This window comes from Trinickia sp., assembly GCF_057351765.1.
Map to the genome: position 1 here is coordinate 1 of NZ_JBMRBK010000092.1, position 57,003 is coordinate 57,003.

Here is a 57,003-nt window from a genome sequence, read left to right on the forward strand (position 1 = left end):
CCGGCACGACACCGAGATTGGCGAGGGTGACAACGCGAAGATCACCTTCTTTTCGGTGTACATGCATCTGCAAAACGTCATGCCAACGCTGGCGGTGGGCAAGAAGATCTATCGGAAGGACATCTTGGGCACTCCCGGCCAGATCTACGGACAGTTTCCGCAGATTCACTTCGAGATCGTGTGCGACGAAGCGAATCTTAAGAAGATCATCGGACGAGAGCCCGGTCCGGCTGGGCAAACAGGGCGGACCGATGCGGTCTATGGGGACATCTGGTTCTTTGTGCCGCAAGGCGCCAAGATTTTCGCCAAGGAGCCTCACCCTTACCGTGACGACGACAGTGCCGCCGCTGTTGGGAGTCTCCACGAACAGTCTTCCATTGTAGGGGCCGGAACCAGTTGCGATCTGGTGGTTCGCATGCGTTACGATAAAGACTGCATGCTGACGACCTATGTTCAGGATGCAGGCGGAAACTGGTCCGCTTCTGGAGCAATGGCAACCGAAAGCGACGCGGAATACAACCTATACAAACGGGCTACCGGTCTGCAAAGCCGTTATAACGACGGCAGCCTCGCAGGCGTTACCGGGCTAATCGCACCATCGCCAAGCGCCATCTTCGAAATGATCCGGTTCGGACGCTGCATTGGTGACCAGATTCCGAATGGCGCACGCTTCAACCACTGGAGAAAGGTCAACACGCCAGATGCCGAGGGGTGGGTCAACCTGTCTATGGTCGGTGTGAGGGTTTATAGCGATGCCGATTTTCCTGAGTGGGCCGGATGGAGCTTCATCAAGGATGATCCGACGCCCGACAGTCTGTGCGACTCGCCGACAGTAAAACAGTGGCTAGATGTGAACAATTCTGGACGTGTCACCCATGCCGACGCGGTAGGGGCATTGAGCGTGGATAAGGTCAAACAGCGTCTTTCTCACGCTGTTTGCAAGTTTCCCTCCGAATGGAGTAGGGAGGGGCTATCGGATCGGTACCTGTGGTTGAAGAGCGCACACGAAGCGTTGAGCAATCCGTTGTCGGACTCGGACTTCTCCACACTGATGGAGCATGCGCGCGCTCTAGGCTTTTGGGAGGATATTATCGATGTCGACTTGCCACCAGCTGACCAGTGCTGGCATCTTCCGGTCACTGGATTCATAAAGCAAATGAGGAATTGTCGTTGGCTCTCTTCCGATGAACTAGAACGAGTTTATCCGAATACTTATGTCGAAAAATCCAATGGGCAATTGCACCAGGCCGCCAATGCTCTGTCGGATGATGTGCGCAATCGATATAAGGTGATCCTGAATCGGCTTATGGAAAAGCATTCGATTACTAGAAATTCAATGCGAATGTCTCATTTCTTAGGGCAAGGAGCCGAAGAGTCAAGAACGCTCGCGTGGATGGATGAGCATAGAAGCGAAGCTTCCTGTAATTCTCTTTATGCACATTCAAATGGAAATGATCTTCCTGGAGATGGATACAAATTTCGGGGAAGAGGCATGAAGCAGTTAACGGGAAAATATAACTACGCCGAATATTGGGTCTATAGGGGATGGCTGGCGAGGAGCTCTTTCACTCCGTCTTGGTGGAACCACCCGCATCCGATCAGGCCAGATATTGCGACGCCGGATATCCTCTTGACGGTTCCTTACAACACGATAGATGCTGGAGCGTGGTACTGGGAAGCCACTCCGAATCGAGGCTTGCCGCATCTCAAGAGCACAATAAATCTTCACGCAGACGCCGGCGTGAATGAGCAAATTATTGAAAGAGTTACCAGGGCAATCAATGGCGGACTTCATGGTGAAGAAAATCGAGTCCACCATACCTTGCGACTTTATAAGTTCTTCGGAGATGATTGATGTATAAAATTCGTCGAGTCGTTTGGGGTTTGACGTGCATCGCCATCTGTGTGAGCTGCGCAGAGAGCAGTGCTCAGGAGGCTCGTAAAGTGTTCTCCGATGAGTATGTGATATTTTCTTATCCTGAAAATCGCTATTCGAATGTGCGATTCGGAGAGGTAACGGAGGATGGGTTCTATACCTACTATCTGAAAGTGAAGGGTTCGGACGCAGAGGATATCCTGACCGTTTGTAAGGCAAACCTTCGCCATTGTGGCTTGGATACTGGCGCGGTCAAACCTTATTGGTACAGCAGCGATGGGTCGCTAATGCTGTTTAGCGCGACAACGACTGTCAAGAAAAAAGCGGTGGATTCTGGTGAAGCTGCATACGAGGCTTTTCCTGCATGTCCTGCAACCGACAGTGAGGGGCCGTCAGCCTATGGTGGTGATTGCTATGAATTGGTTGAGGAGAGTCGTGATAAGACGTTATCTATAACTTACTGGATCGGATCAAAATCACTTCATCGATCGAAATCGAATGCCGCCAAACAAGCGAGGGTCATTTTAAAATCGATTGTGGTGAAGTAAATTAAGTGTATTGATCGGCATTTTTAATGTCATCAATAATTTGAAAAACGATCTTCGGATTTTCATCGATGAGTAAAGCACCTGTCTGCCACGGTGATCCGACCACCACGGGTGGCAAGGTCATCGCAACTGCATCGACTATGTTCGATGGTGATCGGCGTATTGCGCTCGATCAGGAGATGGCCACGTGTGGTAATTGTCCGGGGGAGCACCCGATCCAGGGGACCGGTACGGACATGGACGAAGACGGGCGAGCCAGTGTGCTTGATAACGATCCCGTACAGTGCCCATGCGGTAAAAACCACGTCAAGGCGGGATCGGACGCTGGATGCTCGACTGGCTGAGATCGAACTGCTGTGCGGACGCTATATTAGGACCGCCAGTGCTCGATGCCGAGGCGGCACGTTCGAGGCCCGCCGATGGGGATGTTCGGCGACCCGTATTATCCGCTTTGGACGCTTCACAATGGGGTGAGCAAGCTGGCTGGCGAGGTATAGCGTTTCGCCGAGGCTCAACAAGGCTACTCTGAGGCCCAGCCTTTATGATGAGATCTAGGCGATGAGTGCGATGCGCGGAATGGATGAGATGCAAGAACCGCTGTTCGCGACGGTAAAGCTGGAAGACTTCGTGCCAGCCGATCATCCGCTGCGGCCGAGATGGCCTGCGCCCGCCTGTCATCAACTCGAACAAGTCCTTTGCGTACCAAGTGGCTAATACGATGTCGATCTCTACGGATTCGGTCTATGCGCGCCTGTCGAGCGCCGAGGACGAGCTCAAGCGCCTGCGTCTGAGGCAGATGCGTTGGCTTGCCACGGGACTGCTGATAGGCGTCACGGTGCTCTATGGCGTTTCGGTCGTCTTTGCTCGATCGAGCCCGGCATGGCCCTTCATCGGCGCATTCGCCGAGGCAGCGATGGTCGGCGCCTTGGCCGACTGGTTTGCCGTGACGGCGCTTTTTCGTCATCCGCTCGGCCTGTCGTTCATCCCCCATACGGCAATCATTCCGAAGAACAAGAATCGCATCGCCGATAACCTCGGCGATTTCGTTCAGGGCGAGTTCTTTTCGACGGAGCGTGTGACGAACGTGATCCGGGCCGTCGATCCGGCGGCGAGAGCGGCACAATGGCTGGCCGACGAAAAGAACGCGGATCTCATCGGTTCGGGTGCCGTCAAACTGTTGAGCTACGGCTTGACGCTGCTCGACAACGCCAAGGTGCGCGCGTTCCTGAGAAAGACGGTGGCGGACAAGTTCGCGGATATCGATTTATCGACATTGGCGGGGCAAATCCTTCAAGCGCTCACGCACGACGGCCGGCACCAGGCCGTGCTCGATCAGATGCTCACGGCAACGAGCAAGTATCTGAACGACGAAAGCATCAAGCATCGGGTGGCCGAATTCCTGGCGGACAAAATTCCGCTCTATTTCAAGTCATGGAAGGATTCGACAGCGAACTATGCGATCGAGAAGCTGCTCGATTTTCTCGGCAAACTGCTGGACGAAGTCGATCGGAATGCGGATCATCCGCTGCGCGCCGAATTCGACCGGGCGGTATGGCGATTGATCGCGAGACTGAAAGACGATCCCGCGTTTCGCGATCAAATTCGCGCCTATCAGCGTCAACTGGCCGCTAATGAAGTGCTGACCGACTATATCGATGGGCTATGGCGAGATTTCAACGCCTGGCTGCGCGCGGATATTGCGAGCGGTCAGTCGGCCATTCGGGCAAGGCTGTCGGGTGCCGTGAGCGCGTTCGGTGCCGCGTTCGCGGACGATGCGGGAATGCAGCAGGTCGTCAACGAGCAGATTCTGCTGCAGGTGCCGCGTCTGCTCGATCGTTTCCGGCCGAAGCTGGGCGTGTTCATCGCGAGCAAGATGAAGGAATGGAAAGAACATGAGGTCGTCGAGAAGCTCGAGCTCAACATCGGCCGCGACCTGCAGTTCATTCGCCTGAATGGAACGCTCGTCGGAGGCTGCGTTGGGCTCGCGATTCATCTGCTGACCGTATGGCTGCAGTGAGTTCGGTGGGCGGGCAAGACCTTACGCCGCGGCCGGCTCCTGAGCGAGATGCATGCTGGGGCTCGAGGCCGCGGCATGCTCGCGAATCAGTTGTTCGACCGTGTCGCCCGATACCGTTTCGGATTCGAGCAGGCGCTCGGCGATGGCCCGCAATACCGGTTCGTTGGCGCGCAACAACGCCTGGCATGCATCGTCGAGCTCCCGCAGCAGAACGTTCGCGTGTTCGATCGCATTCTTGAGCTGCAAGCCCGCGTATTGAGCCGGCAGCGCCGCGAGGCTGAACAGGTTTCCGTCGGCGTTGAAGCCGAACTTCGACACCATGTCGAGCCCGATCCGCGAAGCTTCCTGCAAATCCTGCGCGGCGCCGCTCGACGCTTCGGAGAACACCAGCAACTCCGCGTTACGTCCGCCGAGCAGCACCTGGATTTCGTTGCGCATCTCCGTCTCGCGATAGAGGTGCTTGTCTTGCGCTTTCGTGACCAGTGCCACGCCGAGTGCGCCGCCCCGCGGCAAAATCGTGATTTCCTCGAGCACGCCGGTATGGAGCAGAGCCGCCACCAGACCGTGCCCCGCTTCGTGAACGGCAATACGCGTACGTTCTTCTTCCGACAGTGCGCGTTCCGCGCCGCTGACGTCGCCGATGCGCGCGATCTTGATGGCTTCGATGAAATGCGCGGCCGTAATGGTGCTCGCGCCAGCTTTGCGAGCGACCAGGCCCGCTTGGTTGACGATCATCGCCAGCGTGGCGGGCGAAAGCCCCGTCGTCAGCCGGGCCAATTGCCCGAAGTCGATATCGTTCGCCTTGGACGTCAGCTTCGCCGCATAAAAGCGGAGAATCTCCGCGCGGTCTTCGAGATCCGGCAGGCGCACTTGTACTGTGCGATCGAACCGGCCGGGCCGGCGCAACGCTTCGTCGAGGTTCTCGGGATGATTGCTCGCGGCGACGACGATCACCCCCTGGTTGGATGCGAAGCCATCCATTTCCGCCAGCAACTGATTGACGATGCGGTTGCTTTCCGCTTCGGCCGGCCCGCCGCCGGTATCGGTGCGCTTGCCTAGGCCGTCGGCTTCGTCGATGAAGATGACGGTGGGCGCGTTTTTACGCGCCAGCTCGAACAGATGCTTGACCTTCTGAATACCGACACCGTAATACTTCGCGCTGAAATAGCTGCCGGTGATCGAGATGAAGCTTGCGCCGCATTCGCCCGCGAGCGCTTGCGCCAAGCGTGTTTTGCCGACGCCAGGGCCGCCCGTCATCAGAATGCCGCAGGGGGCGCGCACGCCCATATCGGTGAATCGCGCCGGGTCGGTCAGATACGACTGAACGTCCGCCAGTGCGGCTTTTGCTTCGCCGGCGCCGATGACGTCCTCGAAGCGCAATGTCGGCGACTCTTCGAGCAATTGTGCGCCGCCCGTCATTTCTCGGCGCATGAACCAGAAGAGGCCGCCGATCAACATCAGGGGCATCAAAAGGGTAATGAGGTCGCGAATCTTGTCGAATACGGCAGCCCAGCGAGCCATTCCGGTTTGGACGTTCGCGTCGGGCAGCCAGACCAGTTGATAAGGCGCATCGGCGCCCGCTTTCATTTCGCCGAGCAACAGCGCATTTGAAAACGCGCCATTGTGATCGGTCACGAAGTATTTAGCCCCCGTTTGCGTCGACACCAGAATCGCGTCACGGCTCACACCTATTGCGGCAACCTTCTCCTCGCGAATGTCGCGCAGCATTTCCGATGCGTCCCGCTCTTGCCGCGTCCAGGCTGCGGGATCGTGTCGCATCTGGAGGGCGATGCCGGTCAGCGCCGGATGCGTCGCGCCGCCGCGCTGCTCATAGCGCAGATAGCCGAATGCTGTGATTACCGCGATAGCTATGGAGATTGCGCCAAAGACCATATATCGGACGATTCGGGCGCGCGGCGAATTCTTTGCCGGTTTCATGCAAGTTTCCTAAAACGGGGTCGTGGTCTATAAGGCGGCGCAATTAAGTAGGAGGAAAAACGTAACTATTATGCGACCCCTATTCAGTGCAGTGCACCAGTCGCATTATGCCTGTGGTTTGCATATAACCAAAAGGCAAGGAAAGGCCAAATTTGCCGTTATTCCCGGGATTCGAGCAATGAGCGGGGGCCGGAGCGACCTTGGACTGTCCTGTATCAGCCGGGGCGGAGCGGGGGCGGAGCATATGCGGTACGTCGCTTGCTTGAGGAAAAGCGATGCGTGCAGCTTGGGCGCACGACCCGCAACAGCCAACGGAGGTCAGATCATGCTGTATTACGCTCTCGTATTCTTCATCATCGCGGTCATTGCCGCTGCATTCGGCTTCGGCGGCATCGCGGCAGGCGCGGCGAGTATCGCCAAGATCCTGTTCTTCGTCTTCGTCGTCATCTTCCTCGTGACGCTGATCATGGGACTCGTGCGACGGTGACGGGAGCAAGCTGAGCCAGGCAGTTTTTGCGCTGCTGCGAGCTGACTCCGGCGGTTACCCAGCCGCCGGAGTCAGCGCCGCAGCGCCAAGCGCACGCGGCGGCCGCCACCCCTCATGACTCCACGCGGGAGTGCATCGCCTCGCTGGAGTCGGTCGTCGTCTGAGAGCCGGATGGCATGGGCAATCGCGCGCCGTTTTGGTCTTCCACCCGGTTCCGTCCGCCGGCCTTCGCTCGATAGAGCGCGGCGTCGGCATGGGCGAGCAACGCTTGCGGTCTGGCACCGCATAGAAACTGACTCGACGCATGCCCGATCGACACCGTGACATACGGCGAGTTTTTGGAAGGCGCGGGCAACTGCAGATCCGCGATCGCGCGGCGCAAGCGCTCCGCGATGGCCAGGCCGGTTTGCCGATCGCAGTCCGGCAGCACGGCCATGAATTCCTCTCCGCCGTATCGCGCGATGAAACCGGCGGGATACCGCAATTGCGCGTCAAGCGCCTGCGCGACTCGCCGCAGGCATTCGTCGCCGGCCAGATGTCCGAACGCGTCGTTATACGCCTTGAAATGATCGACATCGACGAGCAGGACGCCGAGCGGACGATCAGACTCGGCCGCAAGCGCGAATTCACGGCGATAGCGCTCGTCGAAATACGCCCGGTTGAGCAAGCCTGTGAGCCCGTCACGCACCGACGATTCTTTGAGTGCACGATGTGCCTCGGCCAATTTTCTATACAGTCCGCTGGTCTCGTACATCAGCATGCCCAGGAGCGCGCTGGCCGATGCCATCGATGCGAGGCGCGCCGCATACCAGCCGACGCTGTACCGCGCTCCCGCCGCGAGCGTCAACGTTACGTCGATGAGCTCCGCAAGCAGTGCGATGGCAAGCCACAAATCCATCGACGTTTTTAGCCGCGTGACCATGGCGTGCGTGACGAGTGCGCCCGCGCAGACCGCTTCGACGATGAGCAGCGCGGGGCCGGGCGTCAGATGCCGGTAGTACTGCGTGCTTGAAACCAGATCCGGCAGCCGGCCATGCTCCACGATGGCTAGCGCCGACAATGCGATCGATAGCGAGACCGATGCGACGAGTGCGAGGGCGCCACGCCGGTGTTCCGAGCGAGCGTCGATCGGCGGCCGCCATCGCGCCGCCAGCGCGAGTGTGACCAACAGTGGAAATCCTCCATGCCAGAGCAGCCAGATCCAGATGGAGGTTTGTCGTCCGGCGCCAAGCAGGCCCGTGCCCGAAAACACCCCCGGGAAGACGATCAAATGAATGGCCGCGCTGATGCTCGCGAATGCGTAGGCGCTCGCGAGCACTGCGAATACGAACCGTCGCGATGCTCGGTATTGCGTCCAGAGTAAAAAAGCGGTCAGCGCTGCCGTGAGCGTCACCGACGTCGCGAAGATGGGCATGAACGGCTGCACGACGATGGCTTGAGCCTTCGCGTGCGGCCAGACGAACAGCGCGGCGCAAATCAGGACGGTCGCCGCGATGGCGGCCGCAAAACGGTGCCGCTTCGCAGCGGTCAAATGAATGAGCGTGACTTCCATAGTCCGGTCCGGGCTAGCACGGAGCAGTGAAACGCAGGCTGTCGGGAACCGAACCGTGGCGTGCGAGCTGCGATGAAAATTTGGATGTCATATTATGCCGGACTGGGTTCGTCGCATCGGCAAGCACCCATAACGCCGATAACGGCCGATATGCGGGAAACTTGATGCCTGAAACCTTTCCCCGCACATCAACTGCCGAGTAGATAATTCAGCGTTATCGGCAATAACAGCAACCGCCAAGGAGAACTGACTTGATTCGCTCGGCAACACCGGAAGATGCGGCGTCGATCGCCAGTCTCTACAACCATTACGTGGAGAACACGATCATCTCGTTCGAGACTGAGTTCGTTTCCGCGGAGGCGATGCGTTCCCGCATCCTCGAAGTGACCGAGGCCGGTCTGCCCTGGGTGATCGCCGAGCGAGCCGGTCAGGTTGTCGGTTACGCCTACGCAAGCAAGTGGAAGGGCCGCTGCGCGTACCGGTTTTCCGTCGAAAGTTCCGTCTACGTCGCCGCGGGGCATACGGGGCAGGGCATCGGTGTCGAACTCTACGAGGCGCTGATCGCTCGATTGCGCGAGGGCACCACGCATGTCGTCATCGGTGGCATAGCGTTGCCGAACGAGGGAAGTCAAGCGCTCCACGAACGCTTCGGCTTCCGGAAAGTCGCGCACTTCGAGCAGGTAGGGTTCAAGTTCGGGCGCTGGGTCGACGTGGGGTACTGGCAACTCGTTCTGTGAGGCCGGGCCTGCCGATCAAAGCGGCTCGATCAGATCCTTCGCAAACGATCGGCAATAGGTGGAGCACGCATCCTGGGCAGCGTTGACAGCGGCGTTGACTGTCACGCTGGCATCCACCGGCCGGCACAGCGAGACGACGATCGGTGGGGGCATCGGCGTCAGCGGCAATTCGACGAATTCGCCGCTGCGCAGCGCGTCGGCAACGAAAAGTCGTGGGATGGCGGCCACCCCATAGCCGTCGCGAATCAGCTGGACGATCGCGGCAACCGATGGCGAGCACGTGATGCGCGTCGTTTCCTGAGCTATCCCGTGTTCCCGCGCGAGCGCATGAACGATGCTTTCGAGTGCGACCTGCGGGGCCGTGCCGCGACCGAACGTCAGCAACGGACGTTTGAGCACACGCAGCGCAAGCCCCGATTTGCGCGGTGAAAGCAGCCCGCGGCGTGCGATCCAACGAACCGGATAGCTTGCAACGGCGCTCGACACGACCTTCGTGCTATCGATACCCTCCACGCGAATCGCAAGATCCAGCTCGCCGCTGAGCAGGCGCCGTTGCAACACGGCACTCGTATCGACGGTCAGGTCGATTTCCAGCTTCGGGAAATGGGCGTTCAAATGCGCGATGTAGTGCGCGAGCCAGCTATGCACGACCGTTTCGATCACGCCAAGCCGCAACTTGCCGCCCACCACCACTTTCTGTCCCGCCGCCTCCCGCAACGCGCGCACCGCGTCGACCACATTCGCTGCCAAGCCGAGCAGGCCGACCCCGGCTGGCGTCAGGCGGAACTTCGGCGTGCTGCGATCGACGAGTTCGCATTTGAGTTCGTCTTCCAGCGAGCGAATCCGTAGCGAAATCGCGGCGGGCGTGGCGTGCAACGCCCGCGCGGTCGCTCTGAAGCTCTCGAGCTGAGCGAGCGTAACGAAGGTTTCAAGAAAGCGGGTGTTCATTGTTGCATTATGAATGCGCCAAAAATCGACAAAGACCGTGCATCGAAGGCGGGCTGGTCTGAAGCCGATATTCCCGCCGACCGCATGCGTCGAACGTTGCAAAGAAGGGTGCCTTGCCTTGTCAGCATTGGAGACCAGAGCAGGATCAACGCTGCGACTGGGTTTGACTCATCGGCAATCCATCCGGGAAGACCCTGATACTTCCGTTAAGTTTTCCTAAACGGAAACGATCACAAATATTCGCTGGCGCGTCGATTTTGACGCGCATACGCTGCGTTTCATGCTTCGCGACCACGAGATCTCCATGCCATACGAATTCCGCCAGCAGGTCCGCACCCGGCGGTTCCACGGACCGACGGCAGGCCATTGCGGCGAGTACGCCCAGGCGAACCTCGCTATCCTGCCGAAAGCCTATGCCGAAGACTTTCTGCGTTTTTGTCAGCGCAATCCCAAGGCTTGTCCGCTGCTCGCAGTCGGCGAGCCCGGACAAGGGCATCTGCCGGCCCTCGGGCGCGACGTCGATGTCCGTACCGACGTACCGGGTTACAACGTCTATCGCGATGGCGTCCTGACCGAGCAGCCGCGCGACATCGTCGAGCATTGGCGCAGCGATCTCGTCGTCTTCGCCATCGGCTGTTCGTTTTCATTCGAGCAGATACTGGCGTCGGACCGGATTCCCTTGCGGCATATCGAGGAAAACGTCAACGTGCCGATGTATCGCACGTCGATTGCCAACCAGCCCGCGGGCCCGTTCGGCGGGCAGTTGGTCGTTTCGATGCGGCCGATGAGCGGAGCGCATGCGGTGAGGGCGGTGCAGATCACGAGCCGTTTTCCGGGCGTGCACGGCGCGCCCGTGCATATCGGCAGCCCGGCGGCCATCGGCATCGACGACTTGAGCCGTCCGGACTTCGGCGATGCCGTCACCGTTCGCGAACACGAATTGCCGCTCTTCTGGGCATGCGGCGTCACCCCGCAAAGCGCGATCGAAAGCGCACGGCTGCCGTTCGCGATCGCACACAGGCCCGGGCACATGCTCGTGACCGATATCCCCAATGCATCGCTCGCGATCCTGTGAGCCGATACGCCACCATCAAGCTGATTGTTCGGAGAAGCTGTCATGACTACGGAAGCCCACTACGCCGGTAGCGCACCGGTCCCGGAGCCCGAGGCGCCTTTGCCCGCCTCACCAGGCCTCTTCGGCTGGTATGCACACACGAGCCGAGGCGAACGTCGCGCCTTTTGGAGCTGCAAGATCGGTTACGCGCTCGACGCGATGGACACGCAGTTTCTCAGCTTCGTGATCCCGGCGCTGATCGCAAGCTGGGGGCTGACCAAAGGCGAAGCAGGGCTCATCGGCACCGTGACGTTGCTCACGTCGGCCCTCGGCGGATGGATCGCGGGCATTCTGTCGGATCGCATCGGCCGCGTGAGGACGTTGCAGATCACGATCGTGTGGTTCGCCTTTTTCACGCTGATGTGTTCGTTGACGCAAAACTACACGCAATTGCTCGTTGCGCGCGGCTTGATGGGTTTCGGTTTCGGCGGTGAATGGACGGCGGGCGCGGTGCTCATCGGCGAAATCATTCGCCCGCGCGATCGCGGCAAGGCGGTCGGCATGGTGCAGGCGGGATGGGCCATCGGCTGGGCGGTGTCGGCCGGGCTTTATACGCTGGTTTTTTCGCTGATGCCGGCCGATACGGCGTGGCGCGTGCTGTTCGCCCTCGGCGTGCTGCCGGCGCCATTCGTCATCCTGATCCGCCGGCTCGTCGACGAACCGGAAATTCACCGCCAGCAACAGCAACGTGAAGCGGCCGAAGGCCAGCGCACCTCGTTCCTCGAAATCTTCGGCGGCGGAGTCTGGTTCACGACGCTGCGCGTGGCGGTACTGGCAACGGGCGCGCAAGGCGGCTACTACGCCATCACGACGTGGCTGCCCACCTGGCTCAAAACCGAGCAGCATCTGAGCGTGGTCGGCACCGGCGGATATCTCGCCGTCGTCATTGCCGGGTCCTACGCTGGCTATCTGTGCGGTGCGCTTTCGAGCGACCGCTTCGGCCGGCGCCTGACGTTCATTCTGTTCTCGGTGGCGTCGATGCTGATCGCGCTCGTCTATACGCGCGTTCCGATGAACAACGAAGTGCTGCTGGTGCTAGGGTTCCCGCTCGGCTTTTTCGCGTCGGGGTTGTTCGCCGGCATGGGCGCATTCATGACCGAGCTCTTTCCAACGCGTATTCGCGGCTCCGGCCAGGGGTTTTGCTACAACTTCGGCCGCGCCGTCGGCGCGACGTTCCCGTTCCTGATCGGGCTCGTCGCGCAGACGATGTCGCTTGGCTCGGCCATCGGCGTATTCGCGGCGATCGCCTACGGCGTCGTCGTACTCGCTGCGATCACGTTGCCGGAAACACGCGGGGCGGCGCTCGAGACCTGAGCGTGTTCGGGCAGGCTCGACGCCTGCTCCAAGTGCGGCGCGTCAAGCGCAGTAACTGCATCAACTGCATCCGGAATCGTCCAAGGCTCGCTCAACTGAACCTCTTCGCAATTGGCACCTGCCCCGCCGCGATCGATGACGATGAAGTCGCTGCGGTCCCCGAGCGCGAGCAACGGGTGGTGCCAGACTCCCTTGGCATAGTTGACGCCTTGCCAGCCGCGCGTCACGAAGGCGCGCAGCTGTCCCGCGTCGAGCGTGCCGCACGGGGCGACCACGACGAGGTAAGGCGCATCGCCAATCGGGATGAATGCCTGCGAGCCGAGCGGATGGCGCTCCATCATCCGAATCTCGATCGGAAAGCGAAACGGCTGAGCGCGGAAGACGTTGACGAGCACGCGCCCACCCGAATCGCCGACATCGATGTTGGCGAGATCGTGATAACGCTCGGTCGTGCCCGCGTTGATCGGAAAGCGACGCGCGCCGTCGAGCTCGATGACGTCGCCGAACGGCGCGAATGCTTCACGCGTGAGCGGCTCGATTTCGAGGACTTTCATCGTTTCGGACTCCCGAACAGTCTGAGACGCGAGACACCGCCGTCGGGCACGATATTGAATCGCACATGGGTCACGGGCCCGTTGTTGACGATCTCACCGGCAAACGTATGGTTCGCGTCCATTTGCAGCCGTTGCTCCGGCAGCAGGACGGGCCAGAACATCGATTGCGTCACGAGCGACTCGTCGGTCCCGCCGGTGACGAACGCAGCCTGAATCGAGCAGCGGTCCGGGTAGTTGCCCTTGAAGTGTGCCGTATCGACTTCGATGCGGTGAATCTCGCCCGGATGCGCGAGCGCGACGATGCACCAGTCGTTGCCGGGTTCGCGACGGCGGCGCGTTTCCCATCCATCGCCCATATTGACGCCGCGTCCCGGCATCAGCATGTTCGAGGCGAACCCGAAGTGCTGGTTGTTCGCCGTCACGACATGGGCGCCGTTCTCCATCGCCGCGAGGTTGACGGTATCGGTGTTCGCAAGCCGGCTCCAGTCCACCTGCGGCTGACCGTAGACGCGCAGGCGTGCGAGGCCGCCATCGGGATAGAGATTGATGCGCAGGTGCGTGAACGGGCGGTTCGCCTCGATCGCATGATAGTGATGCGCATTGCCCGAGAGCGCGACCGACGGCAGAATCTCGACCCACTCGCTCGACGATCCCGGTTCGCCTTCGGTGCAGGTCGCCTCGATCGAAGCCGCGGGCGGGAAATTGCCGGTGAAATGGCTCGTATCGAGATCGACGCCTTTCACGATGCCCGGCCGCGCCAGTTTGACGATGCACCAGTCATGTCCGGTCGTACGTTTGCGGCGCGTCTCCCAGCCGTCCATCCATTTGCCGTGGTCGTCGTATTTGCCTGGAATGAATACGGCGGCCTCGGGGTTGAGCATGCGGTCCTTGGGCGCAAAGAACTCGTCGCTTGCTTCGAGCGCTTGCGCGCCGAGCCGGGGGTCGGCCAGATTGACATAGCGCCGGGTGAACGCCGGAGCGTTCGGGTCTAACGAAACGATAGCCATGATGGGATGTCGATGTCCTGAGAGTTGAGCGGTCCCGAGCGGCGGGGGTGATCGCTGCGATCAGCCAGCGCGCGCTGCTGCGGGGGCGTGGGGCACGGCACCGGCAGACGGCGCTTGCGGTATGAATTCGAGGCCGGACTCGCCATCCAGCACGCGCTTGGCGCGTGCGCGGTCGATGTCGTTTTCCCAGGCCGCCACCACGATTGCGGCAACGCAATTGCCGATCAGATTCGTGACCGCACGCGCAATGCCGACGAACCAGTCGACGGGCAGGATCAATACGAGCCCGAGCACGGGTATGGCGGGAATCGCGGAGAGCGTCGCGGCGAGGATAACGATGGCCGAGCCGGGGATGCCGTGTGCGCCTTTCGACGTCACCAGCGACACGAGCACGATGACGATCAGGTCGTGCATCGAGAGCGGGGTGTTGGTGGCCTGCGCGATGAAGAGAACGGCCAGCGTGAGGTAGATCGAAAACCCGTCGAGGTTGAACGAATAGCCCGTGGGGATCACGAGACCGACGGTCGAATCCTTGATGCCGAGCCATTCGAGCTTACGCATGACTTGCGGCAGCACGGCGTCGGACGATGCGGTGCCGAACACGATCGACAGCTCGTCTTTGAGGTAGCGTATCAGCTTGAAGATGTTGAAACCCGCGATACGCATTGCAACGCCGAGCACGACGCAGACGAACACGATGCAGCTCAGATAGAAGACGGCGACGAGCAAACCCAGTTGCTTGAGCGACGTGATGCCGTATTTGCCGGTCGTGAACGCGATGGCGCCGAGCACGCCAAGCGGTGCGAGCTTGATGACGAAACCCATCACGCAAAAGAGCGCCTTGGCGAGATCGTCGATGAAGCCCGACACGCGTGCCGCCTTGTCTCCAAGCAGCGAAAGGGCAGAGCCGAACAGTACCGAGAACACTAGAACCTGAAGAATGTCGCCCTTGGCGAACGAATCGGCGATCGTGTCGGGGATGATCTTCAGCAGAAAGCCGCCGACGTCCTTCAGGCTTTTAGCATGCTCCGTGTAAGTGTTGAGTGCGCTCGCGTCGACCGTACGCAGATCGATATTCATTCCCGCACCGGGATGGATGAACCATGCCAGCAATGCGCCGATCACGAGCGCGATCGTCGTCATCGCCTCGAAGTAGAGGATGGCCTTGCCGCCTACGCGCCCGACCTTGCGCAGGTCACCCGCGCTGGCCATGCCGCTCACCACCACGCAAAAGACGATGGGTCCGACCACCATCTTGATGAGCTTGAGAAAGCCGTCGCCGAGCGGACGCAGCGCTTCGCCGGCATGCGGGAACAGCGCACCGATGGCCACGCCGGCGATGAGCGCTATGACCACGCGCCCGAAAAGGGAATTCAGAAATCGCGACACAGTCTGCCTCCATTCGATAATGAGTCGGTAACGGCGCGGTGGCCAGACTGGTCGAACTGGTCAGACCGGACTCGTTATTGCGGATATTAGAAACCCAATATGCGAGCGTCAAGGTCCGATCGAAGGGGGTTAACCCGCGCCTCGAATCGGTCCCGTCGGCGGAACGTTGCTCCGCGCGGTTGCGGCGGCGATTGCCCGCTCGTAATACACTACCGGTCTGACCGCCTGAAATCCGACCCGCCGCGCATGAACAGCATTCCGCAAACCGTCACCGAGGCCGCGATCTCCACGATTCGCGAGCGCATTCAGCAAGGGATTTATCCCGTCGGCAGTCTGCTGCCTGCCCAGCGACAGCTCTCGGAGGAACTCGAAATCAGCCGCGCTTCGTTGCGCGAAGCGCTTTCGACGCTGGAGGCGCTCGGGCTCGTGACGATCCGCGCGGGCAAAGGCGTTTATGTCAGCCGCGCTCGGGCCGCCCGGACTCAGCGTTGGCGGTTCGCCGATCAGGTCTCGCTGCCGGACACCTATCAGATGCGCTATGCGCTCGAAGGCTTCGTTGCGCGGCTGGCGGCTCTCGCCGTCGGCGACGAGGATCTGGCCGTGCTGGATCAGAACGTGGAGGCGTTGCGCGTCGCGCTCGTCGAGGGCGATTTCGAGGCGGCGGCCGCGCTCGATTTCGAATTCCACATGCGGATCGTTGCGCTGGCCGGCAATTCGGCCATCGAATCGATATTGCGCAACAGTGCGGAGATCATGCAGGAAAGCCAGCGGCTGCCGTTCTATCAACGGGAGCTCGCGCTCTCGACGCATCGCGAACACACCGCGATCGTCGAGGCGCTGAGGCGGCGCGACGCCAGCCGCACGGGGCGTGCGATCGAGGCGCATATCGTGGCCGCGGCACAGCGCGCCGGCGTCCATTTTCCGGTGCCGACGGGAGCGGGCGCCGCGCCGGTCCTCGAGACCCCCGGCGGTGCGGCGGCGAAGGAGCCGCGCCGAAACGGCAAGGTTGCGTCGTCGCGATAGTCGGCGCTGCACGCGCCGATTCAGCGCGGAGCGCTTTTCAACCCGGGCTCGGCTGCTTCGCGGCGGACGGCCGTGAGCGCAACTGTTCGTGAACGTCGTGCGACAAGGCGAGCAATGCCGGCCGATCGATCCCGCTCGAGATCGCATAACCGAAATCGCCGTCCACCCAGTAAAAGACATTGACGGGACCGTCGCGGTACAGCGCGAAAGCCGTCGTATCGGCGCTCGCCTTTCGGTGCGAGATCGATAGCGTCACCCGCCGGCCCTGTGCGTCTCGATACATGAACATTGCCATCTCGCCGTCGGCATCATGCAGCAGACGGCCGCCTATCAGCTCATATCCGCTGCGTAACAATATCGGCGGATGAATGTCGGTGCCGAGCTTGGCAGAGAGCCATCGTACGAAGTCCTGCTCGTGGCTCGCACCGAGTTGCGAGGGCCGCTCCACGGTCGGCATGTATACGACGTGCGCGATGGCAGCGCGGCGCGCGAACGTCTGGCTTGCATCGGCTCGAACGGCGCCTGTCTCGTTCGAACCTGCAACCGATGGGGTGCGCTCGTAGCCCAACCGCATGCCGCCTTCCGCCCCGATGCCGATGCCGATCAGCAGTGCGGCGGCAAGACCCGCAAACCAGGGCCAATTGGCGGTTGTACGCCTGCGCTGCAGCGCGGCCGGCCGTAGGCGCTTCGGTACCGGTTCGCCGAGGACGCGGTCGTAGCGCTCGCGAAGCAGCGCATTGAGCGCGAAATAGTCGTTCACGCGAGCGGCGAGCGCCGGGTCGCGCGCAATCGCCTGGTCGACGTGCGCACGCTCCTCGTCCGACAGCATGCCGTCGACATACGCGTGAAGTACTTCGTCACCGATAGGGTTCGTTTTACCGGTCATCGCACCACCTTCAGCTTTTCGACGGGCTGAGCGCCTGCCATGAGGTTTCGCAACCGCTCACGGCCGCGCGACAGTCGGGACATGACCGTACCGATCGGCACGCCGAGCGTCAGCGCGACGTCCGCGTAGCTCATCTCTTCCAGGCCGACCAGCAATACCACTTCGCGTTGCTCTGCCGGCAGCCGCTGAAGCGCATAGTCGAGATCGCGCATCTCGAGCGATCGCAACTGGCCGCCCGGCACCGCGAATTCGGCTTGTCCCAGTTGCTGCTCGTCGGCCTCGACGTAATGCGCGCGCGATGCGGCCCGCCGGGTTTGACTGGCGAAAACGTTATGCATGACCGTGAAGAGCCACGCGCGCAAATCGGTGCCCGCCTCGAACTGATGAAGGCGGCCGAGCGCGCGCTCGAGCGTGTCTTGTACGAGGTCGTCGGCGAGTTCCCGGTTGTGAATGAGCGCGCGCGCATACCGCCGCAGTCGGGGAATGTGCTCCATCAACTCGTCACGTTGGTTCATGGGACTTGCCGGTCAGCGGCTTCAGGCATGTTGGCTCGGATTCCTGTTCTGTTCGAGGCAAACGCCGCCGGCGGCCCAATTATTCCGCCCGATTCAAATTCGATTCAGGGCCGCGGCGCGCGGCGTGTGGCACTCCACGCGGATGAAGCCGGGACGTGTGAGGGTACGCCCTCGAGGAAATTCGCCCGGACGATGGAATATCCCCGCGTCTCGTGCAGTTCGCCCAGTGATGGTTCGCTTTGTTTTTGCTTTGCATTCATCGGGACTTTCATGAAAAAAACTGCACTTCTCGCAGCGGCGCTGGCGCTCGGCAGTGCCGCGTTCGCTGCCGGCAAATTTACCGCCAGCTCAGAGGAATCCGCTTTCCTCGCGGAAAACGATCGGGCGATGACCCGAATGATGGAGGGCATGTCCGTCAAGCCGGCCGGCGACGTCGATCGCGACTTCGTGCAGACGATGATTCCTCACCATCAAGGCGCGATCGACATGGCACAGGCGGAGTTGCGCCACGGGCGCAACGAGCAATTGAGGCGGATCGCGCAAGAGATCGTCGTCGAGCAGCAGCAGGAAATCGTCGCCATGCGGCTCGCGCTCGGCGAGGCGCTGCCCGCGCCTGCACCGGCACCCGACCAGGGCGGGTTCGCATCTGAGCCGGCTCGATCGGCGGCGCCTGGCCCCCACGAACATTCCCAGCCCACGGGCACAGCCATTGAGGAGTCCAAATGAACGGTCTTTGTTTTCGCGCGCTCGCTTGCGCCATGTCTGCTGTTGCCGCACAACTCGCGTGGGCGGGCCAGGTGCCGGGCTCCGCGTCGAGCCCCGATGTGCCGATCACGCATCGCGACCGGGTGTATGCCGCCGAGCAGTTCTCCAATACCGTGTCGATCGTGGATCCGGTCACCAATCGTTTCGTCGGGGCGATTCGGCTCGGGGATCCGGCGCCGAAGAACTTGTCCCCGCTTTACCGGGGCCAGGTACTGGTACACGGCCTGGGATTTTCGCCCGATCATCGCACGCTCGCGGTCGTCTCGATCGGTTCGAATTCGGTCGCGTTCATCGATACGCAGACGAATGCCGTCAAGCACATCACTTATGTCGGCCGTTCGCCGCATGAGGCTTTTTTCACGCCCGACGGCAGCGAGGTGTGGGTGACGGTCCGGGGCGAAAACTATATCGCCGTGCTCGATGGAAAGACCTTCGAGGAGAAGACGAGAATCAGGGTGCCGGCCGGCCCCGGCATGCAGATCTTTTCGCCCGACGGAAAGTACGGATACGTCTGCTCGTCGTTCAATCCGGAGACCGACGTGATCTCCGTCGCCGATCACGAGATCGTCGGCAAGGTGCGCCAGGCAAGCCCGTTTTGCCCGAACATCGCGGCGACGCCGGATGGCACGCAAGTGTGGTTCACACTGAAAGATATCGGCAAGACCCAGGTATTCGACGCGCGGCCGCCGTTCAAGGTCCTTGCCACGCTCGACACGGGACCGATCACCAACCATGTCAACATCGTTCGTCGCGGCGGCGAAATGTTCGCCTATGTCACGGTCGGGGGCTTGAATCAGGTGAAGGTATTCCGCACCGACGATTTTTCGCAGGTGGCGACGATTCCCGTCGGTAATCTGCCGCATGGCCTCTGGCCGTCGGGCGACGGTAGCCGTCTTTATGTCGGCCTCGAAAATGCGGATGCACTGGCTGTCATCGATACGGCGACCAACAAGGTCGTGGCGACGGTCCCGGTCGGCCAGGCGCCCCAAGCGGTGGCCTACGTGCCTGAAGCGGTGCCGCGCGGCGACGGCACGCAAAACACCGAGCCGCTCGGCCTTGCCGCGAGCGCGGCGCATCTCGAACTCGTACCGGTGCAAGGCGGCCCGGCGCGAACGACGGTCGCGCTCTTCGATCAAGGCCTGTTGCAGGTGCTCCAGGCTGCCGTGACAGGACTCGAGCCCAAGCAGGCCTATGTGCTCGGGCTGACGGAGCATGCCGACGGTACCGGTCGCATCGAGCCGCTCGCGGCATTCATGACGAACCCGGCGGGCTCCGCGGTCGTCAACGCTGTCGGCCAGATTCGCGAGATCGTTGCCCCCGGTGCAAGCGCGCCCGGCGATGTGCGCCGCTACCTCGTCATCGCGCCGAGCGTGTCCGGCAAGCCCGGCGCGCCCGTTCAGCGCCAGTCGCTTTGATGGCCGCACGGCAGCGCTGCTTTCGCGCACCGCATCGAGAGAATCAGGCAAGAATCCGAGACGATCGGGTATCGAGGCCGTGCGGCATCGGGATCATACTTTGCGCGCCGCGGCTCGTGCGTACGCGTCCCGCCTCCGGCCAGGCGGGCCAGCCGTGCGGCGCGGCGATGTCATGAACGAAGCGTGTATGGAGGGAATCGGGTCATGCGTTACGTAAAGTTTGGCTCCACAGGTCTATTCGTATCCGAGCTGTGCCTGGGCACGATGACGTTCGGCGGTACGAGCGGCATCTGGGGGCAGATCGGGCAGTTGCAGCAAGCCGACGCGGAGAAGCTGATCGGCCGCGCGATCGATGCGGGCATCAATTTCATCGACACCGCCAATGTCTATTCGGATGGCGTATCGGAGTCGATGACGGGCACGGCGCTGAAGAATCTCGATACGCCGCGCGAGAATGTCATCGTCGCAACGAAGGTGTTCGGCGAGACCGGCACGAAAAGCATCAATTCGCGCGGATTATCACGCCATCACATCATGGATGGCGTCAAAGCAAGCCTGCGCCGCTTGCAGACCGATTACATCGATCTTTACCAGGTGCACGGGTTCGATCCCGCGACCCCGATCGAGGAAACGGTGCGCGCGCTCGATAACCTCGTGCAGCAGGGGCACGTGCGCTACGTCGGCGTTTCGAATTGGGCGGCCTGGCAGATCGTCAAAGCATTAGGGGTAGCGGAGCGCCTCGGTCTTGCCCGTTTCGAATCGCTGCAGGCGTACTACACGATCGCGGGGCGAGATCTGGAGCGCGAGATCGTGCCGATGCTGGCGAGCGAAGGCCTCGGCCTCATGGTATGGAGCCCGCTCGCGGGCGGGTTCCTCAGCGGCAAATACGGTCGTCACGAGAAGGCCGAGGAAGGCAGCCGACGCACGACCTTCGACTTCCCCCCGGTGCAACTCGAGCGCGGCTATGACTGCATCGAGGCAATGCGCGGCATCGCCGAAACAAAGGGCGTATCCGTCGCGCAGATCGCGCTCGCGTGGCTGCTCCATCAAAAAGTGGTGACCAGCGTCATCGTCGGCGCGAAGCGTGTCGATCAGCTCGATGACAATATCGCCGCCACCTCGGTCGAACTCAGTGCCGAAGAGCTGGCCGTCCTCGACAGGGTCAGCGCGATGCCCGCCGAGTATCCGGGCTGGATGCTGGCGCGTCAGGGCGAGGTGCGACGCAAGCAATTGAGCGAGTCGCGCTGAGCCAAGCGTCTGCCATCGCATCGTCTGTGCCGCGCGCCGCGCAACGTTCGTGAGCGGGCGGCATCAGACGATCTTCGGGTCGCCCCCGCCGAGCGGCGCATCGTTGAACGGCGAGGCGGCCGCCTCGAGCGGCAGCGGCGACACGGCAAGCCCCGCATTGCGCCACGCATCGAGACCGCCCTTCAGCGGCAATACGTCGACGAAGCCCGCATCGACCAACCGTTTCGCCATCCATGCCGCTGTCACCTCGTTCGGACATGAGCAATAGATCACGAGCTTTTGACTGGGGCGGTACCCGGCAATGATGGCATCGAGCTCGCGTTCGTCGGCAAAGCGGGCACCCGGAATGACGAATGGATCGAGCCTGCGCGTCTCATCCGAACGGACATCGAAGATCGTCGGCGCCGCGCCGGACTCCATCAGGGCATGCAGCGTATCGACATCGATGCGCGCCGATTCGAGCGCCCGAAGCAATGCCCGGCGGCGTGCCCATCGCCACAGCGCGTAGAGCGAAAGGAAAGCGACGGCGAAGAGCGCACTGGCACGCCCGAACCGGCCCGCTGCCACGAGCAGATAGTCGATCTGCGGCGAGAGCGCCACACCGAGTGCGAGCCCTATGCCGGCCCAAAGCGCGGCACCGACGCCATCGTGCGCGACGAACGTCCGATACGACGTGCCCATCGCGCCTGCCATCGGCACGGACACGAGCGAGAGGCCCGGTATCAGTTTCGCAACGGTCAGCACACGTACGCCCCATCGCCCGAAGAAGCGTTCCGTTTTGCGTACGCAGGTGTCACGCGAAAGCGACAGCCTGCATATCGTCTTCAGCGTCGTGCCGCCGTAGATGCGGCCGGCATAGAACCACAGACTGTCGCCGATCAGCGTCGCGCACACGGCGAGCACGAGCACGGGGCCGAGTGCGATGCCGAGCGAGCCGGGATGCATGGCGGCCAATGCGCCGAACAGGACGAGCGTCGGCATGGCCGGCACCGGCAGTCCGAGTGCCGCGGCCAGCGCGTTGATGAATACGAGCATGGGACCGTAGCGCGCGACGAGATCGTGGAGCATCGGGAGTTGTCCGGAGCGAGGGCGTCGGCCGGCGGCCGCACCCGCGAATTATGCCGCGAGTGCCGCATCCTCGCTTTCAAAACACTATTGCGCGTATGCAACGAAAAAGCGCCCGGCCAAAGGGGGCCAGGCGAAACCGCCGGATGTCCGGCGGCGGAGGTACCGATGGCAAACACCGGCCCGATCGCCGTTTCATCGACGATCGGGCCGGCGCGGATCAGCAGGGCCGAACGATTTCAGGGCGCTGCCTTTGCCGTTGCGGCCGGGCGCCCGATCGATGGTATTAGCGACCGAAATAGACAGCGTTGAATGCCGGGCCGACTGCGCGGCTGCCCGATGCCGACGAACCGGCTACGGTGCCGCCATACGAAGTCGCAACGTTGCCGTCTTGTTGGGCAATGCGGGCTTGGGTGGCTTGCACGTTATCGGGGTAGTACGGATCCTTGCCGAATGCCGTGTGCGGGTTGGCCTGCACGAACTGCGCGAGTTCCGCCTTTACTTGAGCGCGGGACACCGGAGCGTCCGATTGAGCGAAAGAAAGAGCCGGCGCGGCGATGAGCGTGGCGATGACTGCGGCTTGAATGAGCGATTTCATGATAACTAACCTCCGATTTGATTGTCCTATCGGTTATTGCCGATGCAACTGCTTGAACCGATGACTGCAGTCTAGCGAGCCAAACGCTAAGGGTTAACTCCTATTTGGAGAAATCACCGTTACGTATTTGGCGATAATCGCCGCTACGTTTGCCGATGGCTCTTTAATGCGGACTTTCACTCGAGGCTTGCGTCATGCATCGTTTTTTACAAAACGCTTTCGTTTTCGCCGCAATCCTCCTTGCAATGCATGCGGTACACGCGCAAACGCCGGATACCGTGCAGATGGAAGATCTCACCTGGACAGAGTTGCGCGACGCTGTGAAAGCCGGCAAGACGACCGCGATCATTCCGATCGGCGGCACGGAGCAAAGCGGGCCGTACGTCGCGCTCGGCAAGCACAATGCGCGCGTGAAGGTGCTCGCCGCGCGAATCGCGCAGGCGCTTGGCAACGCGCTCGTGGCGCCGGTCATTGCCTATGTGCCCGAGGGAAGCTACGCACCCCCCACCTCCCATATGCGCTTCGCGGGCACGATCACGGTGCCGGACGAGGTGTTCGAGAAGACACTCGAATCCGCGGCGAACAGCTTACGGATTCATGGCTTCAAGAACGTCGTATTCCTCGGCGATCATGGCGGATATCAGAACGACATCAAACAGGCGGTGGTGAGCCTCAACCGCCGTTGGGGCGGCAGCGCGCACGCGTTGGTGCCACCGGAGTACTACGGCACGAGTTCGGAGGGCTACGCGCAGATTCTTCGTCAACATGGCTATCGCGACGATGAGATCGGCACGCATGCCGGGCTTGCCGACACGGCGCTGCTGCTGGCCGTCGCACCGCAGATGGTCCGCACCGACGAATTGCGCCGTGCGGCCAAACCGGGACCGGCGGACGGCGTCTATGGCGGCGACCCGCGACGCGCGAGCGCAGAGCTCGGGCGGCTCGGCACCGATGCAATCGTGGCACGCACCGTCGAAGCCATCAAAAAAGCGACGGGCAAGCAGTAGCGACATTACGCCGGCTTGCTCTTTCGTCGGCTTCGGGTTTTGCTTGGGTCTTGATTCTCGGGTTTTTCGATTCGTTTTTTTTTGGGGTTTTGCGATCGCTTCGCTTTTCGACATTCGACATTCGACATTCGACAACGGACTTCCCTATGCGCCAGAACCGTGATGCCCGCGTTACCTTGCTGTCAGTCCGCGCTTCGATCGGCGCCGCTTGCGTCGTTTTGGCGAGCTTGTCGAGCGGCGCATCGGCGTTCGCCGCAAGCGCCCAGCCGGCGGTGACGACCGTGCCTGGCATGCCGCCGGTCGTCGATCCGCGCAACCTTTACAGCGAAGCGGGCAGCGCTCACCTGAGCAAAGCGGTTGCCGGCGCATTGCCGCGCGTGTATGTGCCGAACCTGCGTTCGGACGACGTCTATGTGATCGATCCGGCCACCTTCAAAGTCGTCGATAAATTCAAGGTCGGCCGCAGTCCTCAGCACATCGTGCCGTCATGGGATCTGCAAACGCTGTGGGTGACGAACAACGCCGAGGAGCGGACCGATGGAACGTTGACGCCGATCGATCCGAAGACCGGCAAGCCCGGCGCGGCCATCGCGGTGGACGATCCTTACAACATGTACTTCACCCCCGATGGCAAGGAAGCGATCGTCGTCGCGGAGGCCCATGCGCGGCTCGACTTTCGCGACCCTCATACGATGGCGCTGCGTTCGAGCCTCGATGTCCCGCAATGCAAGGGCATCAATCATGCGGATTTTTCGATCGACGGCAAATACGCGGTCTTCACCTGCGAGTTCGGCCACGGGCTGGCCAAAATCGATATGACGAGCCGCAAGGTGCTCGGCTACATCACGTTCGGCAAGAAGAGCATGCCGCAGGACGTGCGCATCGCGCCCGACGGAAAGGTGTTTTATGTGGCCGACATGACGGCGGATGGCGTGCATGTCGTCGATGGCGATAGCTTCAAGGAGCTCGAGTTCATCCCCACCGGGGTCGGTACGCACGGCCTGTACCCAAGCCGGGACGGCACGAAGCTTTACGTCGCCAATCGCGGCTCGAGCCATGTCCATGGCATGAAGCACGGCAAGGGCAGCGTGTCGGTCATCGATTTCGCTACGCGCAAGGTGGTGGCGACGTGGCCGATTCCAGGCGGCGGCAGCCCCGATATGGGCAATGTCAGCGTGGATGGCAAGACGCTATGGCTGTCCGGCCGCTTCGACGATGTGGCCTATGCGATCGATACGGCGACGGGCGCGGTGCGCTCGATCGCCGTCGGGATGGAGCCTCACGGGCTCACGGTATGGCCGCAGCCCGGGCGTTATTCGCTCGGGCATACGGGAAACATGCGCTGAGCCGCGCGGTTTCAGCCTCGTTGCGGCGCGGGCCGCAGCGCATGTGCGCCGTCGCCGAGCAAGAACAGCGCGATGAGCGCGACGGCCCAGAAGGCGGGGTATTCCCATCCGCCGCCCTTGTTCGTGAAGAGCCACCCGTTCGCGCCGTGCACCATGACGATGGTGCCGAGCATTTCGATGGCGAGCGGTATCGCCACCCACGAAGCGTAGATACCGAAGATCAGCGCGATGCCGCCGACGAGCTCGAGGGCGATCGTCAGATAGGCGGCAATAGCGGGCAATCCGAGCGAGCCGAAAAAGCCGACGAAGCCAGGTATCGTAAATACGAAAAACTTCAGGCCGACGTGGGCGAGGAAGAGGATGCCGAGGCTGATTCGTAAAAGCAGGGCGGCGTAAGGGGCGGTTCTCGGATTGATCATGATGGTGGCCGGAAATGAAGCGATAACGAGGGAGTGCACCGGAGGCACGCTCGTCCAACAACATTCGCGGGCATTCCGGTTGCGACCTGTGGCGAACGATACGGTGGGGCGGCGCGCGCGGATCAACTCGGCTATGATTGATCCATCATTTACTCCTGGTTGACGATCGGATGGATACATTGACGAGCATGCAGGTGTTCCGTCTGGCTGTCGAGCTGAAGAGCTTTGCCGCGGCGGCGCGGCGGCTCGACATGTCGCCCGCGATGGCGAGCAAACACGTGATGCATCTGGAGCGGCGCCTCGGTGCATTGCTGCTCAACCGGACGAGCCGCCGCCTGAGCCTGACCGAAGCAGGCACGGTCTATTTCGATCACGCGCGGCAAATGCTCGACGATCTGGAAGATGTCGAGGCGAGCGTCGCTCAATCGAGAGCTGCGCCGCGCGGCACGCTTCGGCTCAGTGCACCGGTATGGATGGCCAACCCGGATTTCATCGGTGTGCTGAACGATTACCGCGCCCGTTATCCGGAAGTGAGGCTCGACGTCGACCTGTCGGGACGATTCGTCAATCTGGTCGAAGAGCGGATCGATCTTGCGTTACGTGTCACGAACCCGATGGCGCTCGGGCAGTCGCTGATCGCGCGGCCGATCGCTCCCGTGACGTTTTACATCGTAGGCGCTCCCGCGTATCTGGACCGTGCCGGGCGGCCGACTCGTGCGGCCGATCTCGGCACGCACGCCATGCTTTCCTATTCGTTGATGCCGGACGTCAACCGCCTCGACATCGAAGGACCCGATGGCCGCGAAACAGTCAAGGTCGAACCGGTACTTCAGAGCAACGATGAATCGCTGATGCGCCTCGCGGCACTCGAAGGCATGGGCCTCGCATTACTGCCGAACGCGCTCGTCTCGCGGGATATCCAGGCGGGATGGCTCGAGGCCGTGCTGCCCGGGTATCGCGTCTTCGATTCGCAGCTCTACGGCGTTTATCAGAACCGCAAGTATCTCTCGCCGAAAGTGAGGACGTTCCTCGACTTCATCTCGGCAGATGCGCGCGTGCGGTAAGCGCGCTCGCCGCGAGGCCGTCCGTGTTTCATCGGAGGCGGCGCAAGCAGTTTCGTCGTACAGCTATCGCCGTCATCGAGAATCGCCTATGCTGAGTCCGAATGTGTCGATGACGCTACGCGGTACGCCATCGATCGATAAAACGAAAAATTCCGGATGGGGGCTCCTCATGAAGCGCTGGGCTATGAGTGCCGCGGTCTGCGGTTTGGCGAGCGCGTGCGCGCATGCCCAGAGTACCGTCCAGTTGTATGGAATCGTCGACGGTGGCGTGGCGTTCGTGACGAACGAAGCAGGCCATCACGCTTGGGCCCAGACGAGCGGCATCGGCCAATCGGACCGGTGGGGGTTACGGGGGCAGGAAGATCTCGGCGGCGGTTACCGCGCGGTCTTTCGGCTTGAGAACGGTTTCACGCTCAACGATGGACGGCTGTCCCAAGGCGGACTGGAGTTCGGCCGCCAGGCGTGGGTCGGCCTCGCGAGCGAGCGCTTCGGTACGCTCACGTTCGGGCGCCAATACGATTTCATGAGCACGAACCTCACGGCGTTCGCCTCCGGTACGTTGACCCCGTCCGTCTTCGCCTTTCATCTCGGCGATCTCGACCGGCTCGGCGCCGAGCGCATCGATAACGCTGTCCGTTATGTGACGCCGGATATGGCGGGGTTTCAACTCGGCGCGCTCTACGCTTTTGGCGGGCAGCCCGGCAACTTCGCTTCGCATAGCGCCGCGAGCTTCGGGCTCACCTATGGTCACGGACCGTTCAAGGCCGGCGCCGCTTATGTCGAGATCCACGACTTCACCGCGGTGTCGGGTATCGGAACGACGGTCTTGGGCACGCCGCTGATCGGCACCGCTCAGCAAGGCTTGCTGCCGCGATTCCAGACGTTCGACAAGCTGACGGTGTCGGGTGTCGGCGCGGGCTACCAACTCGGCCCGGCTTATCTGCATGCCGTTTATACCGCGGTTGGCTTCCATTCCCACGGCCAGAGCACGTCATTGCGCACGACCGAGGGCGGCGTCAAGTACTCGGTCGACTATGCGCTTTCGTTATCCGCCAGTTATGCGCGATCGACGCTTGCGAGCCACGCCTGGAGTCAGATCGTCGCGGGCACCGATTATTCGCTTTCGAAACGCACGGACATCTATTTCCATGCGGTTTACTTGCGCGCCAGCGCAGGTGTGCAGGCGCAGATATTCCTCCTTCCGGCGTCCAGCTCCACACGGCAAGCCGTCGTTTCCCTCGGCATGCGCCACCTCTTCTAGGTTTGCTGCTGTTTCGCACGCGGCATCGGAAATTCGTGGCTCGTTTCGATGGCTGACGCGGGTGCTTCGTACCATGGAACAAAAGGGTAAGACTAACGGCTGCCCGAGCGTGCCATAAGGGCCTTCGGACGACGCGCGCGATGCGAAAGCCGGATATCCGAGTTTCCACATCGGTGGGACCCAGTGATCTACGGTCGCACCGTATTTCAACGTACGCAACCGAGGCAAAAATCATGTCAAGCATCAACGCTCGCGTCGATGGACTGGGACCCACTGCAACGTCGTTTCAGCATGAACGCTCCGCAGCCGAAAGTCCGCAGCAAAATACCCAGGCACTGCTCGCTAAAGTGGAAGCGCAACTCGAAGACATCTTGAGGATGATGTCCCAGTCCGGACGGGGACCGAGCGCCGACGCGCATGGCAACGATCATCATGGGCATCAGTCGCGCGAAGCACAAAATGCTCATAACAAGGTCGACGCACACGACCCATCGTCGGCGGTGTCGGGCAAGACTTCGAGCGTCGGCACGGCGCCCGCCAGCACGCCGTCGTCCCAGTCGGTCTCCGCCGCGACGCCGGGCGATCACTCGCGCGAAACGCTCGCAGCCGGACATGGCTGGGGAGCACAGAACGGCGGGGTGACCGGCGGATCGAAGGCCGACAAAGCCCACGTATTCACGGTATCGACACGCGATCAGCTCGTTGCCGCATTGGGCGGAGACAATGCGACCAACGGCTCGAACTCGACGCCCAAGATCATCCAGATCAAAGGCAACATCAATTTGAATGCCGACAGCAACGGCAAGGAAATGAGCAAAGGCGACTTCGCCAACGAGAAAGCCCAACTCGCGCACGACATGCTCAACGTGGGTTCCAACACGACGATCATCGGCATAGGTAAAGACGCCGGCATCAGCGGCGGCGGATTCAATGTCAGCAACCAGCACAACATCATGATCCGCAACCTGAACATGACGTCGCCGTTCGATTTTTTCCCCGGCAAGGACGCGGAAGGCAATCCGCATGGGCGCGTGTACAGCATCGAGGCCAAGGGAACGCAGAACCTGTGGGTGGACCACAACACGTTCAAGGACGGCACGACGCCAGCCGGGGCGATCAGCGGCGATCAATTGGATTTCACCGACGGCGCGAACTATGCGACGGTCTCCAACAATCAATTCCTGAGCCACAACAAGTCGATTCTGATCGGCTCGAGCGACGGCATGACGAGCGACAAGGGGAAGCTCAACGTCACGATCGACCACAACCTTTTCGCGGGCGTGTCGCAGCGCGATCCGCGCGTGCGTTTCGGCAACGTCGACGTCGCCAACAACCTCTATCAAGACAGTTCGTCGCAGGCCAACCGCTTTCAGTACAACCTCGGCGTTGGCGTCGACTCGAACATCACGTCGCAGAACAATGCATTCGAAACGAACGGGGTCAGCGCGCAGAGCCTCGTCAAGCGCTTTGGCGATTCGGGGCACCTGACCGATAGCGGCTCGCTCGTGAACGGCAAGTCCGTCGATCTGTCGTCATCGCCGACCGGCAACGGTCCGGGTGCCGGTGGGATCGCGCACCTCGATGCGACGGACCAGGTGGCGTCAATCGTGCTGGCCCAAGCGGGCGCAGGCAAGATTGGACTTGGAGATTGATTGACGCGCTTGCCATATTGAGGTCACGTTCCCGGCGGTTTTGGCCACAGCGGCGTTTCTATATTCGCTGCATTGGCCAAGCCGCCTTCTTTATGCTAGAGCCCCGGTAATTTTTGCTGCATACGTTATGCGCAAAACACAGTTCTTTGATCTAGATTAAACCTCGCAACCAAAAACAGAATATTTTGGGGTTTAGGTTAATAGGGTTTCCGTTCGTTGTAACACGCCTGGAAACCTATATTCTTCGAGCAAAGACAATCAAGCCGCATCGGCTAATTTATTAACAGCTTGCAGAATAGCCATCTTTTTTAATCGGTAAAAATGTCGCTTTGAACGAGCGGCGAATGTTTGCATAGCGAGGCGCCGCGCTGGCCTCGTCGGCCGGGGGGCTGCGGTGTACATGATGTTCAAACGTGCGCGGAGCTTTTGCCGCGAGCATTACGCCGGCGGATTCGCCCTCGGCGCCCTGATATTGGGCGTGGGGGCGGCCGTGGTGGTCTATTCGCTTTTGAATGCGCTCGTCGATCGCGAAGCGAAACTGCGATTTGAAAACGATTCACGTAACGTCGAACAACAGATTGCAACGCGTGTTCGCCTTTATTCGGACGTGCTTGTCACGATGCGTGCCCTGTTTAGCGCGGACGGCACCGTGACACGTAGTGAGTTTCGCAATTTTGTGAACAGTCTGGATCTGCCGGGACGCTATCCTGGTTTCCAAACGCTCAATTACTCGGTGTATGTCCGCACCGCCGATCTGCCCGGCTTCGAAGCGCATGAGCGCGTCGACCCATTGCTGCACGATGCGGGAGTCGACTTCACCGTACGTGTCAAGGGCACCGGCGAGGCGCATGAAATCCTGACGTTCGTCGAGCCGCTCGCAGCGAATCGCGACGTCCTCGGCGTCGATATCGAAGCTAAGGCCGGCCGCGGCGGCGTATTGCAACAGATGCGCGATTCCGGCATGTCGATCAGCAGCGGACGGCGCATCTTCGCGGAGCGGGGCGCCGAAGAAGTCGGTCTGGCGATGCGCTTGCCTGTCTATCGCCGCGGGCTGCCCGCGAGCACCGTGGCCGAGCGCCGGCTCGCTTATCTCGGCTCGGTCGGCGCCGGCATCCGGATCAACGGCATGATGGCCGGGCTGGTCAGCCCGGAAACGCTGCGAATCCTGCGATACCGCATCTACGATGCGGGCAGTCTGCGTGAGCACGAGGCGGCGTCAGCCCCCCTCAGCCTGCTCTACGACAGTGCGAACGGGCCGTCGTTGACGGGTGCGCTCGCCTCGCAAATCGGCGCGGCCAGCGCAGCGGCCGGCACTCACGACAGGCTGTCCCGCCAAACGTACGGCGAGTTCGCGGGCCGTCGGTGGGTCATCGTTGTTTCCGCGGATGTCCCCGCGCTGGTCGGATCGCAGCGCTTCATGCCGCAGCTCGCGCTGGTCTCGGGTCTCGTCATCAGCGTCTTGCTGTCCGTGCTCGCGTATGCACTCTCGAGTGCGCGCGCACGAGCCGTGAAACTGGCAGAGGCGATCACGGCCGATCTGCGCGAAAGCGAAGCGGCGCGCGAAAAGGCTCAACACATTGCGCGGCTGGGCGACTGGCGCGTGGACTTCGACGAGCACACCACCCACCTTTCGAAGGAAATGGCGCGTCTGATCGGATGCCATGGCAAGCCGACGCTGGTCGGATTCGTTCGCGCGATCGAACCGGCGGACCGGCACGCACTGCTCGCGCGCTTGCGCAACACGCTCGAGACGCGCGAACCGTTCGAGTTCGAGTGCCGCTACCGGTCGCCGCGCGGCCGCCGGGGCTGGCTGCGCATGATCGGTCGCGCGTGCGGGCCCGCCGGGACTCGGCAATTGCGCGGTACCGCGCATGAGATCACGCGGCAGAAATCGATCGATCGCGTTCGCGAGCTCGAACACGCATTCACGCTGCAACTCGCAACGGCGACCAACGAATGCGATGTCCTGCACCAGCTGATCGGACTGCTGACGACGGGCATGGATTGGGAGGCTGGCGCGTTCTGGCCCACGGCAGCGGGGCATCGGAAGCAATTGCGGGCCGTGCATTCGGTGACGGTGGCGGAACTCGCTTCGTGGCTGCGCGAGCGCGCGCAGCAGGTCGATGCGAGCGAGGTGCCGGCCGTGCCGCATTGGTCGGCGAGGCGCCATGCGCAAAGCGGCACCTTCGGCGACGATGCCATCGCGACGACGTTTTCGTTCCCGCTCGTGACAGGCACCGAAGTGCTCGGCGTAGCGCAGTTCTACTCGCGGGAGCGACGCCACGTCGAGTCGCAGGCGCTGGCGATGGCGCGCTCCATCTCGAGCCAGATGAGCCATTTTCTGCAGCGGCGCAATGCCGAGAACAATTTGCAGTTTCTCGCCAACCACGACGCACTGACCGGACTACCGAACCGCCTGATGTTCAAGGACCATCTCGATGCAGCGCTGGCCCGCGCCGACGCGGAGAACACCGCGCTTCACGTGATCTTCATCGATCTGGACCGGTTCAAGGACATCAACGATTCGCTCGGCCACAACATCGGCGATCAGCTGTTGAGCGCGGTGGCCGAGCGCCTGAGCGCACAGGTGCGCGAAGCGGAGATGATCGCCCGGCTGGGCGGGGACGAGTTCATCGTTGCGCTGAGCGATCGATGCGACGGCTCCCGCAGCGTCTTTGCGACGATCGAGCGCATTCAAGCCGCGCTGGCCCAGCCATTCAGCCTGAGCGGTGTGCAGTTGCAGGTGAGCGCGAGCATCGGTGTGAGCTCGTTCCCGGCGGACGGAGCGGATGCGCAAACGCTGCTCAAGAATGCCGATATCGCCATGTACGGCGCGAAGCAACGCGGCAAGAACACCTACCAGCTCTATCTGCGTCAAATGAGCATGTCGCTGCAAAAGCGCGTGGAGATGGAGGCCTGCCTGCGCCATGCCGTTGCCAACAACGAGTTCGAACTCTTTTATCAGCCGCGCGTCGATTTGAGCTCGAACCACTGCACCGGCGTCGAGGCACTGATTCGCTGGAACAGTCCGACGCTTGGGCGTGTCATGCCGGGCGATTTCATCCCGCTTGCCGAGGAAATGGGCACGATCGTCGAGATCGGTGAATGGGTGTTGCGCGAGGCGTGCCGCCAGGCAGCGGAATGGCGCGACGGCGGTCTCGGCGATATTCACGTCGCGGTGAATGTCTCGGCGTGTCAGTTCGCGGACAGGCGATTGCAGCACTGCATCCTCGATGCACTGGGCAAGGCCGGGCTGCCGGGCGACAGGCTCGAACTCGAATTGACCGAGAGCACGGTGATGCGCCATCCGGAACAGGCCGTGCGCTGGTTGAACAGCATCAAAAAGACCGGGGTACGGCTGTCGATCGACGACTTCGGCACCGGCTATTCGTCGCTGGCTTATCTGAATCGATTCCCGATCGATACCGTGAAGATCGATCGCTCCTTCGTCAGCTCTTTGCCGGACAGCCACTGCGATGCGCAGATCACGAGCGCCGTGATCGCGCTCGGTCATTCGCTCGGCCTGACGGTGATCGCCGAGGGCGCGGAAACGCAGGCGCAAATCGATTTTCTGCGTAAGGAAGGCTGCGATGAAGTGCAGGGCTACTTCTTCAGCCGACCTTTGTCTGCTGGCGACATGAGGGTTTTCCTGGGTCAGCCAGCCCAATCCGGCCTCGGCAACGCGCCGGGGCTTTCACCGAGGGACGCGCGGGAATCGAACTCGCGGCGTTCGTTTCATTCATAACGAGGAAGACCATGCAACGATCATCGAAAAAACAAACAGCGGCCATGTGGCAAGCCATCGACGAGCTCGATTTCGAGCGCATCAAGGCGAAGCTGCTGCACGGGCATCGTGACGAGGCGCGCGTCGAGGAGGTCCGCCGCGCGGAAATCGGTTATCGGCAGTTTCTCAAGCTGGCCGCGAAGTATCCGGACATGCCTGTGGTGCCGAGCGAGGCCGTCGACGAGTTTTGGCACATGCACATTCTCGATACGCAGCGCTACGGTTCGGACTGCGAAGCGATCTTCGGGCATATGCTCCATCACGATCCGTATCTCGGCATCGGCGGCGCGGAGCACGAGTCGCAACGCGTGCAACAGGCGGCGGCCAGCGAGGCGCTGATGATGCGCGAGTTCGGAGAAGCGAACGAAGGCATTGGTGCGACGGCCGCCTACTGCGTCAAGGCGCTGGACGAAACGGCGTCGGCCGCCTACTGCGTGCGCCCGCTTGCCGACGAATCGTCGGCGGCCTACTGTGTGCGGCCGATGGCGAAGGCGGCGGATGCGGCTTATTGCGTGCGCCCGCTTGCCGAGGGGGCGTCGGCGGCTTACTGTGTGCGGCCGATGGCGAAGGCGGCGGATGCGGCCTATTGCGTGCGCCCGCTTGCCGAGGGGGCGTCGGCGGCCTACTGTGTGCGACCGATGGCGAAGGCGGCGGATGCGGCTTACTGTGTGCGACCGATGGCGAAAGGGTCGCAGGCAGGTTACTGCGTGCGCCCGCTTGCCGAGGGCGCATCGGCGGCTTACTGTGTGCGGCCGATGGCGAAGGCAGCAGATGCGGCTTACTGCGTACGCCCGCTTGCCGCACAAACGTCAGCCGCCTATTGCGTGCGGCCGGTCGCGCCGGCGGACGCAACGCATTCGCTGTCCTGAGTTCGCGCGACGTCGGACACGGGGTGGGGCGCAGGGGATACGGCGCCGCACACCCGCACCGCCCATTTCGTCAACTATCGCCGCCTATCCTTCCACGCACGGTACTCGTTTGCCGTTGACCCAGGTCAACGTGTCTTTTCGTGCGCGCGCGAAGATTGTGTCGTAGCTGCTGTCCTATGCGGGCACGGCGCAATCGATTGAACGAGGAGGCGGTGATGGGCATCGGCATGCAGATCGTGTATCTCGGGTTTCCCGGGAACGCGCGGATAGAAGCCGAGGCTGCGGTACAACTGCTGCGTCTCGAACGGTTCAGTCGCATGCTCGGAAGCTGTCACCTCGCGATAGAGGAGATTTCGGCGAATCAGCATACGGTTTTCGACGCAAGGCTCGATCTCGTGACGCCCAGCGGCCAGCTTTTGCCGATGCCTCACTGCGCGGACGACGATCCGGAAGCCGCGGTGCGCGCCGCGTTCGATCACGCTGAGCGCAAGCTGGCCGGTTGCGACGGCATGCCGCTCGGATCCGGCGCCGCAAGTGCCTGAGCGCCTACGGGTGCGTACATTGGCGACGCGGGAATCGGGGCGGCCCCGCGTGTCGCAGGCCGGGGCGGCTCGTGGCGTTTCAGCCTGCCGCGTCCTCGTTTTTTTCCTGGGCCAGCCGCGCGATGGTCTCCATCGCCCGATCGAATTCGGTGGTCTTGTCGAAGAAGTAATCGGCGCCCGCGGCGGCGCTCGCTTCGCGAAAAACATCGCTCGCGTAGTTGGTCAGCACGATGGTGACGATGGGATCCGTACGGTCGCGCAACGCGTGCAGAAGATCGATGCCGTGGCTATCCGTCAGCCGCAGATCGACGATGACCACATCCGGTTCCTTTGCTGCGATGCCGCGAAGCGCCGCCTCCACATCCTCCGCCTCGCCGACGATCAGCCCCGCCCCGGCGGGCGGCTGAATCCGTTCGGCCAGCCGCTTGCGCACGAGCATGGAGTCTTCGACGACGAAGACCTTCAAAGGAGATGACGTAGGTGAGCTCATACTCACCAGTATCATCGCCCGTCAGGCGGCTGCAAATCGGCCAAATAAGAAGATCGCGTAGGTGTTGACGAAGCGCCCTGTAGGACGTTTCCTACCGGCCACCGATGGGGCGTCGATTGTGCCGGTGTGCGCTTGGCGGAACCGGTTCGCGCTCATATCTGGTCGCTGTCGTCGAACAGTTTGTGCTGGATCGCGTAGCGCACGAGCGCCGCTTCGTGCGGCATCTGCATCTTTTCGAGGATGCGCGTTTTATAGGTGCTGACGGTTTTTGCGCTGACGCACAGTTCGTGGGCGATCTCGGTGATGGTCTGGCCCGCGGCGATGCGCCGGAAGACGTCGAACTCGCGATCCGAAAGGCGCTGATGGGGCGCCATGTCGGTGGGCTCGTTCAGACTTTGCGCCAGGCGTTCTGCCATCGACAGGCTGACGTAGACGCCCCCCGCGGCGACCTTCGTGACTGCCGCGACGAGTTCCGTGCTGGCGCTTTCCTTCGTCAGATAGCCCGAAGCGCCGGCCTTGAACGCGCGTACGGCATACTGCTGCTCGGCATGCATGGTCAGTACCAGTATGCGCAGCGATGGCGTCTCGTCCTTGATCTGTTTGACGAGCTCGACGCCTGTGCGGGGTCCCGGCATGGACAGATCCAGCACCAGCACGTCGGCCGGGGTGCCTCTGACGAGGTTGACGGTGGTCGGTCCATCGTAGGCTTCGCCGGCAACTTCGAAACCGCTCGTGTTTTGCAGAATGTGCCTCAGACCGTCGCGCACGAGCGTATGGTCATCGGCCAATAGAACTCTGGTCATGGCAGCGCCTCTTCCTGTTGTATTGCTGCAAGCGGCAGTATGACGGTTATCGCGAACCCGCGCCCGGTGGCTGTCTGGATTTCGACGGAGCCGCCGAGCATGTGGGCGCGCTCGCGAATCCCCAACAGCCCGAAAGTCTTTTCCCCGTGGCCTTCGGTGTCTTCCGGGGCGGCGCCGCGTCCGTTATCGGCAATCCGAAGCCGGCATCGATCGTCCGCGACCGTGAACTCGACGCTGACACGCGTGGCTTCGGCATGGCGGATGACGTTCGTCAGTGCCTCCTGCATGATACGAAACAGCGCCGTTGCCCCGTTGCGCGAAAAAAGCACGTCGCCCGGCTCGATGCGGCGCGCCACCTCGATGCTGTAGCGCGTCGTGAAATCGTTGAGTAGCCATTCGATGGCGGGTAAAAGCCCCAGGTCGTCGAGCATCACGGGCCGCAGATCGGCCGCAATGCGCCGGACGGAGCCGACCGTCGTATCGATGATGCGGCGCATGCCTTGCAACTGGGTCAGCACGGCGGCCGGCACCCCGTCCTGCGCGCCCAGCACTTGCTGGACCGAGGAGATATCCATCTTCAGAGCGGTCAATTGCTGCCCGAGATCGTCATGCAGCTCGCGCGCGATGCGCGTCTTCTCGTCTTCGCGCACATTCTGCAGGTTGGCCGAGAGTTCGCGCAGCTCCTGGCGCGATGCCTTCAATTCGTTCTCGGCTTTGACCCGCTCGGTGACGTCGCGCAACATCACGGTGTAGAACTTGCGCTGTCCGTCGCCGTCGGAAATCTGCGAAATCGACGCTTCCATCGGGAATTCCTCCCCGTTGGCACGCAATCCCGTGAGCACGCGCTGGCGCCCCATCTGGCGTTCGGTGACGCCCGTCGCGCCGAACTGCTCGACGTGTTTGCGGTGCATGTCGCGGTAGCGCTCGGGAATGAAGCGGTCGAGCGAACTGCCGATGGCGTCCATGGCGGAGCATCCGAAAATACGCTCGGCCATCGGGTTGAAGATGACGATGCGCTGAGCCTCGTCGAGTGTGATGATCGCTTCGGAGGAAGCCCGCACGATGGCCATCATCCGGGCTTCGTTGAGCGACGAGAGCGAGCGTGCCAACCCGGCGGTGGCAAGGGTTTCGCCGCGGCGATACGCGAATACGAACGCGGTGGCGCCCGCGATCAGCGCCGCGAGCAGGCCCGACGCGATGAACGCGCCGGTGGCGAAGCCGAGCGGCGCGCTCAGCAGCGGGTCGTCGCTCGCATAGCTGACGCTGACGAGTTGACCGCCGAAATGCAGTTTGTCCGTGTGCTGAAAGCGTGCGGGCGAGCCGGACGGCATGGGGAAGTCCTGCAGCGATGCCGCGGGCGGATAGAGTGCGACCGCGGGTGTGCCGGCCGCGACGCGCATATCGACGCGCGGAGATCGGGCCGCGACGCTGGCAAACAGATATTCGGTATCGACTTGCGCCAGGATAAAGCCGGCCAGCTCGGCACGACGGGCCGAGCCCGTCATCGGCATGGGCGCATTGCGGTAGACAGGGAGGTACATATCGACGCGCGCGCGCTGCGCGTGATCGGCGCTGTCGATATCGTCGTCTTTCTGGCTCGCATGGACGCTCAGTACGACTTGCCCGGAATCGGCAGCGCGTTGCAGTGCGGGCAGCGTATCCGGGCGGGTGTCGAGCTGCAATTGCCCCGTGCCGTCGGGACGCCGGGGCCACATGAGCATGACTTTCGCGGCGCTACCCGTTACGAGTTCGCCGCTCGAAATGTTCGCATAGCCGAGTGTACGCACGCACGGCGGGGCGTCGTCGAGCGCCAGATGAGCGATGTAGCGCTCCCACGCGTCGGTGCTGGGCATCGTATCCTGCGCCCCGATGAAGCCGGCAGCCCCCCGCACGATGTGGGTGCACATCTGGAGTTCGCGATGCAGGTCCACCGTCAGGCGGCTCGCGGTCATGTCGAAGCGCTCTTGCGCCGAATCGAGCAGGCGTTGCCGGACGAGCGTCGTGGCGACAGCGGTGATCAGGAAGACGAGGCAAGCCGCGACGACCGCTGCGAAAAGAGGCTCGCGCGAACGGCCCGACAGGCCTCGGAGGCGACCGGGCGGTGCGGCGGGGGGCGGCGAGGCAGCAACGTCTGGCATGCGAAATTTTTTTGGTGGTCCGGCTTCGAACGGCCGAGCGAGGTCCGTGATCGATCAAATGCACGCGTGTTTCCGATGACCTGCGCGGTCAGCGGCGACATTGGGCGAAATTGTGCGCGAATTACGGCCGCCTGCCAATGGCGGAACGCGATGGCCGATATGGCCGAAAAAGGAGGGTGGGATGGAAGCTCGTCGGCGCTAACCGACATTGCGTTCATCGCGCCGCCCGGCGAACGTCGCAAGGCGTCAGATGATGGCTATCCGAAAGAACGGACCGCATTGACTTGCGTCAATCGATTCACCGCACGCTGGACTTGTCTATGCGCAATAGATGCCGCAATAAATGCCGGGATTCAGACTGGCTCTTTCTCGGCCAGCGCGCGGCGCAACGCATCGACGAAGCGCAGAAACGATGCGAGCGAGCCCCCGACGCTCTGATAGGTCTCGCGTCCGATGCGTCCATCGAGGGTCACCAGCAGACCGGCATCGCGTGCGAGCTGCACGATTTCCTCGACCTCGCTCGCGCGTGCGTCTTTCGTTGTGTGGTCCGACATCGCGTATCTCCGTAGCGCATCCGCATTGGCCGCGTCCTGGCACTCGATATCCGGTCATGCCGGCGGCGTTTGTATCGGTGTCGCGGTTACGTTGGTGTTGGATTCAGTATCGGCTTCACCGGATCTCTTTGAAATCAGGTCGGGCTGAATCTGGCGTAAGCGGCGAGCGCGCCGATTGTCGGGATTCGCCTACAACCTCAGCGGTGAGCGAGCTCGCGCACCGCGTCGCGTACACGCAGGGCTTCGGACGATTTGTCGAGGACCAGGCGTGCGCCGAGCTCCAAGCACGCGGCTTTCATTTGCGGGTAGATCGCGTTCGTCAACACGATGGCGGCAATGCCCGGGGCATGCTCGCGCAGCCACTCGAGTACGGCCAATCCGCTCGTTCCCGATTTGAGCTGCAAATCCAGCACGACCATGTCCGGTTGCGTGAGGCCGATGCCGGCGCAAGCGCCATCGGGCTCATCGGCCATGCCGACGACTTGCGTCCCGGCGACGGAGCGGACGAGCTCGGCGATGCGCTCGCGAATGGTGGGGTGATCCTCGACGAGAAACACCTTCAAGGCCGGTGGCGGCAGGTTCGAATCCATACACGCAGTCTGGCCGAAACCCGCGCGGTTGCAAATCGGTGCAGGATGCAATTGCTGTGCGCATTCGGGCGGCCGTGTCGGACACGGCTTACAGCTTCGGCCAGCGCGGCTGGTTGGCAAGCATTGTGCTGGAGATTAGACTGGCGACATCTCTGCCCGGGAGTCTCCGTGGATTCACGCCCGCACTTCACGAATGGCCGGCGCGCGGCTTCGTCGATCGACCGTGTGTCGGGCGACGAGCGTTATCGCTCGCTCGTGGAAGCGATCAACGATTACGCGATCTTCCTCCTCGACGCGGACGGATACGTTGCGACCTGGAACGGCGGTGCGCAGCGGATCAAGGGCTACCTCCCCGACGAAATCATCGGGCGCCATTTTTCCGTTTTTTATCCTCCCGAGAGCGTCGCGCGCGGCTATCCGGACGAAGAGCTCGCGCGCGCGGCCGCGCACGGGCGTTGGGAAGACGAGGGCTGGCGTTTGCGCAAGGACGGAAGCCGTTTTTGGGCCAACGTCGTCATTACGGCCTTGCGCGACAAGCAGGGCGTGCTGACGGGCTATGCCAAGATCACGCGCGACATGACCGAGCGCCGCCGCCATGAAGAGCGGACGCAGCAAAGCGAAGAGCGGCTCAGGCGGCTCATGGATGCCGTCGAAGACGGCATCTTCATGCTCGACCCCCAGGGACACGTCACGAGCTGGAACGCGGGTGCGACGCGTCTCAAGGGATTTGGCGCATCGGAAATCATAGGCCAGCATTTTTCCCGTTTTTACCCGATGGAAGACATCGTGGCCGGCAAGCCGCAGGCGGAGCTCGCGGCCGCGGCCGCCCACGGGCGTACCGAGGACGAGAGCTGGCGCCTGCGCAAGGACGGTTCGCGGTTTTGGGCCAACGTCATCATCACCGCTGTCTACGGGCCGCGAGGCCAGTTGATCGGATTCGCGGCAGTCACGCGAGACATGACCGAGCGCAACGAGCTGCGGCAGTTGCAATACGCGAGCGAGCTCGCGGCCCGAATCGAGGCTGCGCGCGAGGAAGAAAAAAAACGTATCGCGCGAGAACTGCACGACGATCTCGGCCAGCAGTTGACGGCGCTCAAGATGGGGCTCGCCACCGTGCTTGCCGACGACACTGCCCGTGCCGCGCAACTACGCGATGCCGTCGATCGCGCCATCGTCTCGGTGCGGCGCCTCGCCGCGGGTTTGCGCCCCGCCGCGCTCGACGACTTCGGGCTCGTGCCCGCCCTCGAATGGCTTATCGAGGATTGTCGGCGGCGCTCCGATTTGCATGTCTCGCTCGTGACCGAAACGCAGGACGTCACATTCAGCGAAGCGGCTTCGACAGCGTTGTTCCGGATCGTGCAGGAAAGCCTCAGCAATGCGATGCGCCATGCGTTGGGCGCGACGTCTGTCGAAGTGGCGCTGAGCTGCGCCGCCTCGATTTGCGATCTGAAGATCAGCGACAACGGGACGGCCGCGGCCGCGGGCGGCAGCGATGACACCGAGTTGCGCAAGGACCGGCCGCCGCCATCCGGCCTCGCCGGTATTCGCGACCGCGTGCGCCGCCTGGGCGGCACCGTGACGGCGGGTCCCGATGCCGCGGGCGGGTTCATCGTCCATATTTCGATTCCACGGTACGCGGTCGAATAGGAAGGGTTTCCGGCCTGCATGGGGCGTATCGCCGCAATCGACCTTGAAATTAACTAACGCATGAATTAAATTTGAAGCATGAACAGGACTGCATCCGGCGCGCCGAAACCCAGGACGCGGGGGCGGCGCCGCGCCGCGCCCGATCTCGACGGACGCGAACGTCTCCTCGATCGCGCGACCGAGCTTTTTGCCGCGCAAGGCATCGCCGCGACGACGATGGCACAGATCGCCTCGGCGGCGGACGTGACTTCGGCGATGGTCCACTATTACTTCAAGAATCGCGAAACGTTGCTCGATATCGTCGTCGAGGAGCGCATCGCACGCGCTATTCACTTCGTCTGGCAAGTCGGTGAGGCGGACTACGAGGAGGATGCGGCGCAACTCGCGCATGAGCTTGCCGACCGTCTGTTCGACGTCACGGGGCGCATGCCGTGGTTGCCGTCCTTGTGGTTGCGCGAAGTCGTCAACGAAGGGGGCATGTTGCGCGAGCGGCTGCTTGCACGTATTCCGATGGACAACCTCCGACGTTTCGCGCACCGGATCCAAGCCGCGCAGCGAGCCGGCACGGTGAATCCCGATATCGAGGCGCCGTTTCTTTTTCTATCGATACTCGGGCTCGTCATGCTGCCGCTTGCGACCGCGACGATATGGCAAGGGCTGCACAAGATGCCCAAGCTCGGCCGTGCTGCGCTGCAGCGGCACGTCGCGGCATTGCTGACGAGCGGCTTGCAACCGGCCGCGGCTACGCGGGGCCGCGGCGCGAGCAAGCCGGCAAGGAGCCGCACATGAAGCCCCTCGCGACGTCGCGGCGCAGCCTGCGCGGGCGGCATCGGTCGATGCTCGGCGTGTGGGTCATGGCGTTGGGCCTCGCCGCGGGCGGGTGCACGCGTGAGCGTCCTGTGAGCTGGCAGGGCTACGCGGAAGGCGAATTCGTGTACCTCGCATCGTCGCAATCGGGCACGCTCGCGCAATTGAGCGTGCACCGTGGGCAGCAGGTCGCGGCCGGCGCGCCCGTTTTCGCGCTCGAGTCCACTTACGAAACGGCGGCGCTCGATCAGGCCGCTCAGCAGTTGAGTGCGGCTCGAGCCCAACTGGCCGACATTTCGAGCGGCAAGCGCCCCCCGGAGGTCAACGTGACGAAGGCGCAGCTCGCACAGGCCGTCGCGAATGCGCGCAAGGCCGCTCAACAACTGGCGCGCGACGAAGCGCAGTACCGCGCAGGCGGCATCGCCAAGGCTCAGCTCGACGACTCGCGCGCGCTGGCCGACGCCAGCGCCGCGCAGGTGCGCGAGTTGACGAATCAGGTCGCGGTTGCCAGATTGCCCGCGCGAGTCGAACAGATCGGGGCGCAAAAAGCCCAGGTCGAGGCGGCCCAAGCCAGCGTCGACGAGGCACAGTGGAAGGTCGATCAAAAACGCGTCGTCGCCGCGCAGGCCGGCATCGTCTACGACACGCTTTATCGCATCGGCGAATGGGTGCAAGCCGGCAATCCGGTCGTCCAGATGTTGCCGCCGCAGAACGTCAAGGTACGGTTCTTCGTGCCGGAGCCGGTCGTGGGCGGGCTCGCGGCGGGCCGCGAGGTCATGGTTCATTGCGATGGCTGCGCGGCCGATGTGCCCGCGACGATCACCTACGTTTCGCGCGAAGCCGAGTACACGCCGCCGGTCATCTATAGCAACGAGACGCGCGCAAAGCTCGTCTTCATGGTCGAAGCACATCCTGCCGTTGCCGATGCCGCGAAGCTGCATCCGGGCCAGCCCGTGGAGGTGCGTCTGCGATGAGCGCGCCGGCAAACGACTACGCGATCGACGTGCGTGGGCTCAATAAGCGATTCGGTGCCAAGCATGTCGTCAAAGACGTCTCGTTGCAGGTGCGGCGCGGCGAAATCTTCGGCTTTCTCGGCCCGAACGGAAGCGGCAAAACCACGTCGATCCGGATGATGTGCGGTCTGCTGACACCGGACTCGGGCAGCGGCACATGCCTGGGTTTCGACATCGTGCGCGAGAGCGCGCAGATCAAGCGCCACGTCGGCTACATGACGCAACGTTTTTCCTATTGGGAGGATCTCTCGATTCGCGAGAACCTCGATTTCGTTGCACGCGTCTACGAAATGCCGAACCGCAAGGAGACCGTCGAGCGCTCGCTCGAATCGCTAGGCCTTGCCGAGCGCGCCGATCAACTCGCGGGGGCGCTTTCGGGCGGGTGGAAACAGCGGCTGGCCCTGGCGGCTTGCATGCTGCACGAACCGGAATTGCTGTTGCTCGACGAGCCGACGGCCGGTGTCGATCCGAATGCGCGGCGGGAGTTTTGGGAGGAGCTGCATCGACTGGCGGCGCGCGGCATTTCGGTCCTCGTCAGCACCCATTACATGGACGAGGCCGAGCGGTGCCACAAGCTCGCGTATATCGCGGACGGTACGCTGCTTGCGCAAGGCAGCGCGGCCGAAGTGATCGATGCACAGCACCTTTGCACCTGGACGATCGAGGGGGAAGGGCTGACCGCGCTGTCCGAGCGGTTGAAAACCAAGCCGGGCGTGGACCAGACCGTGGTCTTCGGCTCCGCGCTGCACGTGAGTGGAAGCGATCGCGCGGCGCTGGCGGCAACCCTCGCTGAAATCGAGAAGGAAGGGGCGCAACCGGGGCATGCGCGCTTTCGCGTGGCACCGATCGCGACCGGCCTGGAAGATGTCTTCATCTATCTCATGACGCGCGCACCGAACAACGAGGCGCACGCCGGGGGCTCCCGGCCATGAATGCCGCGCCCTCTCCGCGCGTTGCCCGCTTCTCGTTCGCGCGATGGTGGAGCATCGTGCAAAAGGAGTTTCTGCAATTGCGGCGGGACCGTGTGACGTTCGCCATGATCGTCGGCATTCCTGTCATTCAGCTGGCGCTGTTCGGTTTCGCCATCAACGACGATCCGAAGCACTTGCCGACCGCGGTCGTGGTGTCCGATCAGAGTCCTTTCGTGCGCAGTTTCATTTCGGCGTTGAAGCATTCCGATTATTTCGATGTGGTCGAGAGTCTTCCCGACGAGGCATCGGGACGCCGCGCGCTCGCTCGCGGCGAGGTGCAGTTCGTCGTCAGCGTACCTGTCGATTTTTCTCGGCGGCTGCTGCGCGGCGAGCATCCGTCGTTGCTCGTCGAAGCCGATGCGACCGATCCGGTCGCGACCGGCTCCGCGCTGCAGGCATTGCCGAATCTCGTGCAACCGGTGGTCGACAAGGATCTGACGGGAGCGCTCGCGCATTTGAACGGACGTCCCGCCGCGTTCGGAATTCAGGTGCATCGGCTCTACAACCCCGAGGGCATCACGCAGTACAACGTCGTGCCGGGTTTGATCGGCGTGATTCTGACGATGACCATGGTCATGATGACGGGGCTTGCGATCACGCGCGAGCGCGAGCGCGGCACCATGGAGAATCTGCTCGCGACACCGGTGCAGCCGCTCGAGGTCATGACCGGCAAGATCGTGCCTTATATCTTCATCGGTCTGCTGCAGGTGTCGATCATTCTTGCTGCCGCGCGCCTCGTCTTTCATGTGCCGTTCGCCGGTAGCCTCATCGCCCTCTATGTCGCGGCCTTACTGTTCATCGCGGCCAATCTCACCGTCGGTATCACGCTGTCTTCGCTTGCGCAAAACCAGTTGCAAGGCATGCAGCTGACGTTCTTCTATTTTCTGCCGAGCATCCTGTTGTCCGGATTTCTGTTTCCGTTCGCGGGCATGCCGGTCTGGGCGCGGTTCATCGGCGATCTGCTGCCGCTCACCTATTTCACACGGCTCGTACGCGGAATCCTGCTCAAAGGCATCGGCTGGTCCGACATGTGGCCTTCGGTCTGGCCGCTTGCGCTGTTTACGCTGCTCGTCATGGGCGTTGCCGTGCGCTTTTATCGGCGTACGCTCGATTAGGGGCTCCACGATGACGCCACGCCTCGTCATGCTGTCGTTGCTCGCTTTGAGTGCCTGCACCGTCGGCCCGGATTTCCACTCGCCGGCCGCACCGCGCGCGCAAGCGTATACGCGTGAGCCGATGCCGAGCGAGACAGTCGATCCGAGGGGGCCGGGCGGCGGCGCGCAGCGTTTCATCCGCTCGGACGCCGCGCCGCGCGCATGGTGGCGGGGCTTTGGATCGGGCGAACTCGACCGGCTCGTGGACGAAGCATTGCATCGAAGCCCGACAGTGGAGGCTGCGCGTTCTCGCCTGATCGCCGCGCGGGAGAACTACCGCGCGCAAGCAGGGCAGACAGAGCTGCCGAGCGTCGATGCGGGCTTATCGGCGACGCGCCGCAAAGTCGATCTCGCCTCGTTCGGGCTGGCCAACACGGCAAGCCCGCCGCCGTTTACGCTCTACGATGCGTCGGTCAGCGTGACCTATCTGCTCGACGTTTTCGGCGGCAACCGGCGTGCCCTCGAAGGAACGCGGGCGCAGGTGGACTATGCGGCATTCGAGCTCGATGCGGCGCGGCTTTCATTGGCGGGCAACGTGGTGTCGGCGGCGATTCGTCGGGCATCGTTGCGGCAGCAGCTGGCCTTGACGCGACAGCTCGCAGCCGCGCAAGCGCAGCAGCTCGGGATCATGGAGCGAAGGCAAGCCGCCGGCGGAGTGTCCGAGCTCGATGTGCACGCGCAGCGCACGCTATTGGCTCAAACGCGCGCGACGATACCGCCGCTCGCCGCGCAACTCGCGCAGACCGAGCATCGGCTCGCGGTGCTGGTCGGGCTGCCGAGCGCCGAGGCGGATATGGGCGATATCGCGCTCGACGAATTGCGCGTGCCCGGTACCGTGCCGGTCACACTGCCGTCGACGCTCGCGCGCGAGCGGCCCGATATTCGCGCTTCCGAAGCCTTGCTGCATCGGGCGAGCGCGGACGTGGGCGTGGCCACGGCGAATCTGTTTCCGCAGTTTTCGATTGCGGCGAGCGCGGGATCGGAACGCACGCATATCCGGGACATCCTGAAGCAGTTCAACGTCTGGAGCATCGGACTGAGCATGACCCAGCCGATTTTTCGCGGCGGCGCGCTGCGGGCGCAGCGACGGGCGGCGCAGGCCACCTACCAGGCGGCGCTGGCCGATTATCGCGAGACGGTGCTGCAGGCACTGCAACAGGTGGCCGATGCGTTGCAGGCATTGCAAAGCGATGCCGAAACGCTCGATATGCGCGACGCGGCGTCGCGCGAAGCCGAGGCGAGCCTGCACGTCGCCTCGGCTCGCTACGCGGCCGGAGGGATCAGCGAATTCGCGCTGATCGATGCTCAGCGTCAGGCGCTCGCGGCAGGTCTCGACCGCACGAAGGCCCAGGCGGATCGTCTTGCCGACACGGCGGCGCTTTATCAGTCGTTGGGCGGCTCGCCGCTCGAGCAGCGCGAGGCGCACGACGCACCGTCATTGCCTGCTCAGAATTGATAATCGACAGCGAAGTCGACGACGCCTGAGCCGCGGCGCTGAACGATCGGGCTATTGGCGGCCGAGCCGACGAGTTGCTGATATGCGACGTTGCCCGTCACGAGCCAATGTTTGTTCGCCATCCAGGTGGCGGCTACGCCGAACCCGACGGACTTGACGCCGGCCGAGGCGTGATACTGGCGCAGACCCGAGCGGGCGGATTCGTTGGCGTTGACGCCGAACCAGCTGTTCATATAGCGGGAGTCGGCAAACGTGACGGTCGGACCGGCAAACCAATTGAATTTTTCGGAACTTCCCGGCATCGGCATATAAGTGCCGAGATCCCCCACCCAACCGTTATCGCCGCCCATGGCGCGTCGCACGTCGGCGCGGACGACGAGCGGAAAGGTTTTTGACACGACATACTCGCCAAACAGGTGCATCGTGGGCGCCGGATTGATATTGTCCATACCGTGCAGATGATCGAGATCGTCGGCTGCACGCCGGCCGAGATCGTAGGACAACGCAATGCCGGCGCGCCAGTTCGGCCCCGTCACGACATTGGCACCCAGGCCTTCGCCCGTGGAAAAGAAGAAGCGATCGCGGTAGCGAATGTCGATGCTTGGCCCCGCGAGTATGTGGTAGCTGCTCGCCCCGTCATATCGCGGCTGAAAGCTGATCGACGGGCCGACGCGAATCCGCCAGGTAGGCAGTTGCGGCAGGAACATTTGTTCGAGCGTGATGCCGGACGAGTACTGCCACTGTGCGAGCGGTGACGGTGTTTGCGCGATGGCGGCAAGCGGGAGCATGGCAGCGCTCAGAAAGACGGCGAGGGCACCACGCGGTGCCGCTGTGGAGATCGACATGGTTCGTTCCTGGTTGCTTTGTTTATCGGATGCCGCGCTCGTACGACGTCAATCGTGCCAGAACCGGGAGCAATGTGCATGCCGAAGCGCACTGGGCGCCGGGCAGGTGCGTATTTTGCAGTGCCAGATGTTCGCGCGGTGTTGACGTACGACAAGGGAGCTGCTCGTGACCGACCCCAGCAAGGCCGATTCAAGCGAAGACGTCGTTCTTTGGCGAACGTTCCGGCCGGTGATGGCTCATCATCGCCGGGTGCTCGTCGTCGACGACTATCGCGACGCGGCCGAAGCGTTGCAACTTTTGCTCGATGCCGACGGTTTCGAATGCCGTGCAACGAGCGATCCGCTCGAGGCGTGTGCAATCGCGCGCGAATGGCAGCCGTTTGCCGCGCTGCTCGATATCGCGATGCCCGGGCTCGATGGGCTGGAGCTCGCGCGGCGGTTGCGCGCCGATCCGAGCACCGCGGACATGCTGCTGATCGCCTGTAGCGGCTATGCGTCGTCGCAGGACCGCGAACGCGCGCGCGAGGCCGGCTTCGACGCCCACTGCGCCAAGCCGCTGACACCGCAGTTGATCCTGCGTGTGCTGGAATTCACGAGCGCATGAGCCCGCGCCGACCGGCCGCGGCCTGTGCGCTGGCGCTCGCATTGGCGAGTGCGGCGGCGCACGCCCAGGACACCCAACGACTCAATCGCGGCAACGATCCGTTCCTTTCGATTTCGCAGGCGGTTGCCCATTGCCCCGAACCGCTCGGGCCGCTCGAAACGGAAAGCGAGTGGCGTGCCGAGAGCCACTGGCGTGTCGAACGCGGCAACAGCTGCTGGTGGGAGGGGCGGTGCCGGCTCTCGAACGGCTACCTCTATGACAAGGAAATCGCCGAGGCGGTCAAGCGGCGGCTCGCGAACATCGAATCCGCCACTCATTGGAAGGAAAAGACGACGCTGTGGTTGACCCTGCAACGCCGCTTCGTCTACGTGCAGGGTTGCGTTGGACCGGGGTTCGATAAAAAGACCTTCCTGTCCGAGCTCGCGAAGACGGCCGACGTCGAACGCGTCATCGACGACATGATGGACGATCCCGCCGGCAAGCCTCCTTACCGCACGCTTGCGCAGCCGGACGTGTTCCCGACGGATTCGAGCGAATGATGCGCGGCGCGCGGCCGTCAGCAAGGAGCGGCTACCGCGCGCGTCCGAACGCTTCGCGCAGCTTTCCCTTCGCGCTCTCGAGCACGCGCCGACGTGTCTTCGGCAAATTCCTGCCTGCGCGATTCAAATAGAAGTTCAGCATCGACATTGCGGATTGAAACGGTGTGCCGCGGCGTCGGCGGCTGGCGAGCGAGGAGCGTTTGAGCGACTGAGCGATCTCCTCGGCGCTGCCCGATTTGAAGATCCCCGACTCGAGATCGAGTGCGTCGCTCGTCTCCATGACGTGATGCGACCAGCGGTGGGGCGATTTGCGCGTTTTGCGGCTCGAGGCCTCGGCGTGGCGTTGCCGGGGTGGGTGACCGGAGCGGCGACGCGTCGACGAATGAGGTGTGGATGAATGAGCCATCGGTACGCCTTTCTGACAATCAGGTGGAATCGATTCACACGAGTTCGACTCCCACCCTCGATGCAACGTCCGTGCCGCCGCGCTCAGCCGGTTGCCCTCCCGCTGGCACGAGTGATGCGTGCGTGACGAAAGTGCGCGCCTTGCCCATAGCGACCGACCGCCGATGGCGCACCTGCCGGCGCGTCATCGATTTTCCTTCACACAACCGCGCAATCCCTGGAGAGGACCATGGCTCAACAACCGTTTCTGACCGACGTCAAAGAGATTCGCAAGCGAGCCCGAGAACACATTTCCGAGGGCGCCGTCACGGCCGGATACAAGGCTGACCGAGAGACTGTGCTCAAGCTGCTCAACGACGCACTAGCGACCGAGCTAGTCTGCACGCTGCGCTACCGGCGCCACTATTTCATGGCGAGAGGGATCCATTCGACAAGCGTTGCCGACGAATTCCTCCAGCATGCGCAAGAGGAACTGGGCCACGCGGATCAAATCGCGGAGCGCATCGTGCAACTGGGCGGCGAGCCGAATTTCTCGCCGGAGGGGTTGCTCTCGCGCAGCCATGCCGAGTACGTCGAAGGGGGATCGCTCGTCGAGATGATCCGCGAAGACCTGGTGGCCGAGCGCGTCGCGATCGACAGCTACCGCGAAATTATCGATTACCTCGGAGAAAAGGACCCGACGTCGCGCCGCATCATGGAATCGATACTTGCCGTGGAAGAGGAACATGCCGACGATATGGCCGACCTGCTTGAAGGATTGCCCGCCGAATTGAAGAAATGAGTGAGGAAACGAGGGAAAAGTGACGCTGGCACCGGGCTTGCTCGCGAGAAGGGATGAGATGCCGGAATGAGAGACGTTCATCACCTGTTCGAGGAGTTCGACTCATGAGCAAGACGCTTCAAGGATGCAAGGTTGCAATGCTGGCGATGGACGGCTTCGAAGAAGCCGAATTGATCGAGCCGAAGCGCGCGCTCTCCGAAGCGGGGGCGCTCGTCCACGTCATTTCGAAGAAGCCTGGACAGCTTCAAGGCTTCCAGCACGTCGAGCGCGGTGCGATGGTGACCGTCGACGCGACGTTCGACCAGGTGCGGCCCGAAGACTACGACGCCGTCATCTTGCCGGGTGGAGTCGTCAACAGCGACGCGATACGGACGGTCCCGGAAGCGCAGGCGTTCGTGCGCGCGCTCGACGAGGCCCACAAACCGGTGGCGGTGATTTGTCACGGTGCCTGGTTGCCTATCTCTGCCGGTATCGTCAAGGGACATACGATGACGAGCTGGCCGAGCTTGCAGGACGACCTGCGCAATGCCGGCGCGACCTGGGTCGACGAGGAAGTGGTCGAGGACGACAACTTCATCACGAGCCGCAAGCCGGACGATATCCCCGCCTTCAATCGGAAGATCATCGAGCGACTGGCGCGGCACGGTGCGCGCGCCTCTTGATGGAGTGAATGAACGCTGCGCGCGGCGGCCGGCAGCCGGCATCGGGGACCACATGGAGAAGCATTGATGCGTATCGACTACCCCGACGAGGAACCCGTTTTCGACGGAGCGCAGATGGTGGTGCGCTTCGCCGCGGTGGTCGACGGCGTGGAACTCGCCTGCGCTGTGACGGCCGAAGCGCTCGAGGATCATTTCGGCGCCCGTTCGGCGTTGCCCGAAGACATCCTGCGTGCCTATCATGAAGGAACGGAGCGCATCCGTTCCGTGTGCACGCGCGCGATCGAGGCCAACGACGGCGCGGCCGTCGTGCTGCGCAGCGGCCTGTTCAGGATGGACGACGCCTGAGGAGCCGAAAGCGGATCCAGGAACCGGTGCTCGATAAGGACTGCCAACCAATAAGGACTGCCAACCACACTGGAGGTCACGCCATGTCGCTGATCGTCGCAGGTCGGTTTACCACGTTTGCTCAGGCGGAAGCCGCCGCCGCGCGTCTCTTCGACGCGGGAATCGTTCAGGAAGACGTCACGCTATTTTTCGTCAATCCGCCGGGCCAGCATGCCCGGTTTCCCGTCGGTGGCGACGAATACGCCGACCGGCAGGCCTCGCGCAGTTCCGTCGGTGCCGGCAAAGGCGGTGTGATCGGCGCCGCGTTGGGCGCCGCGGTCGGCGTGGCGCTTTTCTCCGTGATCTCCGCTCCGTTCGTTGTCCTTATCGTTGCAGCGGGCGTCGGCGCGTACATCGGCTCGCTCGTCGGTGCGATGACGCATACGCGAGGCGGCGGCAAGGTGCCCGAGCGGCAGGTTCTGCATCAGGGCCATGGTTCCGGCGTGCTCGTTGCGGTACACGTGAGCCCCGACAACCAGGACACGGTGGCCCGGGTGCTGCGCGAGGCGGGCAGCCTCGAGATCGAGCGTGCGCATGGGCGCTGGCAGCACGGACGCTGGGCCGATTTCGATCCGACGAAAGACGTCGAACCCATGGACGCCTCGCGTGGCAGTGCAGCCGCGCAAGCGGCGTCCGGCCCGGAGCACGGTTCGCGCGCGCAGCCCGCGCAGCGTTGACACCCGCATCGTTCCTCCAGGAAAAAGATCATGCTCCGCTATGCCATCGTTTTCTTCGTGGTTGCGGTCATCGCCGCGATATTCGGTTTTACGGGTATCGCGGCGGGGGCGGCCGAAATCGCCAAGGTTCTCTTTTTCATCTTCGTTGTCATCTTCGTGGCGACGCTGTTGCTCGCCACGTTCCGATGACGAATCCGCCGATGCCGGGCACGTGATGCGCGGCGGCGCGTTTCGTGCTTGAAGGCAAGTATCGCCCGTTGCGCGAAAGGAGCCGCCATGTCACGCGTCATCTGGAAAGGTGCCATCAGCTTCGGCCTCGTGAACGTGCCGGTGCAACTGCATCCCGCCACGCGGCCCGAGCGTACGAGCTTCAACCTGCTCGATAAGGAAACGGCCGATCCGATCGGCTACAAGCAGATCAACAAGCGCACGGGCAAGGAGGTGTCCCGGGAAAACATCGTGCGCGGGTTCGAGTACGAAAAAGGACATTACGTGCTGCTCGCCGACGAGGAAATCCGCGCGGCGAGCCCCGAGTCGACTCAAACCGTCGATATTCTTTCGTTCGTCGAGGCCTATTCGGTCTCGTTCCTTTATCTCGATACGCCCTATTACCTCGTTCCGGAACGGCAGGGCAAGAAGGCCTATGCGCTCTTGCGCGAAGCGCTCGCGCAGACGGGCAAGATCGGCATCGCCAGTGTCGTGCTGCACAACAAGCAGCATCTGGCCGCGTTGATTCCCGCCGGCCCGGTGCTCGCGCTCAACACGCTGCGTTGGGGTGGAGAAGTGCTGGCTATCGACGAACTCGCCCTGCCGCCCACCGACGCCAAGAAAGCGGGCGTCAACGCACGCGAGGTCGAGATGGCCAAGAAGCTGATCGAGGACATGACCGAATCGTGGAATCCGGGCGAGTACCACGACACGTTTCGCGATGAAATTCTCGCGCTCGTCGACAAGAAGGTGCGCGAGGGCAAGACACGCGAGATCAGCGAAGCGGCCAAGGCACCCGCGCATCGGCGCGCAACCGCCGACGTCGTCGACTTGTCCGAACTGCTCAAGCGCAGCCTGGGGCGCGGGCGCGGCAAGCATGCGGCGTAGCAAGGGCACTGGCGCGTCGATCGTCGTCTGTATCGCGATGATGCGCCGGCCGATCCATCTCACCGACCGTCGGGATCGCTAGCATGGCTGGAAACCTCGATACCTACCGCAAAAAGCGCCGCTTCGGCGAGACGCCGGAGCCGGCCGGCGCAGCGCGCGCGCGCCGCGGACAGCATGAACTGTCTTTCGTGATCCAGGAGCACCACGCGCGGCGCCTGCATTACGACTTTCGGCTCGAACTCGACGGCACGCTTCATTCGTGGGCGGTGCCGAAAGGGCCGAGCCTCGATCCCTCCGTGAAGCGGCTCGCCGTTCACGTCGAGGACCATCCTGTGGAATATGGGTCGTTCGAGGGCGAAATTCCCGAAGGCAACTACGGCGCGGGGACGGTGCTCGTCTGGGACCGCGGCACCTGGGAACCGGCCGGGGGGCCGAAGGAGGCGCGCAAGGCTTATGAGGCCGGCCGGCTCAAGTTCACGCTCGATGGCCAAAAGCTTCACGGCGGCTGGGCGCTCGTACGCAGCGGTATGCGCGGCAGCGGCGACAAGGAGCAGTGGCTGCTCATCAAGGAGCGCGACGAGGAGGCCCGCAGCGAAGCGGAATTCGATGTGATCGTGGAGCGTCCGGGAAGCGTGCTCGGTAACGGTCATGACAAGGCGCGAGGCCGCGGCAAAGCTGCGACGACCGCACGCTCCAGGACGACGCGCGAGGCGAAGCAGGCCGGTCGGCTCGCGGTGCCCGCCAAGGCGCCGCACGCGGGCGAAAAGAAAAGCGGACGGCCCGATATCGTTGCGACACGCAGCTCGGAGTCGCTGCGCGAGCTCGCCCGCTCGCCGGCCATCGAAGGCGCGACGAAGGCGCCGTTGCCCGCCTCGCTGAAGCCGCAATTGGCGACACTCGTCGATTCGGCACCGACCGGCGACGATTGGTCGTACGAAATCAAGTTCGATGGCTACCGCATGCTGGTCCGCATCGATCGCAAGGATCGATCGAAGCCCGTGCGAGTGTTCACACGCAGCGGGCTCGACTGGACCGACAAGTTCAGCCGACAGATCGAAGCGTTGGCCGCGCTCGACGTGGAAACGGCGTGGCTCGATGGCGAAGCGACGGTGCTCGACGCGCGCGGCGTGCCCAGTTTCCAGGCGCTGCAAAACGCGTTCGATGCCAATCGGCCCCAGGAAATCGTCTTTTTCCTGTTCGATTTGCCTTACCTCAATGGCTACGATTTGCGCAAAGTGCCGCTCGTGCAGCGGCGCGCTTTGTTGCGTGCGTTGATGGAGGAGCCCGAACAGGAAACGATACGGTTTTCCGAGGATTTCGCGCTCGACGCGAACGACCTTTTGCGCAGTGCCTGCGAAATGGCGCTCGAGGGAATCGTCGGCAAGCGGCGCGACAGCGCCTATACCTCGACGCGCAGCGGCGCATGGATCAAGCTGCGCTGCCGGCGGCGGCAGGAGTTCGTGATCGGCGGATACACCGAGCCGTCTGGCAGCCGTACCGGTTTCGGCGCGCTGCTGCTGGGCGTCCATGACGTCAATGGCCGGCTGCACTACGCGGGGCGCGTCGGCACGGGATTCGACACGACGACGCTGCGTACCATCAAAAAGGCCCTCGACGAGCGCGAGACCGCTGAGATGCCGTTTGCCGAAATGCCGCGCGAGCGCAGTCGGACGCGCGTGCATTGGGTGAAGCCCGAGCTGGTCGCGGAATGTAATTTCTCGGAATGGACGAGCGAGCGCATCGTGCGTCAGGCATCGTTCATCAGCCTCAGGCAAGACAAGCCTGCGGACGAGGTCGCGCAAGAGACGCCGCGCAAAGGAGACCCAGTGCGTTCGCAAACGCGTGAACCGTCAGCCCCTTCGCCTGGCCGCAAGGCGCACCGTGGAACCTCGGGGCGGGCGTCGGCTCATCCAAGCTCGCGCCGCTCCTCGACATCGACCGATGAAACGACCGTCGCCGGTGTGCGAATTTCACATCCGGACCGTGTCATCGACGGCACTTCGGGATTTCGCAAGGGCGATCTCGCGCGTTATTTCGAATGGGTCGCGCCCTGGATGCTCGCTCATTTGAAGGACCGGCCGCTTGCGCTCGTGCGTGCGCCCGGGGGTATCGAAGGAGAACTTTTCTTTCAGAAGCACACGACGAGCCGGCTCGAGATTCCGCATATCACACAGCATGAAGGACTCGATCCCGGTCACCCGCCGCTGTTGACGATCGGCAGTGTCGAAGCGCTCGTCGGTGCGGCTCAGATGGGGACCGTGGAGTTGCACACCTGGAACGCCGTCGCCTCCAACATAGAAAAGCCCGACCGTGTCGTGTTCGATCTCGACCCCGATCCGAAGCTGGGCTGGGATCGCATGATCGAGGCGGCGCTGCTGACGCGCTCGCTGCTGCAGGAACTGGGGCTCGAGTCGTGGTGCAAGACGAGCGGAGGCAAGGGGCTGCACGTCGTCGTGCCGCTCGCGAAACAGGCGGGGTGGGACGACGTCAAGGCGTTTGCGCAGGCGGCCGCCCAGCACATGGCCGCCACGCTGCCCGATCGCTTCAGCGCGAAGATGGGGGCGCAGAACCGGCGCGGCCGCATCTTCGTCGACTATCTGCGCAACAACCGGGGCTCCAGCACGGTCGTCGCTTTTTCGCCGCGCGCGCGCGCGGGGATGGGCGTATCGGTGCCGCTCGCATGGGAAGAGGTCGAGCAGACGACGGGTGGCGCCCAGTGGACCGTCACGAATCTTCACGAGAGGTTGGACACGTTGCGGGCCGATCCGTGGGCCGACTATGCGAAAACGCGGCAGCGGATCACGCGCGAGATGCGCGACCGCCTGGGCATGGACAAGTCCCGCTGAGGCAGGGAAAGCCGCCGCCGCTGGGTCCGCTTTTTGCAGCCTTTTCTTGCGTTAGTGTCCGGCGCCCCGGGTGCCGATCGGCGCCGGACGCTGCTTCAGGGTTCAACGCATAGCGGAGGCAGGCATGGCGCAAACAGTAGGCGATTTCATCGTCGAAAGATTGCATCAATGGGGGGTGCGGCGAATGTACGGATACCCCGGCGATGGCATCAACGGGGTGTTCGGCGCGCTCAACCGCGCTGAGGGAAAGATCGAATTCATTCAGGCACGCCACGAAGAAATGGCGGCATTCATGGCCAGCGCGCATGCCAAGTTCACGGGCGAGCTCGGTGTTTGCATCGGGACTTCGGGGCCCGGTGCCGCGCACCTCGTGACGGGACTCTACGACGCGCGGCTCGATCATATGCCGGTGCTGGCCATCTGCGGCCAGCAGGCGCGTGCGGGGCTCGGCGCGCACTATCAGCAGGAAATCGACATCGCGTCCATGCTCAAGGATGTCGCAGGCGCTTATGTGCAGCAAGCGAGCGTGCCGGCGCAGGTGCGGCACATGGTCGATCGCGCCGTACGCATCGCGCTTGCCGAACGGCGGGTCACTGCCATCATCTTGCCGAGCGATCTGCAGGAACTCGATTACGCCCCGCCGGCGCGCAAGCACGGAACGGCGCACTCGGGCGTGGGCTATTCGCGGCCGTGCGTCGTGCCGGCGCCCACCGACCTCGCGCGGGCCGCCGATGTGCTGAACGCGGGCAGCCGCGTGGCGATGCTCGTTGGCGCGGGGGCGCTCAATGCAACGGACGAAGTCATCGCAATGGCCAAGAAGCTCGGAGCCGGCGTGACGAAGGCGCTGCTCGGCAAGGCCGTCGTGCCCGACGAATATCCGTGGGTGACGGGCTCCATCGGCTTGCTCGGCACCAAGCCGAGCTGGGAGCTGATGACGAATTGCGATACGTTTTTCATGATCGGCTCGGGCTTCCCGTATTCGGAATTCTTGCCGAAAGAGGGCGACGCGCGCGGCGTGCAGATCGACATCGATGCCGGCATGCTGAGCCTGCGCTATCCGATGGAGGTCAGCCTGGTGGGCGATGCCGCGCAGACGCTGCGCGCCCTGTTGCCGCTCATCGACCAGAAGGACGACGACGCCTGGCAAAAGCGTATCGCGCACTGGACCGAGGACTGGTGGGCGACGCTCGACAAGCGTGCGGGCGAAACGACGAAAACAGGTGTCAACCCTCAGCGCGCATTCACCGAGCTGTCACCGCGTCTGCCCCCCGACGTCATTTTGACGAGCGACTCAGGCTCATGCGCGAACTGGTTTGCGCGCGATCTGAAGATCCGCCGCGGCATGATGTGCTCGCTTTCGGGCGGCCTGGCATCGATGGGCGCTGCCGTGCCGTATGCCATCGCCGCGAAGTTCGCGCACTCGCAGCGGCCCGTCATTGCGATGGTCGGCGACGGCGCGATGCAAATGAACAATATGGCCGAGTTGATCACGGTCTCGAAGTATTGGAAGCAGTGGGCGGACCCGCGCTGGATCTGCATGGTTCTCAACAACGAGGACCTCAACCAGGTGACGTGGGAGCAGCGCGTCATGGAGGGCGATCC

50 protein-coding genes and 5 pseudogenes (1 of these 55 only partly in view) are annotated in these 57,003 nt (G+C 62.8%); 37 read left to right on the forward strand and 18 right to left on the reverse strand.

The window, feature by feature from the left end:
* The 4 genes from ACO1XS_RS25080 to ACO1XS_RS25095 all read left to right on the forward strand — a co-directional run.
* Positions 1-1,855, forward strand: a 1,855-nt coding sequence (locus ACO1XS_RS25080) for a glycoside hydrolase family 19 protein (RefSeq protein WP_486391964.1), incomplete at its 5' end; no start/stop codon positions are given.
* Positions 1,855-2,424: a hypothetical protein gene (locus ACO1XS_RS25085; protein ID WP_486391965.1), complete on the forward strand. Its 570-nt coding sequence runs from the start codon at positions 1,855-1,857 to the stop codon at positions 2,422-2,424. The genes ACO1XS_RS25080 and ACO1XS_RS25085, both read left to right, overlap by 1 nt.
* A gap of 68 nt (positions 2,425-2,492) precedes the next feature.
* Entirely contained in the window at positions 2,493-2,768 is a 276-nt protein-coding gene (locus tag ACO1XS_RS25090; RefSeq protein ID WP_440559589.1) for a PAAR domain-containing protein, read from the forward strand.
* A gap of 374 nt (positions 2,769-3,142) precedes the next feature.
* Complete coding sequence (locus ACO1XS_RS25095; RefSeq protein WP_331569032.1) at positions 3,143-4,441, forward strand: DUF445 domain-containing protein; 1,299 nt, start codon at positions 3,143-3,145, stop codon at positions 4,439-4,441.
* 21 nt (positions 4,442-4,462) lie between these two features.
* On the opposite strand, the gene ACO1XS_RS25100 is transcribed toward ACO1XS_RS25095, so the two are convergent.
* Positions 4,463-6,379 (reverse strand): AAA family ATPase, encoded by a 1,917-nt coding sequence (locus tag ACO1XS_RS25100; RefSeq protein ID WP_331569034.1) that lies wholly within the window; start codon positions 6,377-6,379, stop codon positions 4,463-4,465.
* A 325-nt stretch (positions 6,380-6,704) separates the two neighbouring features.
* Here ACO1XS_RS25100 and ACO1XS_RS25105 point away from each other — a divergent pair, with 325 nt between their 5' ends.
* Entirely contained in the window at positions 6,705-6,866 is a 162-nt protein-coding gene (locus tag ACO1XS_RS25105) for a DUF1328 family protein (RefSeq protein ID WP_173256962.1), read from the forward strand.
* Positions 6,867-6,978: 112 nt separating this feature from the next.
* On the opposite strand, the gene ACO1XS_RS25110 is transcribed toward ACO1XS_RS25105, so the two are convergent.
* Entirely contained in the window at positions 6,979-8,418 is a 1,440-nt protein-coding gene (locus ACO1XS_RS25110; protein WP_486391966.1) for a sensor domain-containing diguanylate cyclase, read from the reverse strand.
* 251 nt (positions 8,419-8,669) lie between these two features.
* Between ACO1XS_RS25110 and ACO1XS_RS25115 the strand changes: the two genes are divergently transcribed.
* Entirely contained in the window at positions 8,670-9,155 is a 486-nt protein-coding gene (locus ACO1XS_RS25115) for an arsinothricin resistance N-acetyltransferase ArsN1 family B (protein ID WP_440559593.1), read from the forward strand.
* Between the two features lie 15 nt (positions 9,156-9,170).
* On the opposite strand, the gene ACO1XS_RS25120 is transcribed toward ACO1XS_RS25115, so the two are convergent.
* Entirely contained in the window at positions 9,171-10,103 is a 933-nt protein-coding gene (locus tag ACO1XS_RS25120; protein ID WP_331569040.1) for a LysR family transcriptional regulator, read from the reverse strand.
* 304 nt (positions 10,104-10,407) lie between these two features.
* Between ACO1XS_RS25120 and ACO1XS_RS25125 the strand changes: the two genes are divergently transcribed.
* On the forward strand, positions 10,408-11,178 hold the full coding sequence (locus ACO1XS_RS25125; protein ID WP_331569042.1) for a putative hydro-lyase: 771 nt from the start codon (positions 10,408-10,410) through the stop codon (positions 11,176-11,178).
* Between the two features lie 42 nt (positions 11,179-11,220).
* Complete coding sequence (locus tag ACO1XS_RS25130) at positions 11,221-12,531, forward strand: MFS transporter (RefSeq protein ID WP_331569044.1); 1,311 nt, start codon at positions 11,221-11,223, stop codon at positions 12,529-12,531.
* Between the two features lie 47 nt (positions 12,532-12,578).
* On the opposite strand, the pseudogene ACO1XS_RS25135 reads toward ACO1XS_RS25130, so the two are convergent.
* The 3 genes and pseudogenes from ACO1XS_RS25135 to ACO1XS_RS25145 form a co-directional block, all read right to left on the reverse strand.
* Positions 12,579-13,085: pseudogene (locus ACO1XS_RS25135) on the reverse strand (ureidoglycolate lyase); the annotation flags it as partial.
* Positions 13,082-14,092, reverse strand: coding sequence for an allantoicase (gene alc / locus ACO1XS_RS25140; protein WP_331569046.1), 1,011 nt, complete (start codon positions 14,090-14,092; stop codon positions 13,082-13,084). The pseudogene ACO1XS_RS25135 and the gene alc, both read right to left, overlap by 4 nt.
* A gap of 60 nt (positions 14,093-14,152) precedes the next feature.
* Complete coding sequence (locus ACO1XS_RS25145; protein WP_331569048.1) at positions 14,153-15,481, reverse strand: C4-dicarboxylate transporter DctA; 1,329 nt, start codon at positions 15,479-15,481, stop codon at positions 14,153-14,155.
* A gap of 246 nt (positions 15,482-15,727) precedes the next feature.
* Between ACO1XS_RS25145 and ACO1XS_RS25150 the strand changes: the two are divergent.
* Positions 15,728-16,411, forward strand: a pseudogene (locus ACO1XS_RS25150) (FadR/GntR family transcriptional regulator); the annotation flags it as partial.
* Positions 16,412-16,541: 130 nt separating this feature from the next.
* On the opposite strand, the gene ACO1XS_RS25155 reads toward ACO1XS_RS25150, so the two are convergent.
* Positions 16,542-17,390, reverse strand: a complete 849-nt coding sequence (locus ACO1XS_RS25155) for an anti-sigma factor family protein (RefSeq protein WP_331569050.1) — start codon at positions 17,388-17,390, stop codon at positions 16,542-16,544.
* On the reverse strand, positions 17,387-17,905 hold the full coding sequence (locus ACO1XS_RS25160; RefSeq protein WP_331569052.1) for a sigma-70 family RNA polymerase sigma factor: 519 nt from the start codon (positions 17,903-17,905) through the stop codon (positions 17,387-17,389). Before ACO1XS_RS25160 ends, ACO1XS_RS25155 begins: the two co-directional genes overlap by 4 nt.
* Before the next feature lie 270 nt (positions 17,906-18,175).
* Between ACO1XS_RS25160 and ACO1XS_RS25165 the strand changes: the two genes are divergently transcribed.
* The 3 genes from ACO1XS_RS25165 (at position 18,176) to ACO1XS_RS25175 (ending at position 21,333) form a co-directional block, all read left to right on the forward strand.
* Entirely contained in the window at positions 18,176-18,631 is a 456-nt protein-coding gene (locus tag ACO1XS_RS25165) for a DUF305 domain-containing protein (RefSeq protein ID WP_331569054.1), read from the forward strand.
* Entirely contained in the window at positions 18,628-20,085 is a 1,458-nt protein-coding gene (locus ACO1XS_RS25170) for a YncE family protein (RefSeq protein ID WP_331569056.1), read from the forward strand. The genes ACO1XS_RS25165 and ACO1XS_RS25170 overlap by 4 nt, the downstream gene beginning before the upstream one ends.
* Before the next feature lie 204 nt (positions 20,086-20,289).
* Complete coding sequence (locus tag ACO1XS_RS25175) at positions 20,290-21,333, forward strand: aldo/keto reductase (protein WP_331569057.1); 1,044 nt, start codon at positions 20,290-20,292, stop codon at positions 21,331-21,333.
* Positions 21,334-21,396: 63 nt separating this feature from the next.
* On the opposite strand, the gene ACO1XS_RS25180 is transcribed toward ACO1XS_RS25175, so the two are convergent.
* The gene (locus tag ACO1XS_RS25180; protein WP_331569059.1) at positions 21,397-22,401 is read right to left on the reverse strand and encodes a DedA family protein/thiosulfate sulfurtransferase GlpE; all 1,005 of its coding nucleotides are present in this window, start codon (positions 22,399-22,401) and stop codon (positions 21,397-21,399) included.
* 283 nt (positions 22,402-22,684) lie between these two features.
* The gene (locus tag ACO1XS_RS25185; protein ID WP_331569061.1) at positions 22,685-22,996 is read right to left on the reverse strand and encodes a DUF4148 domain-containing protein; all 312 of its coding nucleotides are present in this window, start codon (positions 22,994-22,996) and stop codon (positions 22,685-22,687) included.
* Positions 22,997-23,190: 194 nt separating this feature from the next.
* Here ACO1XS_RS25185 and ACO1XS_RS25190 point away from each other — a divergent pair, with 194 nt between their 5' ends.
* Together ACO1XS_RS25190 and ACO1XS_RS25195 are read left to right on the forward strand one after the other, a co-directional pair.
* Entirely contained in the window at positions 23,191-24,003 is an 813-nt protein-coding gene (locus tag ACO1XS_RS25190) for a creatininase family protein (RefSeq protein WP_414720222.1), read from the forward strand.
* Positions 24,004-24,149: 146 nt separating this feature from the next.
* Positions 24,150-25,349 carry a YncE family protein gene (locus ACO1XS_RS25195; protein ID WP_486391967.1) on the forward strand — a complete coding sequence of 400 codons (1,200 nt, stop codon included), beginning with the start codon at positions 24,150-24,152 and terminating at the stop codon, positions 25,347-25,349.
* A gap of 11 nt (positions 25,350-25,360) precedes the next feature.
* Here the strand turns inward: ACO1XS_RS25195 and ACO1XS_RS25200 are convergent, their stop codons facing one another.
* Positions 25,361-25,768 (reverse strand): DoxX family protein, encoded by a 408-nt coding sequence (locus ACO1XS_RS25200; protein ID WP_331569065.1) that lies wholly within the window; start codon positions 25,766-25,768, stop codon positions 25,361-25,363.
* 170 nt (positions 25,769-25,938) lie between these two features.
* Between ACO1XS_RS25200 and ACO1XS_RS25205 the strand changes: the two genes are divergently transcribed.
* The 6 genes from ACO1XS_RS25205 (at position 25,939) to ACO1XS_RS25230 (ending at position 34,940) form a co-directional block, all read left to right on the forward strand.
* Positions 25,939-26,832, forward strand: a complete 894-nt coding sequence (locus ACO1XS_RS25205; RefSeq protein ID WP_331569067.1) for a LysR family transcriptional regulator — start codon at positions 25,939-25,941, stop codon at positions 26,830-26,832.
* Positions 26,833-27,001: 169 nt separating this feature from the next.
* The gene (locus ACO1XS_RS25210; RefSeq protein ID WP_440559602.1) at positions 27,002-28,093 is read left to right on the forward strand and encodes a porin; all 1,092 of its coding nucleotides are present in this window, start codon (positions 27,002-27,004) and stop codon (positions 28,091-28,093) included.
* Positions 28,094-28,326: 233 nt separating this feature from the next.
* Positions 28,327-29,745 (forward strand): pectate lyase family protein, encoded by a 1,419-nt coding sequence (locus ACO1XS_RS25215; RefSeq protein WP_486391968.1) that lies wholly within the window; start codon positions 28,327-28,329, stop codon positions 29,743-29,745.
* A 400-nt stretch (positions 29,746-30,145) separates the two neighbouring features.
* A complete protein-coding gene (locus ACO1XS_RS25220) occupies positions 30,146-33,490 on the forward strand; it encodes a bifunctional diguanylate cyclase/phosphodiesterase (RefSeq protein ID WP_486391969.1) in 3,345 nt (1,114 codons plus the stop codon).
* Positions 33,491-33,501: 11 nt separating this feature from the next.
* Positions 33,502-34,398, forward strand: coding sequence for a glycine-rich domain-containing protein (locus tag ACO1XS_RS25225; protein ID WP_486391970.1), 897 nt, complete (start codon positions 33,502-33,504; stop codon positions 34,396-34,398).
* A 197-nt stretch (positions 34,399-34,595) separates the two neighbouring features.
* Entirely contained in the window at positions 34,596-34,940 is a 345-nt protein-coding gene (locus ACO1XS_RS25230; protein ID WP_486391971.1) for an HPF/RaiA family ribosome-associated protein, read from the forward strand.
* 79 nt (positions 34,941-35,019) lie between these two features.
* On the opposite strand, the gene ACO1XS_RS25235 is transcribed toward ACO1XS_RS25230, so the two are convergent.
* From ACO1XS_RS25235 to ACO1XS_RS25255, 5 genes are all read right to left on the reverse strand, one after another.
* Entirely contained in the window at positions 35,020-35,406 is a 387-nt protein-coding gene (locus ACO1XS_RS25235; RefSeq protein ID WP_486391972.1) for a response regulator, read from the reverse strand.
* 176 nt (positions 35,407-35,582) lie between these two features.
* The gene (locus ACO1XS_RS25240) at positions 35,583-36,233 is read right to left on the reverse strand and encodes a response regulator transcription factor (RefSeq protein WP_331573955.1); all 651 of its coding nucleotides are present in this window, start codon (positions 36,231-36,233) and stop codon (positions 35,583-35,585) included.
* The gene (locus tag ACO1XS_RS25245; RefSeq protein ID WP_486391973.1) at positions 36,230-38,371 is read right to left on the reverse strand and encodes a PAS domain S-box protein; all 2,142 of its coding nucleotides are present in this window, start codon (positions 38,369-38,371) and stop codon (positions 36,230-36,232) included. Before ACO1XS_RS25245 ends, ACO1XS_RS25240 begins: the two co-directional genes overlap by 4 nt.
* 353 nt (positions 38,372-38,724) lie before the next feature.
* Positions 38,725-38,925, reverse strand: a complete 201-nt coding sequence (locus tag ACO1XS_RS25250; RefSeq protein WP_331573951.1) for a hypothetical protein — start codon at positions 38,923-38,925, stop codon at positions 38,725-38,727.
* Positions 38,926-39,122: 197 nt separating this feature from the next.
* Positions 39,123-39,515 carry a response regulator gene (locus ACO1XS_RS25255; RefSeq protein ID WP_331569933.1) on the reverse strand — a complete coding sequence of 131 codons (393 nt, stop codon included), beginning with the start codon at positions 39,513-39,515 and terminating at the stop codon, positions 39,123-39,125.
* Between the two features lie 234 nt (positions 39,516-39,749).
* Between ACO1XS_RS25255 and ACO1XS_RS25260 the strand changes: the two are divergent.
* From ACO1XS_RS25260 to ACO1XS_RS25290, 7 genes and pseudogenes are all read left to right on the forward strand, one after another.
* Positions 39,750-40,517 (forward strand): annotated as a pseudogene (locus tag ACO1XS_RS25260) (PAS domain-containing protein); the annotation flags it as partial.
* Between the two features lie 45 nt (positions 40,518-40,562).
* A pseudogene (locus tag ACO1XS_RS25265) lies at positions 40,563-41,162 on the forward strand (sensor histidine kinase); the annotation flags it as partial.
* A gap of 78 nt (positions 41,163-41,240) precedes the next feature.
* The gene (locus ACO1XS_RS25270; RefSeq protein WP_486391974.1) at positions 41,241-41,951 is read left to right on the forward strand and encodes a TetR/AcrR family transcriptional regulator; all 711 of its coding nucleotides are present in this window, start codon (positions 41,241-41,243) and stop codon (positions 41,949-41,951) included.
* 65 nt (positions 41,952-42,016) lie between these two features.
* Positions 42,017-42,943 (forward strand): HlyD family secretion protein, encoded by a 927-nt coding sequence (locus ACO1XS_RS25275; RefSeq protein ID WP_486391986.1) that lies wholly within the window; start codon positions 42,017-42,019, stop codon positions 42,941-42,943.
* On the forward strand, positions 42,940-43,914 hold the full coding sequence (locus ACO1XS_RS25280) for an ABC transporter ATP-binding protein (protein ID WP_486391975.1): 975 nt from the start codon (positions 42,940-42,942) through the stop codon (positions 43,912-43,914). Before ACO1XS_RS25275 ends, ACO1XS_RS25280 begins: the two co-directional genes overlap by 4 nt.
* The gene (locus ACO1XS_RS25285; RefSeq protein WP_331573492.1) at positions 43,911-45,068 is read left to right on the forward strand and encodes an ABC transporter permease; all 1,158 of its coding nucleotides are present in this window, start codon (positions 43,911-43,913) and stop codon (positions 45,066-45,068) included. Before ACO1XS_RS25280 ends, ACO1XS_RS25285 begins: the two co-directional genes overlap by 4 nt.
* A 10-nt stretch (positions 45,069-45,078) precedes the next feature.
* Positions 45,079-46,563 (forward strand): efflux transporter outer membrane subunit, encoded by a 1,485-nt coding sequence (locus tag ACO1XS_RS25290; RefSeq protein ID WP_486391976.1) that lies wholly within the window; start codon positions 45,079-45,081, stop codon positions 46,561-46,563.
* On the opposite strand, the gene ACO1XS_RS25295 is transcribed toward ACO1XS_RS25290, so the two are convergent.
* Positions 46,554-47,408, reverse strand: a complete 855-nt coding sequence (locus ACO1XS_RS25295) for a MipA/OmpV family protein (RefSeq protein ID WP_331568010.1) — start codon at positions 47,406-47,408, stop codon at positions 46,554-46,556. The two genes, ACO1XS_RS25290 and ACO1XS_RS25295, sit on opposite strands and share 10 nt — an antisense overlap.
* A gap of 166 nt (positions 47,409-47,574) precedes the next feature.
* Between ACO1XS_RS25295 and ACO1XS_RS25300 the strand changes: the two genes are divergently transcribed.
* Positions 47,575-48,012 (forward strand): response regulator, encoded by a 438-nt coding sequence (locus ACO1XS_RS25300; RefSeq protein ID WP_173256999.1) that lies wholly within the window; start codon positions 47,575-47,577, stop codon positions 48,010-48,012.
* Positions 48,009-48,551, forward strand: coding sequence for a hypothetical protein (locus tag ACO1XS_RS25305; protein ID WP_331568008.1), 543 nt, complete (start codon positions 48,009-48,011; stop codon positions 48,549-48,551). Before ACO1XS_RS25300 ends, ACO1XS_RS25305 begins: the two co-directional genes overlap by 4 nt.
* A 31-nt stretch (positions 48,552-48,582) precedes the next feature.
* Here ACO1XS_RS25305 and ACO1XS_RS25310 read toward each other — a convergent pair whose 3' ends face one another.
* Positions 48,583-48,957: a DUF3175 domain-containing protein gene (locus tag ACO1XS_RS25310; protein WP_440559619.1), complete on the reverse strand. Its 375-nt coding sequence runs from the start codon at positions 48,955-48,957 to the stop codon at positions 48,583-48,585.
* A 228-nt stretch (positions 48,958-49,185) separates the two neighbouring features.
* Between ACO1XS_RS25310 and ACO1XS_RS25315 the strand changes: the two genes are divergently transcribed.
* The 8 genes and pseudogenes from ACO1XS_RS25315 to ACO1XS_RS25350 form a co-directional block, all read left to right on the forward strand.
* Positions 49,186-49,737 carry a ferritin-like domain-containing protein gene (locus tag ACO1XS_RS25315; RefSeq protein ID WP_331568006.1) on the forward strand — a complete coding sequence of 184 codons (552 nt, stop codon included), beginning with the start codon at positions 49,186-49,188 and terminating at the stop codon, positions 49,735-49,737.
* A 104-nt stretch (positions 49,738-49,841) separates the two neighbouring features.
* Positions 49,842-50,399 (forward strand): type 1 glutamine amidotransferase domain-containing protein, encoded by a 558-nt coding sequence (locus tag ACO1XS_RS25320; RefSeq protein WP_331568005.1) that lies wholly within the window; start codon positions 49,842-49,844, stop codon positions 50,397-50,399.
* A 66-nt stretch (positions 50,400-50,465) separates the two neighbouring features.
* Positions 50,466-50,744 (forward strand): DUF1488 family protein, encoded by a 279-nt coding sequence (locus tag ACO1XS_RS25325; RefSeq protein WP_486391977.1) that lies wholly within the window; start codon positions 50,466-50,468, stop codon positions 50,742-50,744.
* An 83-nt stretch (positions 50,745-50,827) separates the two neighbouring features.
* Positions 50,828-51,460, forward strand: coding sequence for a hypothetical protein (locus ACO1XS_RS25330; protein ID WP_331573868.1), 633 nt, complete (start codon positions 50,828-50,830; stop codon positions 51,458-51,460).
* A 30-nt stretch (positions 51,461-51,490) separates the two neighbouring features.
* Positions 51,491-51,649 (forward strand): DUF1328 domain-containing protein, encoded by a 159-nt coding sequence (locus ACO1XS_RS25335; protein ID WP_331573870.1) that lies wholly within the window; start codon positions 51,491-51,493, stop codon positions 51,647-51,649.
* An 87-nt stretch (positions 51,650-51,736) separates the two neighbouring features.
* Positions 51,737-52,552 (forward strand): annotated as a pseudogene (ku, locus tag ACO1XS_RS25340) (non-homologous end joining protein Ku); the annotation flags it as partial.
* Between the two features lie 86 nt (positions 52,553-52,638).
* Positions 52,639-55,401 (forward strand): DNA ligase D, encoded by a 2,763-nt coding sequence (ligD, locus tag ACO1XS_RS25345; RefSeq protein ID WP_486391978.1) that lies wholly within the window; start codon positions 52,639-52,641, stop codon positions 55,399-55,401.
* A 124-nt stretch (positions 55,402-55,525) separates the two neighbouring features.
* Positions 55,526-57,003, forward strand: partial view of a thiamine pyrophosphate-requiring protein gene (locus ACO1XS_RS25350; protein WP_486391979.1) — the 5' portion only. 319 nt of this gene lie beyond the right edge of the window; 1,478 of the gene's 1,797 nt are visible here — the first part of the coding sequence; it begins with the start codon at positions 55,526-55,528; its stop codon lies off the right edge, out of view.

Coding starts and splice junctions, on each gene's coding strand:
- ACO1XS_RS25085 (WP_486391965.1), top strand. CDS start 1,855: ATGTATAAAATTCGTCGAGTCGTTTGGGGTTTGACGTGCATCGCCATC.
- ACO1XS_RS25090 (WP_440559589.1), top strand. CDS start 2,493: ATGAGTAAAGCACCTGTCTGCCACGGTGATCCGACCACCACGGGTGGC.
- ACO1XS_RS25095 (WP_331569032.1), top strand. CDS start 3,143: ATGTCGATCTCTACGGATTCGGTCTATGCGCGCCTGTCGAGCGCCGAG.
- ACO1XS_RS25100 (WP_331569034.1), bottom strand. CDS start 6,379: ATGAAACCGGCAAAGAATTCGCCGCGCGCCCGAATCGTCCGATATATG.
- ACO1XS_RS25105 (WP_173256962.1), top strand. CDS start 6,705: ATGCTGTATTACGCTCTCGTATTCTTCATCATCGCGGTCATTGCCGCT.
- ACO1XS_RS25110 (WP_486391966.1), bottom strand. CDS start 8,418: ATGGAAGTCACGCTCATTCATTTGACCGCTGCGAAGCGGCACCGTTTT.
- ACO1XS_RS25120 (WP_331569040.1), bottom strand. CDS start 10,103: ATGAACACCCGCTTTCTTGAAACCTTCGTTACGCTCGCTCAGCTCGAG.
- ACO1XS_RS25125 (WP_331569042.1), top strand. CDS start 10,408: ATGCCATACGAATTCCGCCAGCAGGTCCGCACCCGGCGGTTCCACGGA.
- ACO1XS_RS25130 (WP_331569044.1), top strand. CDS start 11,221: ATGACTACGGAAGCCCACTACGCCGGTAGCGCACCGGTCCCGGAGCCC.
- alc (WP_331569046.1), bottom strand. CDS start 14,092: ATGGCTATCGTTTCGTTAGACCCGAACGCTCCGGCGTTCACCCGGCGC.
- ACO1XS_RS25155 (WP_331569050.1), bottom strand. CDS start 17,390: ATGACCGGTAAAACGAACCCTATCGGTGACGAAGTACTTCACGCGTAT.
- ACO1XS_RS25160 (WP_331569052.1), bottom strand. CDS start 17,905: ATGAACCAACGTGACGAGTTGATGGAGCACATTCCCCGACTGCGGCGG.
- ACO1XS_RS25165 (WP_331569054.1), top strand. CDS start 18,176: ATGAAAAAAACTGCACTTCTCGCAGCGGCGCTGGCGCTCGGCAGTGCC.
- ACO1XS_RS25170 (WP_331569056.1), top strand. CDS start 18,628: ATGAACGGTCTTTGTTTTCGCGCGCTCGCTTGCGCCATGTCTGCTGTT.
- ACO1XS_RS25175 (WP_331569057.1), top strand. CDS start 20,290: ATGCGTTACGTAAAGTTTGGCTCCACAGGTCTATTCGTATCCGAGCTG.
- ACO1XS_RS25180 (WP_331569059.1), bottom strand. CDS start 22,401: ATGCTCCACGATCTCGTCGCGCGCTACGGTCCCATGCTCGTATTCATC.
- ACO1XS_RS25185 (WP_331569061.1), bottom strand. CDS start 22,996: ATGAAATCGCTCATTCAAGCCGCAGTCATCGCCACGCTCATCGCCGCG.
- ACO1XS_RS25190 (WP_414720222.1), top strand. CDS start 23,191: ATGCATCGTTTTTTACAAAACGCTTTCGTTTTCGCCGCAATCCTCCTT.
- ACO1XS_RS25195 (WP_486391967.1), top strand. CDS start 24,150: ATGCGCCAGAACCGTGATGCCCGCGTTACCTTGCTGTCAGTCCGCGCT.
- ACO1XS_RS25200 (WP_331569065.1), bottom strand. CDS start 25,768: ATGATCAATCCGAGAACCGCCCCTTACGCCGCCCTGCTTTTACGAATC.
- ACO1XS_RS25205 (WP_331569067.1), top strand. CDS start 25,939: ATGGATACATTGACGAGCATGCAGGTGTTCCGTCTGGCTGTCGAGCTG.
- ACO1XS_RS25210 (WP_440559602.1), top strand. CDS start 27,002: ATGAAGCGCTGGGCTATGAGTGCCGCGGTCTGCGGTTTGGCGAGCGCG.
- ACO1XS_RS25215 (WP_486391968.1), top strand. CDS start 28,327: ATGTCAAGCATCAACGCTCGCGTCGATGGACTGGGACCCACTGCAACG.
- ACO1XS_RS25220 (WP_486391969.1), top strand. CDS start 30,146: ATGATGTTCAAACGTGCGCGGAGCTTTTGCCGCGAGCATTACGCCGGC.
- ACO1XS_RS25225 (WP_486391970.1), top strand. CDS start 33,502: ATGCAACGATCATCGAAAAAACAAACAGCGGCCATGTGGCAAGCCATC.
- ACO1XS_RS25240 (WP_331573955.1), bottom strand. CDS start 36,233: ATGACCAGAGTTCTATTGGCCGATGACCATACGCTCGTGCGCGACGGT.
- ACO1XS_RS25245 (WP_486391973.1), bottom strand. CDS start 38,371: ATGCCAGACGTTGCTGCCTCGCCGCCCCCCGCCGCACCGCCCGGTCGC.
- ACO1XS_RS25250 (WP_331573951.1), bottom strand. CDS start 38,925: ATGTCGGACCACACAACGAAAGACGCACGCGCGAGCGAGGTCGAGGAA.
- ACO1XS_RS25255 (WP_331569933.1), bottom strand. CDS start 39,515: ATGGATTCGAACCTGCCGCCACCGGCCTTGAAGGTGTTTCTCGTCGAG.
- ACO1XS_RS25270 (WP_486391974.1), top strand. CDS start 41,241: ATGAACAGGACTGCATCCGGCGCGCCGAAACCCAGGACGCGGGGGCGG.
- ACO1XS_RS25275 (WP_486391986.1), top strand. CDS start 42,017: ATGGCGTTGGGCCTCGCCGCGGGCGGGTGCACGCGTGAGCGTCCTGTG.
- ACO1XS_RS25280 (WP_486391975.1), top strand. CDS start 42,940: ATGAGCGCGCCGGCAAACGACTACGCGATCGACGTGCGTGGGCTCAAT.
- ACO1XS_RS25285 (WP_331573492.1), top strand. CDS start 43,911: ATGAATGCCGCGCCCTCTCCGCGCGTTGCCCGCTTCTCGTTCGCGCGA.
- ACO1XS_RS25290 (WP_486391976.1), top strand. CDS start 45,079: ATGACGCCACGCCTCGTCATGCTGTCGTTGCTCGCTTTGAGTGCCTGC.
- ACO1XS_RS25295 (WP_331568010.1), bottom strand. CDS start 47,408: ATGTCGATCTCCACAGCGGCACCGCGTGGTGCCCTCGCCGTCTTTCTG.
- ACO1XS_RS25305 (WP_331568008.1), top strand. CDS start 48,009: ATGAGCCCGCGCCGACCGGCCGCGGCCTGTGCGCTGGCGCTCGCATTG.
- ACO1XS_RS25310 (WP_440559619.1), bottom strand. CDS start 48,957: ATGGCTCATTCATCCACACCTCATTCGTCGACGCGTCGCCGCTCCGGT.
- ACO1XS_RS25315 (WP_331568006.1), top strand. CDS start 49,186: ATGGCTCAACAACCGTTTCTGACCGACGTCAAAGAGATTCGCAAGCGA.
- ACO1XS_RS25320 (WP_331568005.1), top strand. CDS start 49,842: ATGAGCAAGACGCTTCAAGGATGCAAGGTTGCAATGCTGGCGATGGAC.
- ACO1XS_RS25325 (WP_486391977.1), top strand. CDS start 50,466: ATGCGTATCGACTACCCCGACGAGGAACCCGTTTTCGACGGAGCGCAG.
- ACO1XS_RS25330 (WP_331573868.1), top strand. CDS start 50,828: ATGTCGCTGATCGTCGCAGGTCGGTTTACCACGTTTGCTCAGGCGGAA.
- ACO1XS_RS25335 (WP_331573870.1), top strand. CDS start 51,491: ATGCTCCGCTATGCCATCGTTTTCTTCGTGGTTGCGGTCATCGCCGCG.
- ligD (WP_486391978.1), top strand. CDS start 52,639: ATGGCTGGAAACCTCGATACCTACCGCAAAAAGCGCCGCTTCGGCGAG.